The organism is Streptomyces sp. NPDC127038, from assembly GCF_042725875.1.
Lineage (GTDB): Bacteria > Actinomycetota > Actinomycetes > Streptomycetales > Streptomycetaceae > Streptomyces.
Map to the genome: position 1 here is coordinate 1 of NZ_JBHXDQ010000018.1, position 48,377 is coordinate 48,377.

Here is a 48,377-nt window from a genome sequence, read left to right on the forward strand (position 1 = left end):
CGAATGTTCACTCCCTGTAATCGGTTGGCGTGGGGGGCCGCCGCGACGCGTCGCGGCGGCCCCGAACTCGTGCCTGCCCGACGGGCAGAACCGTCAGCTGATGGAAATGGTCACCGGCGGGTTCTTCTCGTCCTCTTCACCCTCGACCGGGTCGTTCTCGATCGTGATCTTCTTCGCCATGAGAATTCACTTCCTTCGAGTGGGTCGGACCGCTACGAGATGGAGACGCTGATGGGCGGGTTCTTCTCGTCGTCCTCGCCCTCGACCGGGTCGTTCTCGATCGTGATCTTCTTCGCCATGCCGTATCCCTCCCTCCCTGCGGAGATTCTGGAGATCTGCTGACGGATCGCCCACGGAGTCAGCAGATCGACTCGGTCGGCGGGGGAACCACCGAGGGATCTTCCACCAGGACGGGCAGCGTCTGGAGCTGCTCCAGATACTCGTGCATCGACTCCTCCGAATTCCTTCAGCAGGTCGACCCCTGCCAGCCGACTCCGTCGCAAGAGACTGACACCGTCATGACGACGTCAGAGTTCCCTGAACTCGCCTCGGCCGACGCGCTCGTGGCAGTGAGCGGAAGAGCGAAAGCCGCAATCGCCGCGACCGAAATGAACGGGGCCATACGCTTCATGGGGGTCGATCTCCCTTTCTCTGTGTGGATGGAACCGGTAACTCTTGCTGCGCCAATGAGTCTGCATGCCAGGACCCGCCCCGTCATCCCCTGCCAGGTGGCCTCTATCGTCCTGGCCCGTTCAGGCCAGCGGGATAGGGGAACCTAGGGATATCCCTCTTCCCAACCCGCCGCCGGTACCGTCACAATGACGCAATGGTATTGATCAACCGCGATTACCGGCTGCTCTGGGCAGGACAACTCGTCTCACAGATCGGGGACTTCGCGTTCAGCACGACACTGTCCTTGTGGATCGGCACCGTGGTGCTCGCCGGCAGGTCGTACGCACCCGCCGCCGTGTCCGCGCTCGTGGTCGTGGTGGCCGTCGCCACCCTGCTGGTGGGGCCCCTGGCCGGGGTGTTCGTCGACCGGTGGGACCACCGGCGCACGATGCTGGGCGCCGACCTGGCGAGAGCCGTGCTCATCGGGTTACTGACCGCGGTGGCGTTCCTTCCCGGCGGCACGCTGTCCGACACGGCCGTCCTCGTCGCCGTGTACGCCGCCGTGCTGCTGGCCACCGCCGCCGCACAGTTCTTCAACCCGGCCCGGTTCGCGCTGATCGGTGAGGTGGTGGAGCCGGAGCAGCGCGCCAGAGCGGCCGGTATAGGCCAGGCGACCCAGGCCATCGCCGTCATCGCGGGGCCGCCGCTCGCGGCCCCGCTGCTGTTCTCCGTCGGCGTCCGCTGGGCGCTGCTGCTGAACGCGGTCTCGTTCCTGGTGTCGATGGCCGCCGTGCGGGCCGTCCGGACGACCGCCCGCAAGCACGAGGAGACGACGGAACCCACGGCTGTCCCCGGTCCTGTCGCCCAGGTCCCACCGGTCCCGCCCTCCGAAGTCGCTTCCGTCCGCGCCGAGTTCATGGCCGGTCTGCGGATGGTCACGCGCAGCCGGCCGGTGACCGCGCTGGTCGCCACGATCGTCCTCGTCACCATCGGCGCCGATGCCCTGAACTCCCTGAACGTCTTCTTCGTGACCGACAACCTCGGCGCCGCCTCCCGCTGGTACGGCACCCTCGAAATGGCCCTGGGCTTCGGCCTGATAGCCGGCGCGCTCGCCACGGCCTGGCTGGCCGGACGCCTCAGCGGCGCCCGTGTGTTCTCGACCGGTCTCATCCTCACCGGCATCGGCCTGGTGGCGTACTCGCGGCTCACCGGCCTGGGCCCGGCCATCGTCGTCCTGGCGGTGACCGGCATCCCCCTGGCCGCCGTCAACGCCTCGCTCACCCCCGTACTGCTCGACCATGTGCCGCAGTCGCACCTAGGCCGGGTGATAGCGGTGATCAACCCGATGCAGCAACTGGCTGCCCTGGTGGGCGTGTCGGCGGCCGGCTGGCTCGCCAGTACCGTCCTGCGCGACTTCTCCGCCGACATCGCCGGAGTACGGTTCGGGCGCATCGACACGATCTTCACCTTTGCCGGGCTCCTCGTCGTCGCCGGCGGGTTCTACGCGATGGCGGCCCTGCGCTCCGCCGACCGGCCCGCACAGCAGGCCCCGGAGCCCGCGGCGGCGGCCCGGTGACCGGTCCACGGACCGCCGGGCCGTCGAGCACCGGCTCCGCGTTTCCGCTGGGCGGCGGAGTGTTCCTGCGCCTCGCCCACGAGCGGGACGCCGCCGCGCTGTACGAGAGCCAGGTGCGCAACCGGGACCACCTGAGGCCCTGGGAGCCCCGCCGCCACGAGGAGTTCTACACCCGGGCGGGCCAGGCGGCCCGGCTCGCCGAGCAACTGCGGCTCCACCGGGCGGGCCGGGTGGCGCCCTGGGTGCTGACCCGCTCCGACGCCGTCGTCGGCATGGTCACCCTCACCGACATCCTTCCCGCCCCGTTCTTCGGCGCCGACCTCGGCTACTGGCTCGACCGGCGGTACACCGGAAGAGGCCTGGCGACAGCGGCCGTTCGGCGCGTCTGCGAGCTCGCCGAGACGGAGTTCGGCCTGCACCGGCTCGAAGCCGCGACCGCCCTGCACAACACCGCGTCCCAACGGGTGCTGGTGCGCTGCGGCTTCCGCCGGATCGGCGTCGCCCGGGGCCGCGTCCAGACCGACGGGGCGTGGACGGACGTGGTGCTCCACGACCGCGTGCTGCACGACCGTCCGCCGGGACTGTAGGCCCGCGGACCGATGGCCACCGCGAACGGCCCGTACGCGAAGGACCCTTAAGCGCACGGGCCGTACGGTGTGGTGGCCCTCATCGCCGCTCGGGGAGCGGGTCGGCGAACCGCCAGCCCTCGGCGAGCAGGGCGTCCACCGCCGCCACGGCGGTGCGCAGCCGCTCCTCGGGGCCGCCTGTGACCAGCAGGAACCGGCGGCCGGTGCGCTCCAGTTCCTCCCTGAACCGTCCGGTCATCCACGGCCGCAGGTGCGGGCCGTCACGCAGGCCGTCGTCCTCGAAGGGCACGCCCGCATGGTCGGTGAGCAGATACAGGTGGCGCGGGGTGAGCGCGGCCACGGCCGCCACCTCGGGGCTGGGGGCGCCCAGGTAGCGCTCGTGCCAGATCGCGGTGGCGAAGGAGTCGGTGTCGCAGAAGAGCACGGGGGAGCCCTCGCGTGCCGCCCGCTGTTCGTCCGCGTCCTGGTGGCGGGCGATGACGGGGAACTCCTCGGAGGTGAACTCCACGTCCGTCCAGTCGGCCCGGGGTGCGACGGCCCGCAGGGCGGCGAGCTTCTCCTCGCTGTACGCGCGCCCGTACTCGGGCACCCAGCCGGTGTCGGCCCAGACGCCGCCGCGGGCGCGGTAGTGGGCCGCCAGCGCCCGCGAGAGCGTCGTGGTTCCGGTGGACTCGGCGCCGAGGACGACCACGCGCCGGGTGAGCGAGGCACGTACACCGGGGCCGAGGAACGGCCAACAGCCCACCGGGTCCTTGCGTACGGCCGTGCCGGACACGGGGTACAGGGTGCGGTCGGGGTCCACGGTCACCTCGGCCGCGCCGAACCGGCGGGCCAGCTCGGTGCCGTAGGCCTCGGAGGTGAACACGGCGTCCACCGGCTCCGGGACGGCCGCGCGGAAGACCGCCATGTGGGCGTCCCACACCGCCGGGTCGTGCACGTCCACCGGGTGGTCGTCGACCGCTCCGACGACCTCGGCCCCCGGATGGGCCTCGCGCATCCACGCCACCCGGTCGGCGAGCGGCACCGACTCCACGGAGGCCGCGCAGACCAGGACGGTCAGCCGTTCGCACTGCGCGAGGGCGGTACGGACGAGATGGTGGTGACCGGCGTGCGGCGGATAGAACTTGCCGAGCACCAGGCCGTGGCGGTACGGGCGGGGGGGAGCGTTCACGCGGTCACCGCCGTGGCGGCGCGGGGGCCGGTGGTGGCGAGGGTGCGCCGCCAGCCGAGGAGGCCGGCCACGCACAGGGCGAGGAAGCCGACGTACAGCAGCGAGGTCAGGTACAGGCCCTTGTAGGCGTAGAGCGGGATGTAGACCAGGTCGGCGGCGATCCACAGCCACCAGGACTCCAGCAGTTTGCGGCACTGGCCGTAGGTGGCCGCGAGCGACAGCGCGGTGGTGAGCGCGTCCCAGAAGGGGACCGTGGAGTCGGTGACCCGGTCGAGCAGGAGGGTGAGGACGGCGCTGCCCAGCACGCCCGCCGCTGCGAGCCAGGCCCATTCGGCGCCCGTGGTGCGACGGACCGGCAGGGCGTCGGCGGTGCCGCGTCCCGTGCCGCGGGCCCAGGTCCACCAGCCGTATGCGGCCAGGGCGATGAAGACGACCTGGAGTCCGGCGTCGGCGTACAGGCCGGCCTGGAGGAAGAGCACGATGAAGAAGACGTTGTTGGCTATGCCGACGGGCCAGTTGGCGATGTGCTGACGTGCCACCAGCCAGACGCAGAGGGCGCCGGTCGCGAAGCCGAGCGCTTCGGTCCAGCTGAGGTTCCAGTTCACGGATGAGCTCCTTTATGGTCAGCATGACTATAAACGGAGCGACGGTGGGCGACAAGAGAGTTGACCGCCATGCCGGGACACCCGGAGGGGGCGCTGGTGCACTGGTTCACGGGATGCCGCGGGACGCGTACCGGGATTACGCTCGGACGGGGCAGGGTTCACCCATGTCCCCTTCCTCCTCGGAGCGGGTGCCGGCCGGCTATCGGTCCCGGCCCGCGACCGCCGCTGATGTCACGGCAGTTCACCGACTCGTCGCCGCCTGCGAGTACGAACTCCACGGTCGCGTCTCGACCGGCCCCGACCGCGTCGCCGCCGATCTCGCCCCGCCCGGACCGGACACGAAGTCCGACACCCTGCTCGTCCACGACTCCACGGGTGAACTGGCCGCCTGGGGCCGGGTGAAGGGCCGGCGCTCGACCGTTCACGTACATCCCCGCCACACGGGGCGGCGCCTGGGCAGTTGGCTGCTGGCATGGGCGGAGGAGCGGGCCCGGTGGCAGGGGAGCGATCGCCTGGCGCAGACCGTCGCAGACAACCATCACGCGGCGATCGCGCTGCTCGGGGCGCGCGGCTACTCCCCGCTCGTCACCGAGTGGCTCCTGGGGATCGCCACACCGGCCGAACCGGAGGTGCCCGAGCCTCCGGCGGGCATCATCGTCCGGTCCTTCAGGGCGGGCGACGCGCGGGCGGCGTACCGGCTCACCGAGGACGCGTTCGACGAATGGCAGCAGCGGCGGAAGACGTACGCGGAATGGGCCGAATACACGGTTCGGCGTGCCACGTTCGAGCCGGCCGCGTCCCCGGTCGCCTTCCGTGGTGACGAGATGGTCGGTGCGGTGCTGTCCCTGGATCTCCCCGACGAGGGGGAGGGGCACATCGAGCGGGTCGCCGTCCGACGCGACCAGCGCAACCGCGGACTGGCCCGGATGCTCCTGCGGGAGGCGTTCCGCGCCTTCCACGAACAGGGCAAGCAGGGCTGCACCCTGTGGACCCACTCGGACACCGGCGCGCTGGCGCTGTACGAGCGCATCGGGATGACGGTCCGCCGCAGTTCCACTGTGTACAGCAGGAAACTCGCCACTGGGTAGACGGCGCCCGATCGGGGTCCGCGGTATTCGCGTTCACAAAATGAATACAGGATCTTCACAAGAGGAGTGACACGTGTCAAGATCATCCGCATGCCCGTTGTCCGGGCGTCGAGCTGCCGTGGTGGTCGCGCCGAAGGACGTCGGTGCGGTTGCCACGGCGTCATCGGGTGAAGGTCCCTGGGGCGGGGGTCAGGCGTGCTCCGGTACGCCGAGGACCGCGCACACGGTCCGCGCTATGTGGAGCGGGGTCGCGGCCGGGTTCTGGGCCGGCAGCAGCATGTGGCTGACGGTGAGGCGTACGGCCATGTCGGCGGCCGCGGCGCGGGAGTCCGGGTCGGTCTGCGGGACGGTCTCGCCGAGCCAGGCGCGGAGCAGCCGCCGGGTGCTGGAGAAGACGGGTTCGGGCCTGCTGGTCAGGAACGGCAGCAGGGCGTCCGTTCCCCCGCGGGTGGCGGTCAGCACGGCGCCGACGAACGGGTTGACGTCCGCCTGCTCCAGGGCGTGGGCCACGGCCGCCTCCAGCGCGGGGGCGAGGTGCCCGCGACGGGCGTCGAGCACCGCGCCGAGGCCGACGAGGAACTCCCGCGTCTCGTGCTCCACCAGTGCCCGGCCGATCCCCGCCCGGTCGCCGAACTCCTTGTAGATGGAGGGGCGTGACACCTCGGCGCGCAGGGCGAGGTCGGCCACCCGGACGCGGTCCCAGCCGTTCTCCGCGGCCAGCGCCCTGGCCTCGGTGATGACCCGCTCCCGCATCTGTCTGCGCCAGGCCACGCGGGGCGGGTCGGGCCGTGAGTGCGGTGTCGCGGAGCCAGGTCCGTCGGGCATGGCCGCAGTGTGCCACGAGGGCTCGCGGTCCGTGAGGTGTTGCCGGTGGTCCGCGCCCTACTTCGCCGGGCGAAGCCGCTCCATCTCGCCGCTGACCAGCGGGTGCGCGGGGTCGATGGCGCCGACGATACGGGTGCCGATGGCGGTGAGCTGGCGCACCTGGGCGCGGGTGAGGGCGTCGAAGACGTAGCCGCGGACCGCCTGCACGTGTCCCGGCGCGGTGGCGGCGACCTTCTCGAACCCCTCGTCGGTGAGGGTGGCCACGGTGTAGCGGCCGTCGGTCGGGTCGGCGCTCCTGGTCACCCAGCCCCGCTTCTCCAGGCGTCCGACCACCTGCGACAGGCGGGGCAGTGAGCCCTCGGCGAACGAGGCCAGGTCACTCATGCGCAGGGTGCGCTCGGGGACCATGGACAGTCCCGCCATGACCTGGTACTCGAAGTGGCTGATCCCGGCGTCGCGCTGCAACTGCGCGTCCAGCGCCGCGGGCAGCCGCATCAGCAGGCTGCCCAGGGCGATCCACGCCCGGTCTTCCTCGTCGTCCAGCCAGTCCGGCTCCTGTGGGGTCTCCATCTCCCCATTCTAGCTTCACGCGTGAACCCCTCTGACTTCACGCATGAAGTGATCGTTTCCGTCATTGGCTTGCATCGTTAAGTCATGGCCACGTAGTCTCAAGTTAAATCTTTAAGTCACAAGCGTCCCTCTGGAGCATGATGAACGTCCTGATGTGGATCATCGCCGCACTGCTCGCGGCCGCCTTCCTGGCCGCCGGCCTCATGAAGCTGGCGCAGCCGAAGGCGAAGCTGGCCGAGGCCGGAATGGGCTGGACCGAGGACGTGAGCGAGCGCTCGGTGAAGCTGATCGGTGCGGTGGAGGTGCTCGGTGCGGCGGGTCTCGTCCTGCCCGCGGCCCTCGGCGTCGCCGTGGTGCTCACGCCGCTGGCCGCGCTCGGCCTCGCGCTGGTCATGGCCGGCGCCGCGGTCGTCCATGCCCGTCGTCGGGAGACGCCGCTGATCGCGGTGAACCTGGTGCTCCTGGCGCTGGCCGCGGTCGTCGCCTGGGGCCGCTTCGGCCCGTACTCCTTCTGACCCGCGTCGGTCCACGTGCTTCCGCTGGTCCACACGCGTCACCGGCCCGCGCGCTTCCGCCGGTCCCGCCCGGGAGTCGGCGGAAGCGCGCTCGGTGACGAGAGTGCCACCGTGTGTGCCGCGTGACAAAGGGGGCCCGGTGTCAATATTTTGATGGATCGTCAGATCTGTTGCCACTGATTCGGCACGCCTGCACGGTCGGGGTGGGCCCCTCGCGCGGCCGTCCGATGTCCTTCGGGGCCGCCGGTCCGGTGCGCCATCGGGGTCTCCAGGGCTCGTTGATCTACATTGCCCGGCTATGGGGCAAAGTGGCGGAATCAGCCGTCGGTCGGTGCTCAAGGCCATGCACCTCGCCGGGCTCACCACGGCGGCCGGCGGGATCCTGGCCGGAAGACCGGCGCCGGCGGCGCGGGCGTCCTTTCCGCAGCCGGCGGTGTCCCGCTCGCGAGCGGTGCCCGGCTGGGCGTCGCCCGTCGTGGAGCAGACGCTCGACGTCCGGTTCACCGACGTCCGGATCCCGGGCCACGGAACCGTGACCACGCGCACCTACAACGGGACGATCCCGGGGCCGACCCTGCGCCTGCGCGCCGGCCACACCCTGCGGCTGACGCACATCAACGGCCTGCCGCCCGATCCGCCCCACACCGGCGACCACAACACGCCGCACCACCCGAACAGCTTCAACCTGCACACCCACGGGATGCACGTCTGCCCGTCCGGGTACGCCGACAACGTGCTGCGGGAGTTCGCGCCCCGGACGGCCGAGGAGACCGCCGCCGGGGCCGCGGAGCCGAGGTATCTGACGAGCATCCAGGTACCGGCCGGCCATCCCGCGGGAACCTACTGGTACCACCCCCATCTGCACGGGTCCACCGCCGAGCAGGTGCTGGGAGGCATGGCGGGCGTGATCGTCGTGGAAGGGGACGTCGACCAGGTCCCCGAGATCAGGGCGGCCGCCGACATCGTCGTCTGCGTCAACGAGCTCAAGTTCAAGGACGGCAAGGTCCCCGCCTTCACCTCGGGCGCCTGGACGACCGGCATCCCCTCCGTCTTCACCGTCAACGGCACGGTCAACCCCACCCTGCGGCTGCGCCCCGGCGAGGTGCAGCGGTGGCGATTGGTGGCGGCAACCGCGTTCACCGCCCTGCGACTTCAAGTCGTAGGCGAACAGGGCAATCTGACGTTGCACCAGATCGCCCAGGACGGTGTCACCTTCGCCGCGCCCGTCGCCCGGGACGCGGTGGACCTGGCCATGGGCAACCGCGCCGATGTACTCATCCGCGGCGGCGCGCCCGGCCGGTACGAGGTGCGGGCCGCCGCGTCGCCCGGCCCGCTGATGACCGTCGAGGTCGCCGGGGAACCCATCGAGCCGCCGATGGCGCTGCCCGTCTCACTGCCGCCGGGCAAGCCGTTCCTCGACGAACGGGACATCACCGACCCGGCCGCCGTCCGTGAAGTGGTCTTCCACGCCGACGCGGGCGTCTTCCCCGGCGCCTTCCCCAACGCCTTCCGGGTACTGGGCACGAACGCGACGCCCGCGGCCGACCCCGGCGGCGACCTCACCCGCGACCGGTCCTACGGCCTGTTCGACCCCGACTACACCAACCACACCCTGCGTCTGGGCACCGTCGAACGCTGGACCGTGCGCACCGACGAGACGATGCCGGAGCACACCCACCCCTTCCACCTCCACACCAACCAGATCCTGCTCACCCACCGCAACGGCGAACGGCTCGACCCGCCGGTCTGGCACGACACCATCGGCCTGGCCGGCGGCACACCCGGGGACCGGATCACCTTCCTGGTCGCATACGAGGACTTCGCCGGCCGGGCCATCGCCCACTGCCATCAGCTCCACCACGAAGACCTCGGCATGATGCAGACCGTCCACTACGTAGAACCGTGACGCCGGAACCGGCCCGCACGGGCGGGTGCGGACGACGGGGTGACGGGCCTCATGAGCAGCCGTGCCGGGTCACTTCTGTGCTCAACGCGTGCAGAATTGACGGGAGTTGTGAAAGGCGACAAGAATGAGGACCGCTTCGCTGTGTCTGAAGAGAGCGAAGCGACGCGAGTGACACGGGCGACCAAGTCTTCGTAGGTCATGTCTCCATGGCACCCGCCCGTGTCGGCCCCTCGCACTCTGCCACCTCCCACACTTTCACCTGGACAGAGGCTCATCTTGTCGCGTTCGCAACAAAAGAGAATGCTCGCCGCTCTCGGGGCAACGGCCTTCGCCGGTGCCGTGCTCCCGCTCCTCGGCGCAGGCACCGCAAGCGCCACGACGTCCGGCGACTGCCAGTCCGCCACGGTCCAGTACCGCATCGTCGACGCCGACGGCAAGCCCGTGGGCGCGGACTGGTCGTCCCAGGGCGGATTCCACCAGTGGGACTCCGTCCCCGGCACGGTCGAGGTCCGCCTGGCCCCCGGCCAGACCGTCGGTGAGGGCTGCAAGTACCCGGTGTCCCTGGCCGAGTACACCACCGAGGGACCGAACTGGTTCACCTCCGGTCACCAGGCCCAGGTCGACAAGGCCACCGTCTACCTCACCGCGGCGGACGTCGCGGACTCGGCCGACGCGAAGCAGACCTGGCAGAAGCTGACGGTGCGGGCGCCCGACTGCTTCGGCCAGATCGACCTGTACGGCGACGACGTCTCGTACGACGGCCAGACGGGGGAGGGGCACGGCCCCCTGCCCTACGAGCCCGACAACATCGTCACCCCGAACCACCTGATAGCCGCCTGGAACGGTGGTGACAAGGCCTGCGCCCCCGCGACGCCGGCCTCGCCCACGCCGTCGCAGTCCGCCCCCGCCACGCCCTCGACGCCCGCGGCCAGTCAGCCGCCCGCCGACGCGACGACGCCGGCCGCCACGCCCAAGCCGTCCAGCACCCCCACGACGACGCCGGACGTGCCCCCGCTGTCGTCGACCCCGCCCGCCACCCCGAAGCCCTCGCCCAGCGAGAGCAAGCCGCCGCTGGCCGAGACGGGTGCGAACGGCATGCTCGGCCCGATCGCGGGCGGTGCGGCTCTGGTGATCGTCGCGGGAGCCGGTGCGGTGGTCATGTCCCGCCGCACGCGTCGCTCCTGACGCCGGCACCCGGGATCACACCCGGGCGCTGATGTGCCCCGCCGGCTCCGCCCGCAGGACCCGACGCCGACCGCGTCGACCTGCGGGCGGAGCCGTTTTCCGTCGGGGGACGATCACGTCCCCCTCGGTGCGTGCGTCAGCCGAACCCGATCCCGAACAGCAGCGTGCCGATCGACGCCAGGGTCAGCCCCAGCGGGAGCAGGCTGATCCCGATGCCCACGCCGAGGCTCTTCCGCTTCGCCGGGTACCACGGCGCGCCCAGGGAGAGCACGGCGAGCAGAAGCAGGATCAGCGTCGTACCGATGGCGGCCTCCGTGTGCCCGCACGGGTTGGCGGCGGAGCACGAGTCCAGTGCCATCGGCGACACCAACAGCAGGAAAGCGGCCACGAGTTGCACCGGCAGCGCCACCAGCACACCGACCAGCGGAGCGATCCACCACTTGCGCGGGGGCTGCGGCCGCTCGGCGACGAAGGACGGCGCCACGGACGGCGGGGGTGCGGGAGTGGTCCGCGTCGAGACCTGGGGTCTGGCTGGTGTGCTCATGCGCACAGTATGAGCACGGGGTGAACACCTGGTGAAGGCAGGTCCCGGCGGGGGTCCGCCCTCCGGGGCGCCGACTCGTGCGGAGGCGGCCCCTGTTGCCGTCGAACCCAGGGGCACGGGTCTGTCTGACGAACGGTGTATCACCTAGGCTGACCAGCATGAACATGCGTACGAATGGTGGTGGGGCCGGAGAGGCGCGTCTCTCGCTCGACGCCATGACCTCGGACTTCGTGGTGGACGTCGCCAACATCGTCCGGGAGCAGTCCCTGCTCGGACCGCGGCCCGCCGATCTGTCCCGGCTGCTGCTCCTGCTCGACGCGCTCGCCGAGTTCGCCTGCGACGAGGACGTCCGCGTCTACGGAGTCTGCGACAGCTCCCTGCTGCGCGACACCCGGCTCACCCCCGCGGAGCGAGCCCTGCTCGGGTCCTGGGCGGACGAGGGCCGGATCGAGGTCCGCCCGGTCGCCGACCCGCGCATCCTGGAACTCGCCGAGCAGCTCGACATGCCCGCGGTCACCTTCGACAACTTCACCGACCACATCCCCGGCCGGCCGTGGATCGCCGGGAACACCGACACGTTCCTGAAGCCCCGGAACAATCCGGCCGGCCCCGGACTCGTGGTGGTCCCGCGTGTTCTGCCCGTACCCGAGGAGTGGCAGATCTCGCGCAAGGTCGAGGAGTCCGACCTGCTCGCCTCCGGCCTGTACGACCGCCGCGGCCACGGGGCCCGCACCGACCTGCTGTCCCGCCTGTGGCGCTGCGCCGACGACGCCTGCCCCCTGTTCGGCGCGCGCCGTGCGGCGGGCCAGCCGATGCCCCGTCACCAACGCGGCTCCGTCCTGTGCCCGACGCACGAGACACCGCTCACCGCCGTGGGCACCGTCCCCGCCAGGATCCAGCTCAAGGTCAGGATCGACGGCACGGTGCGCGCCCGTTTCGCCGTGCACGAGGGGGAGACGGTCACCGTCGGACGCGCACCCGCCGTGGCCGGCGGCATCGCCCTCGCCGCCCTTCAGGGCTTCGGCCCGGCCGCCCGCAACTGGATCAGCCGCAACCACCTCACCGTCACGTTCACCGGCGACCGGGCCCTCGTACGCGACACCAGTTCCAACGGGACCGTGGTGGAACGGCGCGGCCCGGACGCGAAGCTTCGCAACGGGAGCGAGTGGGTGCTCAGGCCGGGGCACCGGGTCCTGCTGCACGACACCGTGGCCCTGGAACTCAGCGGGCGGCAGCACGTGTTCACCGAGGAAGCGGCGGCCGTGCCGGCCACCCCGCTCACGTCGGCCGACACCGGCCCCACCCTCCTCTACTCACCGCCACGGCGCGGGGAACAGGGCAGCCGCGGAAACCAGCGAGGACGCACCACCAGGAGGCACCGGTGAACCGGACGCGACCCACGGACATCGACACCGGGACACTGCTCGCCGACCGCTATCGGCTGAACCGCCTGATCGGCAAGGGCGGGCAGGGGCTGGTCTTCACGGCCGAGGACGAGAATCTCGGCGGCCGAACCGTCGCGGTCAAGATCCTGCTCCCGCTCTCCGGTCAGGCCGCCCAGCGACAGCAGGAGGCGCTGGCCCGCTTCGACCGTGAGGTCAACGCGCTGGCCCGGCTGACCCACGACAACATCGTCGTCATTCACGACCGCCTCATCCATCAGGGAGTGCCCTTCTCCGTGATGGAGTTCCTGGAGGGTCCCAACCTGGCGGACCGGCTGCGGAGCGAACACCAACTCCCGCTGTCCGACGCCCTGTCCTGGACGGCCGAGGCAGCGGACGCCCTCACCGCCGCCCACGCGCTGGGCATCTGGCACCGGGACGTCAAACCCGCCAACATCCAGCTCACCAGGACCGGTCGGGCCAAGTTGTGCGACTTCGGCCTGGTCTCGGCGCTGACCCCGAACGACCCGACGCTGACCCGGCGCGGTCACGCCGCGGGCTGCACCCCCGGCTACGCATCTCCGGAGCAGGCCGAGGGCAGGCTCGTCGCGGGCCCGTCCGATGTCTTCTCGCTCGGCGTCACGCTGTACGCCCTGCTGGCCGGCGGCACACCGTTCGGGGCCGCGGATCCGACGGTCGCCCTGCTGCGCGCGATCGAGGAGTACCCGTCGCCCGTCACCGTCCACCGCCCCGACGCTCCGGCAGAAGTCGCGCAGCTGCTGGCCCTGATGATGGAGAAGGATCCGGCGGCCCGGCCCAGTGCGCACAGCGTGGCCGTGCGCCTGCGCAGGTGTCTGGAACGGCTGCGCGCGGCGGGGGAGGACGGCACGCACTACACCCCCACCGTCACGGACGCCCCCGTCCCGCCTGCCGTGGACCGGCTCGCGGCGGCACCGGCTCAGGACGCCGGCCTCGGCGCGGAGCAGGACGTCGTCACGGGGGCCGGCATGACACCCGTCCCCGACCAGGGGGGCCCGGTCCGCGGGCCCGCTTCTCACGGCCCGGCCGGTGAGAACGATGCGGCCGAGTCCCACGCGGCCGATGACGCCGAGGAGTTGTGGCGGGCGCTCGAGACGGCCGAGGGGCAGCTGCTCGCTGACCGGTTCTCGGCCGCGGACGCGGGGTTCCGGCGGCTGTCCAAGCGCCTGTACGAGCAGGGCCGTCATCGCCATCCCGCCATGGTGGCCGCCCAACTCGGCCGCGTGCGGGCGCTGTCGGGGCTCGGCCGTGCGGAGGAGGCCGGCAGGCGTCTGGCCGGACTCCGTTCCACCGTCGGCCAGAAGCTGGATCCGTCCCATCCGCTGCGCACGGCGGTCGAGGGACTACGTCTGGAAGAGACACCCGAGAACCGGGCCGCCCGGCGATCCTGACGGCCCGTCACAGGTTCTTCCCCGGCGGTTCAGCGCCCCGGGGAGAACCTGTGTCCCAGGCGCGCGAGACCTTCCGGGCTGCGCAGGGCGGCGAGGACGTCCTGCGAGTGACGCTCCGCCCGCAGCTCCACCCGTGCCGCCTCCACCTCGGCGAGCCCGCGCTCGTACTCCAGCTTCGCCTGGAGGAAGTGCCCGCCCAGGGGAACCTTCTTCTCCAGCGCCGTGAACACGGCGGCCGTGATCAGCGCGACCAGGCCCGTCACCGCGAGAAGGACCACGTCGAGGAGCGTGTAGAAGCTGTTCGCGTGATGCAGACGGTGACCCAGGTACGTGTCCCACTGATACCCGACGATCCACACATAGGCCGCGGACCACATCGTGCCCCACCAGAGCGTGCCGGGGGTGTCGTCCGCCCACCAGGACGCCGCACCGGCCTTCCCGTGGAGGAGCGTGAACGGCGCCGGCCGGTACGCGCTGCCGCCCTGCCATCCCCGTTTCACGGCGGCCCAGAACCCGGGCAGGGCCAGGACGGCGGTCTCGTACAGCAGGGCCCGGTCCGTTCCGGCGGTCACGTCGGAGGTTCCCCAGACGAGTTCGCACGGGACGACGAACACGACCGCCACGCAGACGAGATGGCACAGTCCCGCGAGCGCGGCGAACGAGAGCCGGGCGGCGCCTCTGAGCCGGTGCCGTTCGGTGGCGTCCCACGCCTCCTTCAGGCGGAGGTCCTCGGCGGCGAGCGTCTTCATCCGCGAGTCGTAGCGCTCGGTCCGGTCCTGGAGCGCGCGGCTCTCGCGCTGTTCGCTCTCCAGCAGGAGGGCCGCCGACCGCTTCTCCGCCTGCTCCCGCTCGAACTCCGGGCCGCAGTGGACACGGACCGCTTCCTCGTACCGCACCGAGGGGTCGGCCGACCGGCAGGCGCGGTACAGCTCTCCGAACCACGTGTCGTCGCCCTCGGGCGAGGCATACGAGCCGCCGAGAGCGCCGAGCTCCTTCGCCGACACCTCTCCCGGAAGGGAGCAGAGCAGCAGAAGCAGGTTCAGCGACGGGTCGGGTGACCGGGCCGCTGTGGAGACGGCCCCTGGCACGCCGGGGGTCGTCTCCACCGCGCGGCGCCAGCCTCGTACCGACGTCCTCCAGTTCTGTTGCAGCTGGCGCAGAGCCGGGAATTCGCCGAGCGCACGGACGACCTCGCCGCCGAGCATCGTGACCAGGCGCCGCTGCGCGTCCGGTCCCTTGCGGTACGCCGCCGCGCACATCCCGGCCAGCCTGTCGGGGCCGATCGCGTCACCGCGCAGGACCGGCGCGCCCGCGGGATCGAGCCACAGCAGCAGCCGCAGCAGTTTGACGTCCGCCGAGTAGTCCCGGTGCAGCCACTCGTCGATCAGGGTGGTGCGCTGCTCACGTTCGCGTATGCCGAGGCCGTCGATCCCCCTGATCCACTCCAGGAGCCCCCGCCACCGTTCCGACGGCGCCTCGCGGGTTCCCATGTCGCCGAACAGGCGCTGCGCCGCCTGCCTGTCCTTGCGGATGGCGGCGGCCAGGCTCGACCGGGTGGTGTGCCGTTCGCCCGCGTACTCGAACCCGGGCACCTGGGCGGGTCGGTCCGCCCCGCTGCCACCGCCCTTGACGACGGTCGCGGCGGCGGGGACGCGCACGGTGTCCGGCTTCGCCCGCCGGACCGGTACGTCCTTGCCGTCCAGCCACTCCAGCACCTGCTTGCCGGCCCAGCGAAGCGCGGGGTCCTTGTGCAGCAGCCCCGCGCACAGCCGCTGGAGCCGCTCACCGGGGACCTGATCGAGCGCTACGTTCCCGGTCTCCAGGGTGGCCATGATCTCGGACTCGCTCCGGCCGGCGAACGGGGTCGCGCCGGTCGCGGCCTGACGCACGATCATCCCGAGGGACCACCAGTCGTGCGCCGAGGAGACCGTGCCCCGCAGCAGAGCTTCCGGGGGCGCGTAGGCGACGGTGGCGGAATTGGTCCGCATCACCGTGGAGGGGTCCCTGCTGATGCCGAAGTCCGCGATGACCAGACCGCTCTCGGCCTCCGTGCCGCGATAGAGCAGGTTGGCGGGCTTCAGGTCGCGGTGGACGACGCCCGCCTCGTGCAGACAGTTCAGACCTCCGGCCAACTGCCGTGCCATCGCGACCGTCTGATGCTCCGTCATCGGTGTTCCGAGACGGTCCAGGAGACTGCCGCCGGCGAGGTACTCCAGGACCTCGTAGTCCCGTCCGTCGCCGGCCGTGCCACGGTCCTCGACCCGGACCACCGCCGCGTGCCGAAGTCGCTCCAGCCGGTCCCAGATGTGCCGGTCGGCGCGTATGCCGTGCCGGTAGAGCTTCACCGCGAAGCTCTTCCCGTCCGTCCCGTGCACGCGGAACACGTCGGCCTCGCCGCCGTGCCCCACCTCCTCGGCACCGCCCGGGTACCGGCTCGCCAGCGGCTCCGGCAGCACCGCCCCGGCCGGACCGCCCTGTCCCTTCGACGCCATGATCAGACCCCCTCCTTCACCGCGACCACGATGGTCACGTCACCGGCCAACGCGAACCGTCCGCCCGCCTCCAGGCGCACCCACTCCCGAGGGGGCACCCGCCGCTCCTCCAGCGTCGTTCCGTTGGTGGAGTCCGCGTCCTGGAGCCACAGTTGTCCGCCCGCGTCCATGCGGACGCTCGCGTGCAGCCGCGAGACATGGACATACGGATCGAACAGATGCGACACATGGCTGTCGGCGACGTCCCTGCCGAGCTCCACCGTCTGGCCCGCGGCCACGGTCACCGCGCCCGAGGGCAGCAGGAGTTCGGCCCGGCTCGGTGCCGGCGGCGGGACGCGCCGTGTGGGGGGTGCCGGCGGACGGGCCGTGGGGTCCGTCCGCCGACGCGCCTCCTGCGGGGCGCTCAGTCCGAAGGGGGTGAAGCACCCCCGGCACACATGTTGTCCAGCGCTTGCCGCGACTGCCCCGCACGGGCACCGGCGCATCCGTCCCTCCAACATTCCGCCCCAGCTCAGGGGGCGTTTGGGCGAAATCCAGCCACCCCGGAGTGGCAAGATCCTAAAGGATGCCGACGGGGAGATCACCGCCGTACGGTCCCGGGCCGACGGGGTGTCAGGGTGCGGGCCCCCGGCTTTACAAGATCGTTACCGGTTGTCGTGTTCACAAGATCCACACGCCGTGGACTAATCTTCATCACACGATCCGTGGGGGATGCAAGTATCGCGCTGCGCCGGGTCGATGACGCAAGTGTTGTGAACGGGAAAGAGAATCCGTGATGTTCAGCTGTATCCATGGCAAGTCGAGCGGGCACTGCCTCATCTGCGCGACGAACGAAGCGACCATGGCGTCGAATGAAGCGGCCATCGCGTCGAACGAGGCCGCCGCGGCCACGAACGCCGCCGCCATGGAGGCGAACCTCAACGCCGAGCGGATGCGGAACGAACTCCAGCAGGTGCGGCAGGAGATGCAGACCGCCGCCGACTATCAGCGTCGGCTGTCGGAGAAGCAGCTCGAACTGAACATGACCGCGCACTGGGAAGCGCACCTGACCCGAGAGGCCATCTCGCAGGGTCTGGACCCGGCCACGGTCGTGCGTGCGGCGAGAGAGCGGGAACAGCAGGCTGTCGCGACGGCGACGGACTCGCTGGAGGAGGCCAAGAAGCGCCTGCTCGGAGCGGGAGTTGTCCGTGACAGAGTGTCCATCGGCTATGTTTCGGGGCGTGTCGCGGCACTGATCCGGATCGTCTTCGCGTTCTTCCTCGTGATCGGCGGAATCACCAGCGATCCGCTCGGTGTGCTGTTGGCAGTTGTTCTCGGCTCCGCGGCCGGCGCCGGCTGGATCTACCGCAAGCGCGCCGACATGGAGGACACCGCCCGCATTCTGGGAGTTCCCCTTCCCCCGCCGCTCTGGGGCATGGCCGGAGCGGCCGCCACCGGGGTCGTCTGGCTGTCCGTGTTCGCCGTCGGAAGTACCGAGGACTCACTCACCACGGGCCTCACCGCCTGCATTCTCTATCTTCCGATCACCTACGCCATCAGGGCACAGGTCAAGAAGCAGAACCCCTTCGTGGCAGCGGCCGACAAGCGGGTCAGCGACGCGGCGACCGCGATGGGCTTCGCCGAGGACGACCTGGCCTTCGCCACCCGCCACCCCGCGGTGAAGTACGGCCTGGTCACCGGGGTCGGCCAGTCCTGACGCCGGTCACCGGCCTCAGTCGGTCCTGGCCAGGAAGACGCGGGACCGGGCGGATCATCGGGGCTCCCCATGACACCGCCCGTTCCCGGCGCGATGGTCAGTGCACCTGGTTCCCGCAGTCGGCCGGGAAGATCACGGTTCCCGGAGCGCAGACGTTCTCATCGGCTGCGCCCTCGATGCGCACCATCGCCTCTTCGCCCGGGCCCTGGACGGGGTACTCGGGTGCCACCGAAGCGAGTTGAGTGATCACTCCGTCCATGTGCGCTTCTCCGGCCGCCCCGGGCGCCGGGATGGTCCCATCCAGGTACCCGAAGGCGATCACGTCACCCGAGTCCACGAAGACGTCGGTGGTCCGGAACCGCCAGTGACGGTCGCACTCCTCCAGCATCAGCCGCCCTGGCTTGCCGAGCGCGAGGACGGTATCGCTTCGCGCACGGACCAGGCGTGCGATCGCACAGCACAGCGGGGGAGCCGACCCGTCGGCCGCGGGGACGCGGTTGAACTCCGGGAACGGGGCCGAGTTCAGCATGCCGGAGAGCAGGCCCCGTGCGGCATCTCGTGCGGGGCGGTAGTCCCGTTCGAGCACGGCCAGCAGAAACGGGGCGGCGGTGACCGCCGCGGGGAAGACGGCGCCCATGTGCTCCCACAGGATCGCACTGCTGCCGAGTGATGACGCCGCGTCGGCGACGGCGGGGACGCTCGTCGCGGTGGCGAGGTCCTGAAGTCCTCGGGCCGGACTGCGAAGCTCGTACCATTCGGGCACGCTGCGACCGACCTGGGGTATGCGGAGTCGCGGCGTCGGTATCGCTGACCAGTCCACCGAGTTGATCTCGTCTGCCGGCATGGGCTGATGATGGCAGTCAGGTGGGGGACCGGGCTGCCGGAATGCCGGCGCGTCGGCCGTGCCGATGTTCCCGGTCCACCGCCCGGCCGGCCGACGTCCTTCATGGGCCCTGGTGGGAGGATGTGGGCTCGGGGGGCGTGGTGAGCTGTTGTTCCGCCAGCGCGCCGGCGACGACCGTGACGTACGCCGTCGCCGCGGCGACCAGCACGGTTCCGAGCGGAACGGTGATCGACCCCAGGCGCCGGAAGTTCCTCAACTGGGACCACCTGACGGCCGCGGCACGGGCGAGCTGCCACTCCCAGAGCAGACCGAGACCCATGCAGATCACAAAGCTCTGCCCGGTCACCCCGGCCGCCCCGATCGCGAAGTCGGTCCAGGACGGATCCTGTGTGTACTGCGGATCAAGGGTCACCGTGGCCGTGGGGAACAACTCGATCGGCAGGACGCACCCGAAGAGCACCAGGGCCTTGACGACGGGGTCACCGCCCTTGATCCAGGTGTAGAAGTAGCCGAAGACGAAGCCGTAGACGGCCCAGTGGCCGAAGCGCACGAGCTCCGCGCCCACTTCCAAGGGCGCGGGCATGAACAAGTCCCTCCCCAGTGTCTGCCCGGTCGCCAGCTTGTAGACCGCCCAAGGCAGCGCCAGCACCTGGGCCGCCACCGCCGCGGCCAGGCCCGAGGCGGTGGGTGTGGCACCCGCACCGGAGCCGAGAGCGGAGCGCTTCAGCCGGGCGAGGGCGGTTGCCTGGTCAGGTGCCGATCCCGGAACGTCGAACTGCCTCCAGCGGGACGAGAACTCGGCGACGGTGACGGTGCCTTCGGCCATGGCCTCACGTGTGGTGCGCTGGAGGTCACCGCGCGCGTCCCAGGCCTGCCGGTAGGAGATCCACCGGTGGATCAGCCGGGTGTGGGCGCCCCGTGACACCCGGCGCAGCGACCGCCCGTCGGTCTCGGCGTCCGCGGAGACGAGCAGCCGCCAGCTCACCGCGGCCCAGAACACCGCGAGCGCCGAACCCCAGGCCGTGAAGGTGCGCAGGCTCGGATTGCCCATGTCGTTCGCCGCCGCCCAGACCATCAACGCCATGCCGCACGGGCCGACCGCGGCAGCACGGGACCTGCCGTCGCGGCCCACGCGCAGCAGATAGCCGACCGCCAGCGCGGCGAGACAGGCCCCCACGGTGAAATAGGGCAGACCCCAGTAGCCGGTCAGTTGCGGCCAGGGCAGGAGGTCGAGGGCCGTGAGCCGACTGCCGGACAGCACGCCCGTCGACGGCCACATGAGCAGCCACACCAGAACGAACACGGCGCCGAGTACGAGCTTGTCGAGGCGTCGGCCGGCGGCCAACGGCAGCAGTGAGGTGATCCAGGCCGCCGCCGGCCAGGAGACGGCGACGAGGGCGGTGTGGGTGCTCCCGTTGTCGTAGTAACTGTTCTGACCGAACAGCGGCGATCTGCTCAGTTCCACCAGGCACACGGTCATGAAGAAGAGGCCCAGGGCGGGTCCGGCCCATCTGCGCACGACGCCGGTCGCCGGGATCAGACGGACAATGGCGTAGGCGGTCAACGACGCCACGAGGGATTCAAGCACGACGGCGAAGGTGCTGCGGGTCATGACCAGGCTGTCGCCGAACAGGAGGAGAAGGGCCAGAAGCGGGGCGGCGCAGCTCGCCGAGACGATCCAGACCGAAGGAGGCCGGCCGGTGGCCAGTCTGCGGCTGAACCACCATCCCAGGACGGGCACCAGGTACCACAGCCAGAGTGCCAGTACCGGTCCCGGCGACCACAGTTGCTCGGGGGCCGGGTAGTGGCTGGGTCCTGCGATGCTCCCGGTGATGTTGCCGTGGACGATGAAGGTCCCGGACTGACCGGTGACTCTCACATAGGTGGTCCAGAACCAGCGGGCCGGGGACGCGACCAGCAGCCAGGTGACGGCGGTTAGCGCCCAGGATGCCCTCAGCCAGCGCCGACGTACCCTCTCGGGCGTCACGCGTGCCACGAACATCGCGACGCACATGGTCAAGCCGGCCGAGGAGAGAACCAGTGCGGCGACCAACTCGTCACGCCGTTGGTGCCGTTCGGTCGACGGCAGGGTTGTGCGCACGGTTCGGTCGATCGTGACCCGCAGACCGGAGTTGTGCGAAGTGACTCGCCAGGAAAGAGAGTTCGGGAACTGGCTCGTCAAAGGTCCCGTCACGCTTTCGACTTGCCACCGAGGAAAGGAGAGCCGCACGGTCCAGTCTTTGGCCAGCCCCGAGGCGTTGCTGCCGGACAACGATGCCCGGTCGAGGGTGAACGTCAGTGTCTGATGGCCGGACACCCTCGCCAGGTAGAAGGTCAGGCCGTACTTCAGCCGGGCGTTCCCGGCTGCCTTCGCCTGCGTCACCGTCTGCGGGTGGACGGTCCAGCGCAGACCCGGAAGCGTTCCGTCGCGGTTGAACTTCGCCGGGCATCCTCCGGCCGCCTGACCGCCGCGCAGTCGCGCGAGGGCCGGTGAGCGGGCCGGAAGCACCACGTCGACATCGCAGACCACCGTCACTTCCTGCCGCTCGGTATCCCAGCCGACCTTGACGGTGATCGCGGCCGGGCTCTCGCCGTTCGCGGTCTGCGCCTGCGCTCGCCCTGGCTCGTAGCAGCCGAGCAGGGCGGCGAGCCCGCCCAGGACGACGGCCGCACGCGCAGCCCACCACCGCACCGCACCCCACGTTCGCACCGAGCCCCCCGTTCCCGCCCGCATCCCGTGCCACGCACGCCACCCCGCGTGCGTCCCGCACCCCGCGGCTTCCCGGCACGGGAACGTGCGAAGCCGTCGTGTACATGATTGTGGCCGAATCGATGCGCCTCATCGGCGCTTCGGGGGACGTCGGGCTCGACTCGGCGCGGACCGTCCGCCTTGAGCGTTCAGGCGCGACAAGGGATGTCACTCGATCGGACTACGTGATTCCACGCTGTGACATGCGGCGTCCTCCATTCGGGTGCACGCTGATGGGGAACCGATGTCCGCACCACCGACTCCGGATCATTGCTTTACAGGGAGGTGTCGTGACCATCCTGATAGCCCTGCTCGTTCCGGTGGCCCTGCTCCTCATGGTGTTCGCACTGGACCTCTTGGAGGCCGTCCTGTTCCCTCCGCCGCCGCCAACGCCGGAGGAACCGCCCGCCGACGAAGAGCCGGTGCTCGAAACATCGGGTGACCACTGACCCTTGCTGACGGGGGACGCGCGGCCCTCGTCCCCTCGTCACAGGCTCCCGTCACCGCGGGAGCCTGTGATGTTCGACCCTGTGATGTCAGACCCCTGTGACAGGGTGAATCCCGGTCGATGATTCGTTCGGGAGGAATCCCGGAGCCCCAGGGAGCAGCACGTGAACACCCCCGACACCACCCCGCCCGGGCGCGGTCCGGCACGGCGGCCCACGCGGCAGCCCTCGGACCTCGGCAGGATCACGGCCTGGTGGCGGGAACTCGGCGGCGACGGCTTCCTGGTGCTGCCGCCGCCCAGGCGAGCCCGCTACACCCAGTCGGACGGCCACGGCGACGCCGCCGAGCTCGTCGAGGCCCGCGGGCTCACCGGCCCCGTCTCCTTCGCGTACTGGCACTGGCAGTCCCACGCGCACGCCTTCGACCGCTCCGGCGCACTGAACGGCGAACTGCTGCTGCACTGGGGCGGTGACCACGCCACCGTCGCCGCCGGGCTGGCGCAGGCGCCGGCCGGATTCCGGATCGTCGACGGCGGACCCAAGGCGGCCTTCGTACTGGACCGGGTCACCCACCGGGACGAGGCGGGCCTGCCCGACCCCACGGACCCTGACGGCGTGCGCCAGTTCCTCAAGGAGCTCGACGAGCCCCTGGACCGCGGTGCCTCCACCCCGCGGTACCGGCCCCTGACACCGGCCGAGGCCGGGTGGCTCCACGACCGGCTGCGCGAGCCGCTCGACCTCGCCGCCGCCACCCCGTTCGTGGGCTCCCTGGAGCGGCGCGACGAACTCACACCCGAGGAGACGGAACGGCTGCTGCGTGCCTGGCGGCTGGAGCACGCGGGGCAGCTCATGGCATGGAGTGCCTGGCGGTCGCTGCTCCACGCGCTGCTGCGCCAGGGCCATGAGGAGACCTGGGAGCTCGTCGAGCAGCTCGGCTCCCTGGCGTCCATGATCGTGCAACAAGTCCCGTCCGAGCGGGGCCTGATGACCGTGCGGGGACTCGCCCTCGCAGGCGACCCGGGATCGGTCGGCGCCTGGCTGTCGTTGCACCGTTCGCTCCACGAACCCGACGTGGTACGGGCCGCGGTCGTCCTCGCGGCGGAACTGACCGCGTCCGAGGCCCCGGAGACCTCACTGACCCGCCTGTACGACGCGATGGTCGGGGGTGCCACCGCCGACTGGCGCCGGGAGACGGGCGCGGACCACCGGGCGGGCCGGTCCTACGCCGCCCTCGCGGCGGTCCGCTTCGCCACCGACGAACGGCTGCCGGACGCCCTGCGCGTGCTCGCGGCGAGCGCCGCCCGCGACCAGGCCGATCTCGTACGCGAGGAGGCGCTCCGGGCGGACGGCTCCGTGCTCGTCGGCGTCGACACCGCAGAGGCACTCGCGGCCGTGGACCGCTACGAGGCCGCCCGGGACCGGATCCTGTCCGGAACGGGCCCCGATCTCACCGCCTCCGAAACGGTGTTGGGCGGGGTGTGGCACCGCTACCGGACGCTCACCGACGCCGATGCCCGGTGGTTGCGGGAGCGGGTGGCCGACCCGGACACCGGCCTGCAAGGACTCGGCTTCTGCCTCGAACTCCTCCTCGCCCATGGCTCGGCCACGGAGGCCGAGGTCGACGCGCTGTTCCCGCGGCGGCTGAAGGACCTCACCAAGGCGTACCGGACGACGTACACGGAATGGCGCCACCCGCTCGTCACGGCGACCTGTCTCGCCCTCGACCTAGGCCACCCGGTCGCGGGAAAGCTGGTCGACTGGTGGAACCGGGCCCGGCCGGTCTGGAAGAACGAGCTGCGGCTCCTCACCCATCTCGGCGCCCCCGACGAGGCCAAGGCCGCCGAGCTGTGGCGGTTCGTCACCTCGCCCGGCCACGACGTGGGCCAGCTGATGACCTGGGTGCTCGTCCGTGCCCGCCTCGACGGGGAACACCCGCTCCTGGTGGCCGACCGTCTGATCGGCACCCCGGGCATCGCCGAGCACGTCCTGCGCCGGGTGCTGATCGGCGTGGCCGACCCCGCACAGCCGCTGTGGCACTACGCCGTCGATTCCCGCACCCGGAGTTGGTGGCAGCGCGCCCTTGAGGTCGCCGAGCACCCCGGCCTCTCACCGGAGGCCCGGGCCATCGGCCTGCGCACCGCCCGCGAACACTGCTTGATCCGGTATCCGGACCAGGTGAGACCCGCGCCGACGGAGGCCGAACGCGCTGAGGCCCAGGCCTGGATCGACCGGCACGCGGACCTTCCGGGGCACATACGGCCCTGAACCCGGGCGAGTTCAGGGCGACCAGACATACGGTGTCGTCGTGGTGATCGCGCGCAGGCCGAGGCGGCTGAGGGTGGGGGCGCTGTCGGTCGACGCGTCGACATACAGGTAGGGGACACCTCGGGCGGAGGCCAGCCGTGCGCGGTGGGCGACCATGGCCCGGTAGATGCCTTGTCCGCGCCATTCCTCGAGCGTCGAGCCGCCCCAGAGCCCGGCGAAGTCCGCGCCGTCCTTGAACACCAGCCAGGCCGCGCAGACGACCTCGCCGCCGGCCTCCGCGACGAGGGCGACGGTGTTCTCCGGTGCGCTTTCGATCCGGGCGGTCAGGTCGTCGGCGATCCAGCTCCAGTCCTCGTCCCAGACCTCGCTCTCCAGGGCGGCGATCCGCTCGAGGTCCCGCCTCGCAGTGACACGGCGGAGCGTCACAGCGTCGGGCAGGACGGGTTCGCCGGCGAGATCCGCCGACCTCCCCACGAGCACGGTCTCGCTGTCCTCGGCGACGAAGCCCGCCGCGGTGAGACGGTCGGTGAGGTCGGCGGGGAGATCGTGGGCGCGGGTCTTCCACTCGACCGCCTCGCCCCGGGCGGCGTAGAAGTCGCGTTGCCGCGCGATGAGCCGGTCGAGGTCGGCCCCGTGGACACCCAGGTCGCGCGGGCCCGAGACGAAGCCGCGGTGCCATCCGACGACACGGGTCAGGGGGCCGTCCCGCTCCACACGGGCGCCGCCACCGGGCGGGGTGACACCGCGGAGCTGCGCGTCGTACGCGGCACGGAGTTCGTCGATCGATTCATCGTTCACGTGGTCACCGTACGAGGCCCTGCGCGGAGTCCGGAAAGCATTTTCGGCCCCCCTGAAAGCCGCGTCCCGGGTACTGGCACACTGGCCGCCATCAGGCCCGCCGCGGCCTTCCTACCAGGCAAGGAACCCTGTTGAGATCTGCCCTGGCGGTGGCGTGTGCCGTCGTTCTCCTCACGGCCTGCTCCGCGCGGGAGCAGACCTCGCTCGATGCCGCCGCGGCCCGGCAGCCGTCCCCGTCGCGTTCGGCCCCGCCCCGGTGCCAGGCGGACGGCTATGTCTGGCAGTCAGTGGGACAGCGGTCCGTCCTGGTGGGACTCTCCGACGCCGAGGAGATCCGGATTCCGGCGCACGGCTCGGCGCGGCCGCCCGTGCCGAGACTGATCCGCCCGATGTCGGCCCGGATCTCCCGCGCGGCGGTCGAGGCCGGTGTGCGGCCCGCGGACGCGCTGGCGTCGCTGGAGTGGAAGATGTCGGTCTCCCTGGTACCGGTGGGGACCCGACTTACGCTCGCGGAGCCGGGCGTTCACGAGACCTCGACGATGGTCAACGACTCGGACACCGCCCGCCGAGGCCGGTTCGTCGAGGCGGTGGGCGTCCGGCTGGTGACGGCGAAGTTCTCGGCGAGGTGCAAGGCCGGCACCGTTCGGGGGACCGTCACGACCTGGATGAACGGCCGGAGCTCCGAGAGCCTGCGGTGCGGGCTCCGGAAGGGGCTCCCCGCTCTCGGCCGGGAGGCGGAACGCAGAGCGTGCGGCACACCCGCGCCGTCCTCGGTGCCGGAAGGCGGAGCCGACCGGAATTGAACCGGCGTCCTCGCGATTGTGGAGACCGCGCGCGACGACCTCTGCGCTACGGCCCCGCCCCTCCACCATCGTAGGCACTGCGCCCGGATCGGCCCAGTGCGCGCACCGGGGCGATGACCTACCCCGCGCTCGGGTGGCTGGTCGAACCCGCCGACCGAGCGGCCTGCGGCTGTCCGTTCACGGACCGATGGTGACGAACAGGGTTCCGACCAGGGCCGATACGAGGATCTCGTAGCCGAGGGCGACGCAGACCAGGGTCAGCACCACCTTCTGCCACAGACGCGGCCCGGTGTAGGGGAGGAGCTCCGGCTCGTCCGGACCCGGGTCAGAGGGCTGGTCCGAGGACTGGAGCGCGGCCGCGGCGGTCGGGCTCGCGTCGGTCCGTGCGTAGATGTGCCACCAGTGACGGAGCGTCTGGACGTCCGCTTCGAACTCCGGATCCCACAGCACGCGTCCGACCCGAGGCACCGGCAACGGCGTCCGGGCGCCGTTCGTCTCGACGACGACCACCCTGCGCCCGCCGCCGTGGGGCTCGACGACGATCCCTTGGACGTCGTCCCACGGAACGGCCCTGGGCCGCAGCCCCCGTACGGTCAGCTGGTCCGCGGTGAGGACGACACCTCTGCCGAAGCCGAGGAAGCCCGCGCCCAGCAGCAGTGAGATCGCGACGAGGACGCCGAGGACGCGGCTGAGCACCGTCGGCTGATCGGCGCCACCTCCGGCGTATCCCGCCAGCACGGCATCGGCCGCGACCAGGACGAGCAGCAGGATCCCGGGCCCCGAGCGGTTCAACGAGGGCCGCATGCGCAGGCGTTCCGGGAGTCGCTGGTAGGCGTTCTCCCCGGCGTCGGGTTCATCGGCCCTGTCCGTGCCCTGGGCCGTGCCGCCGTTGGCGAGCCACCAGCTCCGGATGGTCGCGGCCTTCTCGTCGAACCGGGGGTCGCGGGACAGGAAGGCGGAGCTCGGCATGCGCAGCGGTGTGCGGCGCCCGTCCCACTCGTAGAGCACCACCCGCCGCCCACCGGCTATCGGTTCGACCGCGACCTCGGCCACGTCCGTCCAGGGAATGGTCCGGCGGCGCATGTTGTGGACGACGGCCGCCTCGGGGGTCAGGCTGATCCCGAAGTGATGGCCCAGCATCCACAGTTCGACCGCGAGGACGATCGGCAGCCCGACGGCCAGGGCGCGCGACCCCAGCGGCACGCCCGGCATTCCTCCGTGGGCGTGTGCCGACATCGCGAGGTTCGACCACTGCGTCAGCGCCATGATGCCGAAGGCCACGCCCAGCGGCAGGATCTGCCGCCAGGAAGCCCGATAGCGGATTCGGCCGACCGATCCGGGTGATTCCGCCCCACCGTCGAGGACTTCCTCGTTCACAGCTGTCCCACCCTTGCCTAACGATCAATGGGGGGCATCATCCCTGGCCAGGCGCCGTTTACGCAATGGCCTCACAGGCCCCGGGACAGCACTCCGGGGACCCGGTGCGACCGTCCAGGGGGACGGCTGACACCACTCCGCCGCCGAGGCCTTCAGGGTGTCCGTTTCACCCGATCTGGGCGCGGTCCCGTGCCCGGGGGCAGGCCGGATCTCGATCATGCTGTCCGAATCCGGAGGGTTCCGGCTAAACCACGCGCGGAGCAAGATCGCTGTATCGAGGTAACTCGACCGGCTCGACGGGCAAGTCGGGCGCATCGGCCGATACGGTCCCCATGGATCCAGGCGAATTCCCCGCGTTTCGCCCATCCGCTGTCGCACCCGGTGGTCGGCGCCCACGCGCCGACCGACGCCCTCGCGAAGGAGACCTCGCTCGATGACCGTTGAGACCAGCCCGGAAGCAGGGCTGGAGCCGCGTCGGCAGACCAGCCTGGGCACCGCGGCCGCCCGCAACCTCGCCACCACGACCAAGTCCGCCCCGCAGATGCAGGAGATCACCTCGCGGTGGCTGCTCCGGATGCTCCCGTGGGTGGACATCGAGGGCGGCACCTATCGGGTGAACCGCCGCCTGAGCTACCACGTGGGCGACGGGCACATCGAGTTCGTCCAGGACGGCGCCGACATCCGGGTGATTCCCCGTCAGCTGTGTGAACTCGCCCTGCTGCGCGGCTTCGAGGACGCCGACGTGCTGACGGCGATCGCCGACCGTTGCGTCCGGCGCGACTTCCAGGCCGGCGAGGTGCTGGTCCACCGAGGCACCCCCGCCGAGCACATGCATCTGATCGCCCACGGCCGGATCGGCCAGACGTCCGTCGGGACGTACGGGGACGAGGCCACGGTCGCGGTCCTCGCCGACGGCGGCCACTTCGGTGAGAACGCCCTCGTGGACCCGGACGCCAGATGGGACTGCACGGCCACCGCCCGTACGGCGGGCACGGTACTGACGCTGTCCCGCTCCGACTTCGCCGCCGTGGTGTCCGCGGCCCCGGCCCTGCGCATGCACCTGGAACGCGCCGGCTCGCTCGCCCTCCGGGGGCAGAACCACCACGGCGAGGCCGAGATCGCCATGTCGGCCGGGCACAGCGGCGAGGCCCAGGTGCCGAGCGCGTTCGTCGACTACGAACTCCACCCGCGGGAGTACGAACTCTCCATCGCCCAGACGGTCCTGCGCGTCCACTCCAGGGTCACCGACCTCTACAACGGGCCGATGAACCAGACGGAGGAACAACTCCGGCTCACGGTCGAGGCGTTGCGTGAACGCCAGGAGCACGAGCTCATCAACAACCGCGAGTTCGGGCTGCTCCACAACGCCGCCTTCAAGCAGCGGATCCAGAGCCACTCCGGACCGCCCACACCGGACGACCTCGACAATCTGCTGTGCCGGCGCCGCGGCACCAAGTTCTTCCTCGCCCACCCCAGGACGATCGCGGCGATCGGCCGTGAGTTCAGCGCCTACAGCCTCTACCCGGAGACCGTGGAAGTCGACGGTCAGCAGGTCCTGGGCTGGCGCGGGGTCCCGATCCTGCCCTGCGACAAGATCCCGGTCAGCAGTGAGAACACCAGCTCCATCCTCGCCCTGAGGACCGGCGAGGACAACCAGGGTGTCATCGGCCTGCGTCAGACGGGCCTGGCGGACGAGTACGAGCCCGGGCTGTCGGTGCGCTTGATGGGCGTCAACGAGCAGGCGGTGCTCTCGTACCTGGTCACCACGTACTACTCCGCCGCGATCCTGCTGCCCGACGCCCTGGGCGTGCTGGAGAACGTCCAGATCGCCCGCAACCGCCACTAGGACGCGTCCGCAAAGTCTCGTCAACCCGGCGGACACGGCCCAGGGCCCGCCTGACAATTCCCGCCTGTCCCGGTCCCGGCCCGGCGAGGACCTCGTTCATTCCATCAAGGAGCCAAGGATGCCCGAGCCCGGGCCCACCTCTGTGCAGTCACGCCTGGCGGACGCCGTGGCCCTCGTGGCGGCCCGAACCCGCCTCACCCACCCCGAGCCCCACGGCGACACCGGCCCCGGCACCACCGGCGCCGAAGCCCTCGGCACCCTCGTCCCGCGGAACGGGGTGGAGAGCCCTGCCGCGGCCGATCCCGCGGCCCCTGTCCTGGAACGGCTGCTGCGCGGTCCCACCGGACTGGGCACCGCCGGCCTGTACCCCACGTGGGGCGAGGAACCCCCGCCCCTTCGGGAGGCCGAGCCGACGAGCGAGGGCACACCCGTCCCCGGCCTCTATCACCACCCGGTGGTGCCCCCGGACCCCGCCAGGGTCGAGGAGGTCAGCCGCCGGATCAAGCGCTGGGCGGTCGACGAGGTCCAGGCCTACCCGCCGGAGTGGGAGGACCAGTTCGACGGCTTCTCCGTCGGCCGATACATGGTGGCCTGCCATCCCGACGCCCCCACCGTCGACCACCTGATGGTCGCCGCCCGGCTGATGGTCGCGGAGAACGTGCTCGACGACTGCTACTGCGAGGACCACGGCGGTTCCCCGGTCGGGCTCGGCAGTCGGCTCCTGCTGGCGCACACCGCGCTCGACCCCGTACTCACGACCGCGGAGTACGAGCGGCCGTGGGCGGAGTCGCTCCAGTCGGACGCGCCCCGGCGCGCCTATCGCTCGGCCATGCGCCACTTCACGGAACGCGCCACCCCCGCGCAGGCCGACCGGTACCGGCACGACATGGCACGGCTGCACCTGGGGTACCTCGCGGAGGCCGCCTGGGCCGAGGCGGACCACGTGCCCGAGGTCTGGGAGTACCTGGCGATGCGCCAGTTCAACAACTTCCGCCCCTGCCCGACGATCACCGACACCGTCGGCGGCTACGAACTGCCCGCGGACGCGCACGCCCGGCCCGAGATGCAGCGGGTCATCGCGCTCGCGTCGAACGCCACCACCATCGTGAACGACCTCTACTCGTACACCAAGGAACTCGACAGCCCCGGCCGCCATCTCAATCTGCCCGTCGTGATCGCCGAACGCGAGGGCGCCACGGACCGGGACGCCTATCTGAAGGCCGTCGAGCTCCACAACGACCTCATGCACGCCTTCGAGTCCGAGGCCGCCGCGCTCGCGGCCGCCCTGCCCGTCCCGAGTGTGCTGCGCTTCCTGCGGGGCGTGGCCGTTTGGGTCGACGGAAACCACCACTGGCACCAGACGAACACCTACCGATACAGCCTGCCCGACTTTTGGTAAGGAACGGATCCCACCATGACCAGCACGGAACTCACCACCGCCACCACCGCGTTCATCCCCGGCCCGGCCTCGCCCTATCAGGAGGACATCGCCCGCTACTGGGACGGAGAGGCCAGGCCCGTCAACCTGCGCCTCGGTGACGTGGACGGGCTCTATCACCACCACTACGGCATCGGCGCCATCGACCACGCCGCTCTCGGCGACACCGGGGACGCCGGGTACGAGAGCAGGCTGGTCTCCGAACTCCACCGGCTGGAGTCGGCGCAGGCCGAGGTCCTCCTCGACCACCTCGGCCCCATCGGGCGGGACGACACGCTCCTGGACGCCGGCTGCGGCCGTGGCGGTTCGATGGTCATGGCCCACCAGCGGTTCGGGTGCGGTGTCGAGGGTGTCACCCTGTCCGCGAAGCAGGCGGAGTTCGCCAACCGCCGCGCGCTGGAGCTCGGCATCGAGGACCACGTCCGGGCCCGCGTGTGCAACATGCTCGACACCCCGCTCGACACCGGACAGGCCGCCGCCTCGTGGAACAACGAGTCGAGCATGTACGTCGACCTGGAGGACCTCTTCGCCGAGCACTCGCGCGTCCTGTCGGTCGGCGGGCGCTATGTGACCATCACCGGCTGCTGGAACCCGCGCTACGGCCAGCCGTCGAAGTGGGTCTCGCAGATCAACGCCCACTTCGAGTGCAACATCCACTCCCGCCGTGAGTACCTCCGCGCCATGGCGAACAACCGGCTGGTGCCGCAGGCCGTCATCGACCTGACGCCGGAGACGCTGCCCTACTGGGAGCTGCGTGCCACGTCCTCGCTGGTCACCGGCATCGAGACGGCGTTCATCAACTCGTACAAGGACGGTTCCTTCCAGTACCTCCTGATCGCGGCCGACCGGGTCTGACCGACCCGATGACAGGTCCGGGCACGTCATGGGACGTGCCCGGACCCAGCCGTGCGCCCGGCGTCGATCAGCCGGCGTCGATCAGCGCGCCACCTCGTGCCCGCTCACGGGTAGTACGGGGTGTACGTGATCGCGGAGACCTTGAGGTAGCGGGCCCCGTCGGCGGTCGCCCAGGTCGAGGAGTCTGGGTTGCCCGGCCAGTCACCGCCGACCGCGGTGTTGACGATGAAGTGCATGCCGACGCCGGGTGCCGTGGTGTACCACTTGGTCCCCTGGAAGGCGCCGTCCACCCAGAAGTCGATGTGGTCGGGCCACCAGCTGAACGAGTAGACGTGGAAGCTGTTGGTCCAGCCACCCGAGTTGTTCGCCGACCACTGGGTCTGCGCGTTCGCGGGGTCGTGGAAGGTCTGGTAGACGGTGCCGGGGTTGGATCCGACGATCTCGGCGGCGTCGATCTCGGGGAGCCAGGGGTTCAGATAGGCGGCCCACACCGCGGGGAGCAGCCCCTGCCCGCTGGGCATGTTCGCGGTGAAGCTGTAGGTGCCGTAGCCGTACAGGGCCTTCGACTCGACGCGGCCGGAGTAGTACACCTGGCCGCCCGCGTTGTAGGTCTTGATCATCAGGGTGTCACCGTCGTACCAGACACAGTCCGGCGTGTAGGTCTCCAACTCGTGGTTGGCCGTCCATCTGCCGCTGATGACGTTCCAGGAGTTGACGGTCTGGGGGGCGCCCCAGGAACTGGCGTGCGCGGGCTGTGGCGCCGCGAGCAGCAGCACGCAGGCGGCGAGCACGACGCCTATGAGCCACCTGTGTCGTACGGGAAGTGTCGTCATCGGAGCTCCATTGCTCGATGGGGGAGACGACGCGTGGGAGCGGTCCCACGCTTCCTTCGGAACGTAGGGGCTTGTTCAGAACCTGACAATAGAAGCGGCACGGTTTGCTGCTTGCGTTCCAGAGGTGAACGCGGCGCGGCGTGACCGGCGCGCGACGGGCCGGGAACCGCTCGGAGGGCGAGGACTCCGGTGGGATCCCCTCGTGGCGGACAGGGACCCCGCCACACGGACAGACCTCCGCTCATGGCCTCAAATCATGATCGAAGTCACCCCGGAGCCATAGTCATGAGTCCGCCTCGTGGGGTAAAAAAGACCTCGGGTGTTGTCCGTCTGAGGACGGCCCCGTTTCATGTAGCAGCCGGGGGGACCCTCGGCGATATCGAAGGACATCAGCATGGCCAGCGGCACCGTGAAGTGGTTCAACTCCGAGAAGGGCTTCGGTTTCATCGAGCAGGACGGTGGCGGCCCCGACGTCTTCGCCCACTACTCGAACATCTCCGGCAACGGCTACCGTGAGCTGGTTGAGGGCGAGACCGTCTCCTTCGACGTCACCCAGGGCCAGAAGGGCCCCCAGGCGGAGAACATCGTCCGCGGCTGACGCCAGATCGCAGCGGTGAGCGGGGCCCGGCGGATGCCGGGCCCCGCTCCTGTTTCTCTGCGGTGGAACAGCCCTTGATCAGCCGCGGGGCAGGACCAGAGACTGGACGTCCGGCAGGCCGCGCCAGTCGTTCGACGCGACCGTGGCGTGCGCCTTGGCCAGCAGCGCGACCCGAGCCGACGCATCCGACGCCGAAGGGCTGACGTCGTCGAGGGCCGGCGACACGTTCTGCGAGTCCGTCATGAACAGCAGGTAGTGATTGGTGTCGTACCAGCTCGTGTCGATGCCGTTGTTGACGTACGCGGACGCGTCACCGTCGAAGGCGACGAACCACGGCCGCAGCGTCGTGTCCGAGTAACGGGTGCGCGGGTCTCCCGACGCGGCGTTGTGGACCGAGGGGAAGATGTTCGCCTGCGCGGTCGTACCCGCGCTGTGCAGGTTGCGCAGGTAGGTCGCGTACTCCTTGTCCGTCCACAGGCTGTCGGTCGGGTTACCCTCCTCGACCGTGCCGGGGATGACCTCCAGCAGCACCTTGCCCGCCAGCTGCGCCCGGGTCGGCCAGTTCCCCGCCCTGGCCGCGTCGTCGAGGGTGGCGTACTGGCCGCCGCCGGGCTTGTTCAGCAGGTCGTTCGGCTTGTAGACCAGGCTGCCCAGGTGCGCGCTGATCGACTGGTCCAGCTTGGCCGGGCTCATCCCGAGATTGGCCTGGAAACCGGCCTTCATCTCCAGCTTGATGATCAGCGGCCCGTGACCCGGATGCGCGCCGAGCCACACGCGGACGTCGTCCAGGCAGCTCTCCAGATCCTTGTTCGCCCCGCCGGTGTACAGATCGGCGGCCGAGGAGGCGTTGACACAGTTGTTGCTGTTGCTGGTCAGGCTGCTGTGGCTGACCTTCCACTCCTGGGTGAAGACGTCGTCCCAGACGTCCAGCTCGATCATCGAGGTACCGGTGTCGAGCCCCTGCGCGAGATAGGTGAACGCACCGGGGTCGTACGTGTTGTGAATTCCGGACGTGGTGGTGCCGGACAGCTGGAGCGAGTTCGTGTCGTCGGCCGAGGCGGAGGCGGTGGCGCCTCCGGCTCCGGCTGCGCCGATCGCCAGGGCGAGACTCAGGGCGCCGAGCAGCGCGGTGCGCGGGACCGCGAGGGGGCGGAGGGAAAATCTACGGCGGTTCGTCGGGCCGGTCACGGGTCCTCCATCGTGGGGGTGAATCTCCGCCTGGACGGTGACGGTCGCACGTGAATCGACGGAGACATGACACGTAACGCGATCGAGAATCCTGCTGTCAGCTACGAATCCGGCCGATCTTCTCCGGACGTCGGACGCTGGTTCCCCTGCGGGAGAGCGGGAGGGCGCGAGCGCGTGGGCGCAGCGCCCCGGGACCGGCCGGCGCAGCACGCGGGGCGCCGGACGAACGGGACGAAGCCGTCGTGGGAGCCGCCCGGTTGCCCCGCGGAGGACTCCGAGGTCAGTCCTCCTCGGACTCTTCGGGACTGTCCTTGCTTTCGGCCATGATCTTTCCGCCGACGAAGACCACACCCAGGGCGAGCGCGGCACCGGCGCCGATCATGACTTTCTTGAACATCCCGTCCAGGAAGCGCTTGTTCTCGGTGTCCTTCTGGAACTCCAGCCGTCCGGTCTCCTGGATCTGCTCGATGAGGAACTTCTTCTCCTCCCAGGTCAAGTAGTCCTTGTCGAGCTCGTTCTTGAGGATCTGCCGGATCTCCTGGAAGGCGCGATGGACGTGCTCCTGGCTCTGCTTGTTGGCCGAGAGCGTGGACTCGTGCCGCTTCTCCATCGCGTTCACGGCGTCCATGGCGAAGTCCTTGAACGCGGGGAACTGCTCGACGATCTTCAGGGCGACTTCGGTGTCCATGTCGGGCATCATCGCGGCGAACCTGATCATCTTGTCCTTGGAGAGGTGCCTCCAGGAGTCGATCTCCAGCGCCTGCATGATCTGAGCCTCGTTCTTGTAGCCCATGCCGTGGTTCCGTTCGTCGTCCCGCCCCAATTCCCGGAATCCTAGCGGCGGCCTCCGACAGTCGGCGGCCGAGTCGTGGCGGTGCCTGGCGAGAGGCGTCCGGCGTGACACCTGGTGGGGTGCGCGTGGACGTACCTCGGGGGCGCTTGCGAGGTGCTCGGGGGTAGTTGGGGGTTGCTCGGGAGTGCCCCGGGAGTCGCTCGGGAGTCACTTGGCGGCGCTCGGGCGGCGACCGGGAGTCACTTGGCGGCGCTCCGGACGTACCTCGGGATGGTCGTGGAACGAGTTGGGACGTCATGGGACACCTTGGGACGCATGCGGGACACCGTGGGACGGGGCCCTGGCTCATGGTCCGTGGAACTGTCCGTGGGACGGCGGAATCCCTTGCGGAGCAGGCGTACGCAGGCCCGAAGAGCCCCTCGTACCGGCGCTTCCCGGGACGTCCGCCGGGCGTGGGACGCCGTGCGGATGCGCGAGAGAGGCGCCGGAGCGCTGTTACGTTTTTCGGCGTCGGACGGCAACTCGCCGTCCCTCCGGATCCGTTCACCGTCCGCTTGCCTCGACCCGCACGCGGACCGCATCACGGGGGACCACCCATCATGAAGTTCAAGCGCACGCTCGCCACCGTCGGCGCGGCCGCCGCCATCACCGCCGGACTGTTCACGCTCGGCCCGGCCGCGCAGGCCGCCATGCCGAGCTGCACCGACTACACCATCTACTACAGCGGCGACTTCTACGCGAAGTACCCGGTCGGCGCCGACGGCAGCAACTTCTGCTCCCTGCGCTCCGGCGCCAGCGGCCGGCAGGTGTACTACCTCCAGGAGACCCTGAACTACTGCTACGGCCAGGACCTCGGCACGATCGACGGCAAGTTCGGTCCCAGGACGGCGGCCGCCCTCGCCAGCGTGCAGAGGTCGCTCGGCATCGACGCCGACGGTGTCTACGGACCGCAGACCCGCGACAAGATCAAGTGGCACTGGATGACCCTGGAGGCCAGCAACCACTGCACCACCCTGTACGACGCGCACGCTCACTGATGATCTCCCCCGCCCGGGGAGACGGGGGATCAAGTCCCCGGGCGAGGGCCGCATTTCCGAGCAGGAATCCGCCTTCAGGGCGGGAGCCTCTCGATCCTGGCTTCACCCAACTGTTCCGTAAGTGAGAGTGACTCAGATGTCCCGCGATGCGAAGAACTTCCTCGGCCGAGTGGTGTGCGGTGCCGCTGCCGCCGTTGCCGTCATGAGCCTTTCGGCCGGTCCTGCCTCGGCGGTCGTCGGGGCGTCGTACGTCGGTGACGGCCACAGCAAGAACGCCCACGCCGTGTGGTGCGTGCAGCACCTCGTCAACGACTACCGCCGACGCGCCGGCAGTGCCGCCATCGCGGAGGACAGCGTCTGGGGCCGGCAGACCAGGGACGCGGTGTACGACTTCCAGGCCAACACCGACAACAGCGGCCCGGCCGACGGCGTCGTGGGCCCCCTGACCGGACGCGGCCTGCTGAACTACGACGCGACGGACATCTACGCCGGACACGGCTACTGCTTCGACTACCTGCCGACTCCTGCGGGCTTCTGACCCGGAAACGACGCCAGTTGACCACCACCTCGTACGAGGTGGTGGTCTTGTCGTATCCGGTGGCGATGTCGCGGAGAAGGACGGTACGACGTGGATGTGTACGAAGCGGTGGACAGCCGCCGCGCGGTACGGGCGTTCAGCGATGAACCGGTGTCCAGGGAGGTGCTCGAACGCGTACTGACCGCGGCGACGCGGGCACCGTCGAGCGGGAACCTCCAGCCCTGGCACCTGTACGTCGTGACCGGCGAGCCCTTGGCCGAACTGAAGCGGCGAGCGACGGCCAGGGCGCGGGCGGGAGATCCAGGTGACGAGCGTGAATATCCGATGTACCCGGCCGAGTTGACCTCACCGTATCTGGACCGCTTCGCGGCCGCGGCTGCCCAGCGCTACACATCGCTGGGAATCGAGCGCGACGACCCCGGCAGGCCCAAGAAGATCGCCACCTTGAACGCGGAGGCGTTCGGGGCACCGGTCGTGCTGTTCTGCTACCTCGACCGGACGATGGGGCCCGGGCAATGGGCGGACGCGGGCATGTATCTGCAGACGGTCATGCTGTTGCTGAGGGCGGAAGGGCTGCACAGTTGCCCCCAGGTGATGTGGACGATGTTCCGCAAGACCGTCGGCCAGGTGGTCGGGGCGGACGACGATCTCGTGCTGCTCTGCGGTGTCGCGGTGGGATTCGAGAAGAAGGACGCACCACGACTGCGCACCGGGCGGGCGGATTTGACGGAAACGGTGAGTTTCGTCGGTGGTGCGGAGTGACAGTTGCTTACGAGGCGATACTCCGCAGCAGGTAGAGCCCGCCGGCTTGGCGGGAACAGAGTGCTCGAGCGAGTCGGGTGGCGTCCTGTTGCCTTCAGTCCAGTGACCGTGTGACGCGGTCGGCGAAGTGTGTTTTGCTCGCTCGGGTGCGGCTGTGGCGTCGGTTCGAACGAAAGGTATGATCCGCTGCTGACCTGCGGGAAGTCCGAACAGGTGGCTTCCGGAGGGGGTGCGTGGTGGTAGGAGCGGTGCGCTTGCCGCGCTGGCAGGCCCGGCTTGCGAGTGGGGCCCTGATCGCGTTCGGCCTCGTGAGTCTGGCTCTCGTGCTGACGTCCTGGTACAAGTACCGGTTGCTGGCGGGAGCGTCGCCACCGAGGCCCTTCGTCAACAACCCGTTCGTCGAGGCCGACGTCTACTTCAGGAACCTGCTGGGCTGGCAGACGGGATTGCTGTTGCTGTCCCTGCTTCAGTTCAGCGTCTGGCTCGCCGATATGCGTGACGTCGCGGAGACGCTCTGGCCGGAGGGCCAACGTCGGCGCAGGGCGTGGCTGGTCTTCGGCTGGGTCCTGCCCGTGGCGCAGCTCTTCGTTCCCAAGATGTTCGTCAACGACCTTTGGGCCGCCTCCCGGCCGGAGGGTCGCCGCCGCCGTGGACATCCGCTGCTCACGGCGTGGTGGCTGGCTGTCCTGGCCGCGGCCAACGCGTACGGCCATGCCGTCGACGATCTGAAGAAGGCGGCCGACGTGGACCAGGCGCGTCATGCCCTGCGACAGCTGATGATCGGCGAGTCCCTGCACATCTGTGCCGTCGTGCTGTCGGTCACCGTGGTCTGGCAGCTCGTTCGCAGGCTGGAGCGCGCCAAGGCGGAGGCGTCCGTTGTGGTTCCACCGATGGACAACGGGGTTTCCGCACTCGGGTGATCTGGAGCTGATCCCCGGCCGGTGCCGATGTCCCGCGCCGGCGCCGATGTCACTGACGGACGGCCGTGACCAGCCACGCTGCCGTCCGCATATGTACGCCGGCCGCCCGCTCGTACGGGGCGAGGGCGGCGCGGAGAGCGGACCGTACGCGCTGCGCCGCCTCCCCGTCGCCCGCGGAGTCGAGAAGCTCCACCAGATGCCGCCCCGGCCCGGACCCCAGCAGGTGCTCGGCCGCGGCGTCGGCGTTGGGCCCGAAGTTGCCGAGTGCGTCCACCGCTTCGGTGCGTACGTCGTCGAAGCCGGCCTTGCCGAGAACCAGCCGTACGGTCGCCGGGTCGGCCAGCGAGAACATGCCCGGGCCCGCCGAGTCACCGGACGCCTGCGGCACGGAAGGCAGGGCCGCGCTCACCGCCCCGTACGCCTGCACCCACTCGCAGCGGGCCGGATCGGCCATGCACACGAACGCGAGCCGTCCGCCGGGACGCAGCGCGCGGGCGATGTTGCCGAACGCGGCCGTCGGATCCGCGAAGAACATGATCCCGAAGCGGCTCATGGCCACGTCGAAGGCGGCCTCCGCCAAGGGATGCACCTGGGCGTCGCCCTGCTCGAAGCCGATGTTGCTCAGGCCCTCCTCCGCGGCCAGCAGGCGCGCCCGGTCGAGCATGGGATTGGACAGATCCAGACCCAGAGCCGATCCCCGGGCCGCGGCGCGGGCGGCCAGTCGCGTGGTCTGGCCTGCCCCGCAGCCGACGTCGAGTACGCGGTCCGCGGGGCCGATCCCGGCCGCGGCGAGCAGGGGACCGTTGAACCCTTCGTTGATGGCGTTCCAGCGGTCGTGGTGATCGCTCCAGTGTCGGCCCTCGTCGCCGTTCCAGGCCTGGGACTGTGCGGTGTTGACGAGCTCGCGCATGAGATGACTCCTGCCGGGGAGCTAGTATGGGCGTCTGCCCATACCAAGGTATGAGCGTTTGCCCATACTGGCAAGTGTCGACAGGGCGATCTGGCGAAGTGTCGATAAGTCGACCGCCGGACGGCGAACGGGAGGAACCGATGTCACCACGCGGAGTAGCGATCCCCGACGTCAGGGAGCGGCTCTTCGCCGCGGCGGAGCGCGTGCTGGCGCGGGAGGGCACGGCCGGACTGAACAACCGGTCCGTGACCGAGGAGGCGGGCTGCGCGAAGGGGCTGCTCTACAACCACTTCACCGACCTGGACGATTTCGTGGCACAGCTCGTGCTGGACCGGTTCGCCCGGATCGCCGCGGAGGTGGACCCGCTGCCCGACCGGGCGGGCACCGGCACTGTGCACGAGAACCTCACCGTCGCGGCGCTCGCGATGCTCGGAGCGAACGGCCCCGCCATCGCCGCGGCCGCCGTCTCCCGCAACGAGGTCGCTCGGCGAGTGGCCCGGTCGTGGGCCGACGGCGCGCCCGGGCCGGGAGCCGTCGAAGACGCGATGACCCGCTACCTACAGGCCGAACAGCGACTGGGCCGCGTGGCCCCGGACGCCGACTGCCCCATGCTAGCGCTCGCCCTGACCGGCACGGTCCACCACCTCCTCATGCACCCGGGCCCACAACCGCAGGACGGCCCCGCCCTGATCCGCCGACTGGTCACGGCCCTGGTGCCCACCCCGGACGACGGCCGCTAGTGCCGCATCGGGCAACGTTCGCCCTGTCGACGACGGCGCGTAGGCGCCGGTCGTCGGCATGGCGGTTTCGTCGGATGCTGCAGCGGCGGCTCATGTCCCGGACCCGGTCGTGGCTGGTGAATGACACCTCGGCGATCCTCGCCACCGGCGTGCCCTGCGCGGGCAACAGTGCCATCTGAGCCCGCCGACAGGTCACCACCGACCCGGTGCCCCTGCGGACGATCCGGAGCGGCCGCCTGCCCTCGTCGTCATCGATCCTACGGGCCTGCACATGTCCAGCCACGTGATCATCCTGGCCCGGCCCACCGCGCAGGGAACCACCCGCGCGGCGGACGGTTACGATGCAAACATTGTGAGCGCGCGGGTTAGTTCGGCGTCGTACTGATCGGCGTCGAAGTGAAAACCGGGAGGGTGCGCCGCATCAACGGGTCCCTGCCAGTCGGACCACTCCACGATCCCACCGTGACGCTGCACGAACACAGACAGGTAGCCACAGCATCCGCCCGTGCACTCGGGCTCACCCAGTACTACACGACGTCCCTCGCTGGTCGCCCAGAGTGGCCCCCGGCCCTCGGCCGGCAACATCTCCTCGACAAACGGGCCGCGGCCTCCTTCTCCGATCGCCGCAGCCACCACTTCCTCGCCGTCGATCCGGAAAGACAACTGGGCAGCCCAACGGGGTCCAGGTGGCAACATGCTGACCTCAAGCCGATTGAACACCCGCGCACCCTACGTGAGGACTGGCCGACGCAGTGCCGCTCCTACGAGTCAATGCGGGCGTCTGGCCGACTGCCAGTCGACGCCCGAAGAGGCGAACGTTGCCTGATACGGCACTAGGTGGGCCGAACGACCTTGGGCTTGGGCTACCGGGAGACAAACGGCAGCGGCGGTCGGCGAACGACATACATGCCGTGCCGGTCGACATCCCCAGGTGATCGGCCCGGCCGCAAACGCGCGGATCACGGCGATGCCTTGTAGCCGGGAACGGAGGGCCAGCGGACCGTCAGGACCACCGACTCCTCCTCCGCGAACCAGGAGTGATCGACGCCCCGGCCCCACACGACGTAGTCACCTTGCTCAGCCAACAGGACGCTGCGGCCGGGGAGTTCGACCCGGAAGCGTCCGCTGATGAGCACCAGCAGGGCGGTGCGCTCTTCGCCCGTCACCCAGAGGGCTCGCTCGTCGCCCTTCGGGTGGACGCCCCATTTGATCTCCACGGCCTCGCTGTGCCGAGGGTCGGATGCGTCCTTGAAGTGCCCCAGTAGCCACCCCCGGTCCAGTGCCGCGTCGCTGCCCGCATTGCCCACGTACACACGGTCGGTCATGACCCGGAAGGTAGCAGCCACGCACCTCCGCGCGAGGGTGGGAGCGCCCCCTGTACGGGCATGATGTCGCCGCCGAGCCGAGGGGAGGCCCAAGTCGAAACTCGCGTGTGGCGAGCGTTCAGGTTCGTACAGACTGCGTGGATGGTCGCTGACACTCCCCGGTCACCTCACCGCACGGCCCTGCGGCACGTGGCAGCGCGGTCGTTCGGAACCCCTCTCGCTCCCGAGCTGAAGGTGACCATGAACTTTCACCCTGACCGCATGGGTGATCGGCTCCTTCTTGATCGGATGAGGGAAGACGGCTTCTACTACTCACAGTTCGTGACCGGCACCAGCAATGGTGGCCTGACCGCCCATCCGGGCGGAGACCGGTGGCGCTGGGAGAGTCGCATCTTCGGCGGCGCGTACGATCACGCGGCGGCCAGGGAGCGCCCGGTCTACGGGGCGCTGAACCACCGCGACTCGCAGGTCGGCGGGGCGCCTAGGTTCGGCTCCTCGCATTTCCGGCTCACCACCGACACCCTCGAACGCGCGACCTTCTGCTATCCGGACAGCTCGACGGAGCCCACGGCCTTTGCTGTGGCGTCCCGCTTCGCACTCATCGGCATAGCCGAGGCCGACGGGCTGGACGCCCTGGACGGGCACATCGAGGCTCACGTGCACGGATCCGTCAGATTCGACCGGGACGTCGAGGCCTTGGTTCTGGATCCCAGTTACCGCGGCACGGAGGTGGAGGAGGCGGCCCGCCGGCTTCCGTGCCCGGTCGAGTGGCACCCAGGTTTCCGGCTGACCGTGGAGCATCTGCGGCGACACCCTGAGTACCGGGGTCAGGAGTACGTCGACCTGGGTGCCGAGATCGCGGTCGACGGCTGTCTGGATCCCTGGGCGATCGGCAGGGCCGCCCGCACAGGCTGCTACGACGCGCAGGCGCTCAAGAAGGTCTGGCACTGCTTGGCACGCTTCGGCGCCCCGCCTCGGAGTTGACCATGATCCGGCCGTGATCTCGACGCTTCCGTGCAGGTCAGGCGTCATGGATGATGGCGCGATGAGCGACATCGGCGATGCCCACGTGAAGGTTCACTTCCGAATGGAGGTGGACGAGGACGGCTGGCCTCCGGTGCCGGTCGAGAGCCTGTGGGCCGTGGACCTGGGCGATGGGACCGTGCGCTTGGACAACACCCCGTGGTTCGTCCGCGGGGTCGCGAGCGGCGACATCGTCAAGGTCGAGACCGACGACGAGGGCCTGAGGTGGGCCGAGGAGACCGTTCGTGCCTCGGGCAACTGCACCGTCCGGTTGATCGTGCTGAGGGACGGAGGTTCCGCGGCGGCCAGACAGACCGTGCTGGACAGCTTTCATCGGTTCGGTACGACGGGTGAGGGCATCGAGCAGTTCCGGATGGTCGCGCTGGACGTCCCGCCGACGGCGGACCTTCCGCGGATCCGCCGGCTGCTGGAGCACGGCGAAGCCGAGGAATGGTGGCAGTGGGAGGAGGGGTGCATCACTGCGGCCTGGACGGCTACGGACTCGGACCAGGGCGCGTCCGGTGAATCGCTCGGCATCTGACCGACCTGCACTACTCACCCTCGACGGCACCGACCACGCCAGCCACAAAGAGCAAGGCAGCGTGATCCGCCGCTACGTCATCCGGCGGGACAAGCACGTCACCGACGCACGCCTCCACAGCCGGCAGTACGTCGGACTCGTTCCGCGCCGGGGTCAGCGTTCGTACGTTCCTGTCAGTCGGCCGCGGGCCAGGACAGGGGCGGTGATGGTGGGGAGGAGGGCGCGAGGTCGTTTTCGGTCCGGGGGTGTTGTGGTGGGGGTGTTGTCCAACGGGGCCGCGAGGGCGAACAGTTCGAAGATGTAGCGGTGCGGGCCGTGGCCCTTGATGGGGCCGGGGCCGTGGTATCCGCGCCCGATCGTGGACCGTAGCAGTCGCACTCCCGAAGCGGGCCGTCGCGTCGCCAGGGCACCCGGGTCCAGGTGGCCGGCTGCCGGGTCGATCAGGGCGAGGCAGTGCACGGCGGGCTTGGCGAGAGGGACGTCAATGTCCTCGACGACCAGCAGGAGTTGAGCGGTTCCGGTCGGTGGCGCGGTCCAGGCCAGGTGGGGGGAGACGTCGTCGCCACCGATGGTCTTCGCGCAGTGCCGCAGCGACATGGCCTGACCGTCGCCGAAGTCCTCGCTGGTGAGGGTCAGCGTGTCAGGGCCTTCGAGGTTCGGCAGCCGCCACGCCGTGTGGGTCTCGCCCGCCCTGCGGTTGTTGAGAAGTCGGCCGAGCAGTGTCATCGCGTCGCCTCGATCATCTTGATGACCTCGTCGGTGGTGGCGGTCTCGCCGAGCTTGGGGAAGACGCGTTCGACGCTGTGACGGTGGGAGTCGGCATCGGGGTCGTACATGGCATCCGTGGCCAGGACGACGTGATAGCCGTGGTCGGAGGCCGAGCGTGCGGTCGACTCGACGCCCGAACTGGTCGAGATCCCGGCCAGCACGGTCTGGGTGACGCCCAGGTCCCGCAGGAGGGTGTCGAGCCCGGTGTCGTGGAACGCGCTGCGCCGTCGCTTGCTGATCAGATGGTCGGTGGGCCGGACGTCGAGCTCGTCGACGAGATCGGCCCAGTCCGACGGCGGCACGGAGCCGTTTCCGGACCGTACGGTCTCGGTGCGTCCCGGCGCGCGTCCGGTGACGTTGACCAGGACCACGGGCAGGCCATGCCGCCGGAACGCGGCGGCCAGTCGGGTCGCCTGCTCCACGGCGGTCGTGACCGGCTTGCCGGCTTGGGCGGAGACGATGCCCTTTTGCAGGTCGATCACGACCAGCGCGGACGAGGGGTCGATCGTTGTCAGTGTCATGGTGCTCGTGCTGCTCATTTCTCCCGTGGAGGCCGGCAGATCGCCGGCTCGGGTCCGTGGTGGTCTCGGAGTTGGCGGCGGAGATGGGGCCGCCCTGTGCGCCCGGTGCGCCGGGAAACGTGTCGGGCAGGGTCGCGGCCGAGTTCGCGGTCGGGGCTTCACCGCTGGTGTCCCTCGCCCACCCGTCCGGCGCGAAGCCGGGTCGCTCCGTGCCCGCCGTCGGTCCGGAGCGCGCCACCTGGGGAGTCGGTCTTCCGCCTCGTCGGACCGTGCGCGTCAGATGCTCTGGGCCAGTCTCTCCAGCAGCGGTGCGACCGCGGCCAGTTGCTCCAGTTCCGCCGGCGTGAACGAGCCGTTGGTCAGGGTCCGGGCGATGAGTTCGGCCCGCTCGTTGCGCTTGTCCCTCAGCGCCTGGAGACCGGCCTCGGTCACGGTCAGTACCGCCCGCCTGCCGTCGCCGGGATCCGGACGCCGCTCGACCAGGCCACGGGCCCGCAGCGCGGCGAGCGTCGCCCCCATCGCCTGCGCGGTGATCTGTACGTCCCGGGCCAGCGCCGAGGAGGTGGTGGGGCCCGAGCGGTCCAGGTGCGACAGTGCCGTCCGTTCGGGCATCGTGAGTCCGCCTTCGACGGGCACTTGGCGCACCCGCCGCACCAGCACGCTGATACTGGCCAGCAGGGCCGAGGCGACATGATCGGCGGGCAGGTCATCGCTCATATACTAAGGCTACTTTATCAATCTGCCTTAGTGAAATCGTTCCGACCTGCGCCCCGGTGCCGTCGGCGCGCGACAAGGCACACCGGTCCCCGTCCGGTCAGTCCTCGCGGCCCGGGCTCTCGGCGACGGCCACGCGACCCGACCGCAGGGACGTCCGTCCGCGGGCCGGGCCGCCGTGGGCGTGTGTGAGGCTCTGGAGGTCGTTGTCGGACACGACCCGCAGGCCGTACTCCGCGAGGAGAGCAGCCATCCGCCGAGGCTTCCACAGTGAGCGCCACGGTTCTCCCGAGGTGACGGCGCCGCCGATCACCCGGGTCAGCAACCGGCCCGCGGACGCCCTCGCGGACGGCGTCTGGTAGTTGACGACGAGGACACTGCCCGGGACCGTCCGTGCGGCGAGCGCGGCCACCGTCGCGCGCACCTCGTCGCGCGTGAGGTAGGGGACGACGCCTTCCCACAGCCATGTCGTCGGTACGCGGGGGTCGTGCCCGGCGCCGTCGAGCGCCGCGCCGAGGTCGTCGACGGAGAAGTCGACGGGCGTGAACCGCACGGAACGCGCGACGGCGGGCAGTTCGGCCACGGGACGGCCGTCCTCCTCCGGCCCGCTGACCTGTTGTGCGGCCTCGGTGAGGCGGGCTCGCTTGTCCCGCTGGGAGGCCGGATGGTCGATCTCCCACACGTCCGTCCGCGCGAGCTCGGGCAGACGCCACGCGCGCGTGTCCAGACCGGCTCCGAGAATCACGAGCTGGCTGGTCACGCGGGCGCGCAGGGCCTCGTCGATCGCGACCGTGCGCGGCACCATCACTTCGGCGCAGGCCCGTACGCTCTCGTACCGCGACCGCGCCTGCCAGCCCTCCGGCGGCGATTCCGTCCGTACCTGGTCCACGGGTACGCGTTCCTCGGCGCGCAGCAGGCGCACCGCCACCGGATCCGAGAACCGGCCGGCAGCGGCTCTCCCGTCCGCCGCGGCCCGCCCCTGGCACACCAGTACCGCTGTCCGGCTCGCCGTTCGCTCGATCTCGTTCACGGGGCCCTATTCAACCCGATCCCGGCCCGGCCGACCCTGGCGGCGGCGGACGGCGCATCTCGGCGGGCGGGTGATCGGGGCTGATCGCCGTACGGTACTGGCGGCGCGGCCGGGCCGTTTGCGCTCAGGGGTGGTCGTGCCATGAGACGGCCGTGATGCGCCAGCCGTGCGGGGTGCGGACGAACTGGATGGTCTTGGTTCCGCCTCCCTCGAACGGCTCGCCGTCCAGGATTCCGGACTTGCGGTATTCGCTGGTCCGAGAAGCGATGTCTCCGGTGGTCAGTGTCTCCTCGGAGGTTTCCCACTCGGAGAACTCGACGAGGCGGCCGTCGGCCAGGAGTTGCCGGCGGGGTTCGATGAACTCGTCCACGGTGTAGACGGTGAAGTCCGGGCCGGTCTTGACGATCACGCCGCCGGGGAGCAGGAGTTGACGGATCCGGTCCACGTCGGCGGGGGTACCACCCCGGTTGTCGAAGGCGCCGAAGAACTGGGTGGTCAGTGCGTCTATCTCGGTCTTGGACATGGCGTGACGGTAACAGTGAGGGGTTGGGGGGCCGGGCTGTGGTGGCGGTCCTGAAGTCGTCGTGAGCAAAGGGACCGGGACTTGTCAGTCCGTGGGGGCTGTGGTGATGACAGTAGTGAAATGTGGGTTGTTGTCCTGTGTGGCGGTGATGTGGAACGTCGTGTGGTCCGTGGCGTCGTGCCGGGGGAGTGAGGTCGCGGTGATGGTGCACGGAGTGTGGAGTTTCACGGGGTGGTGGTAGGTGGCGCGTATGTCGATGGGGAGGACGCGGTAGGGCGTGTTGACCGCTTGCGCGGCCTGGCGGGCGGCCTCCAGGAGCAGCATCGGGGGGACGTGGTCGACGAGGTGGCCGCGGAGCGCGGGGTGAGCGGGGTCGATCCGCAGTTGCCAGGTGTGCGTGGCGGGTCCGGTGCGGGTGGTGGGGGAGGCGAGGACCACGTCGCGGGAGTTTAGACGCCCCACGACGGGTGGTGGCAGGGCTTCGGGCAGGGGCGGCAGGCCGGTGGGCGGGCGTCTCGGCGAGCCGGGGCGGGTCGTGCGCGGTTGGGCGTGCGCGGTGGGTGGCAGGTAGTGGAGGCTGATGCGGCCGGCGCCGACGAAGGTGTCGTTGTCGCGCAGGAGCTCGGCTTCCATGGTCATGGCCGTCCCGGCCCCGCCCTCGACGCCAGAGGCTGTGACCGCGTCCGCGCCCCCGCCCGCACTCGTCCCCAGGTCCGTGTCCGTGTCCGGTTCCGGGTCGGGGGTGCGGGCCAGTTCGAGTCGGATGTCGGCCGGCCCGGGGCTGGTCAGGAGAGCGGCCGGGACGACCTCGATGTCCAGCTCGTCGACGACCCAGCGGTGGCCGCGGGGGATCCCGTAGTAGTTCTGGCCGACCAGTAACGACGCCGTTCTCAAGGACTCGGCGGCCAGCAGGGGGTCGTGCCAGGTGTCGGCGATGGGCGTGTGGAAGGTGTTCGCCGTGGGCCATTGGGCGCTGACGGCGTAGGTGTCGGTGCCGGTCCGCTGCCAGTGGGTGACCACCACGTCCGAGGTGGCGGAGGCGGACGCGGGAGCGGCGGTGGGGCTGGGGGCGTCGGGGTCATGGGGCGGGGTGTGCCGGTGGGAGGGCCCGCCGCGGCGGGGAGTGTGGTCCGGTGCCGGGACCGCGGGCTGGGGGTCGGCGAAAGACACGCGGGTCTGCCCTTCTTGTGGCCGGCGGCGGGCCGGGGTCAGGCGATCAGTTCGGCGAAGCGTCCGGCGTGGAAGACCAGCGGGCCCTGGCCGTCGGTGATGGCGCCCTCTAGGGCGTCGGCGATGACCAGTTCGTGGTCGCCGGCCTGGTGGACCGTGGTGATACGGCAGTCCAGCCAGCCCAGACCGTCCGCGGGTATCGGGTGCCCGGCGCTGGTGAAGTCCCACGCGCTGTCGCTGAAACGGTCGACGCCCTTGGTGGCGAAGGTGCGGCACAGCTGTGCGTGCTGTCCGCCCAGGATGGTCACCGCGAAGCTTCCCTGCTCCCGGATCGCGGGCCAGGTGGTCGACGTGGACGCCGCGCACAGGGCGATCAGCGGCGGGTCGAGGGAGACGGAGGTGAAGGAATTGACGGCCATGCCCACCGGTCCCGCCGGTGTCTGTGCGGTGACCAGGACGACCCCGGTGGTGAACCGGCCCAGGATGTTGCGAAACGAACGCTGCTCCAGCATGTGCTCTCCCGCTGAAATACCGGCTAGGCGCCGACGGACGAAGAAGACGATGAAGAGGACCGACAAGGAAGACTTACGAGCAAGACCTGCGAAGAAGACCTGCGAAGAAGCCCTACGAAGAAGACCTACGAAGAAGACCTACGAGGACGAAGGCGGGGGCGAGGTCGAGGCGGGCCGGGGGCCGGCGGGGGGGCGGGGGGGGGGCCCCCCCCCCCCCACCGCGCCACCCCCCCCCCCCCGGGGGTGTGCGCCGCCCCCGTCCCCACGGTGCGGCGCGATACAGGCCGACGTCCGGTCATCCCACGGACAAAGGCCTGAGACTCAGG

At 70.4% G+C, this 48,377-nt stretch carries 47 protein-coding genes, 1 tRNA gene and 1 pseudogene; 24 read left to right on the forward strand and 25 right to left on the reverse strand.

Annotated elements, in window-relative coordinates:
• The 3 genes from ACFWI4_RS15515 to ACFWI4_RS15525 all read left to right on the forward strand — a co-directional run.
• On the forward strand, positions 1 to 342 hold a 342-nt coding region (locus ACFWI4_RS15515; protein ID WP_387195767.1), incomplete at its 5' end, for a hypothetical protein.
• Between the two features lie 484 nt (positions 343 to 826).
• Positions 827 to 2,188: an MFS transporter gene (locus ACFWI4_RS15520; RefSeq protein ID WP_387195770.1), complete on the forward strand. Its 1,362-nt coding sequence runs from the start codon at positions 827 to 829 to the stop codon at positions 2,186 to 2,188.
• Positions 2,185 to 2,775: a GNAT family N-acetyltransferase gene (locus ACFWI4_RS15525; protein WP_387195773.1), complete on the forward strand. Its 591-nt coding sequence runs from the start codon at positions 2,185 to 2,187 to the stop codon at positions 2,773 to 2,775. Before ACFWI4_RS15520 ends, ACFWI4_RS15525 begins: the two co-directional genes overlap by 4 nt.
• A gap of 79 nt (positions 2,776 to 2,854) precedes the next feature.
• On the opposite strand, the gene ACFWI4_RS15530 is transcribed toward ACFWI4_RS15525, so the two are convergent.
• Together ACFWI4_RS15530 and pnuC are read right to left on the reverse strand one after the other, a co-directional pair.
• Positions 2,855 to 3,946: an AAA family ATPase gene (locus ACFWI4_RS15530; protein WP_387195776.1), complete on the reverse strand. Its 1,092-nt coding sequence runs from the start codon at positions 3,944 to 3,946 to the stop codon at positions 2,855 to 2,857.
• A complete protein-coding gene (gene pnuC, locus ACFWI4_RS15535) occupies positions 3,943 to 4,551 on the reverse strand; it encodes a nicotinamide riboside transporter PnuC (RefSeq protein ID WP_387195779.1) in 609 nt (202 codons plus the stop codon). The genes ACFWI4_RS15530 and pnuC overlap by 4 nt, the downstream gene beginning before the upstream one ends.
• Before the next feature lie 164 nt (positions 4,552 to 4,715).
• On the opposite strand from pnuC, the gene ACFWI4_RS15540 reads away from it, so the two are divergent.
• Positions 4,716 to 5,639 (forward strand): GNAT family N-acetyltransferase, encoded by a 924-nt coding sequence (locus tag ACFWI4_RS15540; protein ID WP_387195782.1) that lies wholly within the window; start codon positions 4,716 to 4,718, stop codon positions 5,637 to 5,639.
• A gap of 189 nt (positions 5,640 to 5,828) precedes the next feature.
• Here ACFWI4_RS15540 and ACFWI4_RS15545 read toward each other — a convergent pair whose 3' ends face one another.
• Both ACFWI4_RS15545 and ACFWI4_RS15550 read right to left on the reverse strand, forming a co-directional pair.
• Positions 5,829 to 6,464 (reverse strand): TetR family transcriptional regulator, encoded by a 636-nt coding sequence (locus tag ACFWI4_RS15545; protein ID WP_387195785.1) that lies wholly within the window; start codon positions 6,462 to 6,464, stop codon positions 5,829 to 5,831.
• Positions 6,465 to 6,521: 57 nt separating this feature from the next.
• On the reverse strand, positions 6,522 to 7,034 hold the full coding sequence (locus ACFWI4_RS15550; protein WP_387195788.1) for a MarR family winged helix-turn-helix transcriptional regulator: 513 nt from the start codon (positions 7,032 to 7,034) through the stop codon (positions 6,522 to 6,524).
• A gap of 137 nt (positions 7,035 to 7,171) precedes the next feature.
• Here ACFWI4_RS15550 and ACFWI4_RS15555 point away from each other — a divergent pair, with 137 nt between their 5' ends.
• The 3 genes from ACFWI4_RS15555 to ACFWI4_RS15565 all read left to right on the forward strand — a co-directional run bounded on the left by ACFWI4_RS15555 (position 7,172) and on the right by ACFWI4_RS15565 (position 10,640).
• On the forward strand, positions 7,172 to 7,549 hold the full coding sequence (locus tag ACFWI4_RS15555) for a DoxX family protein (RefSeq protein ID WP_387195791.1): 378 nt from the start codon (positions 7,172 to 7,174) through the stop codon (positions 7,547 to 7,549).
• 298 nt (positions 7,550 to 7,847) lie between these two features.
• The gene (locus tag ACFWI4_RS15560; protein ID WP_387195794.1) at positions 7,848 to 9,455 is read left to right on the forward strand and encodes a multicopper oxidase family protein; all 1,608 of its coding nucleotides are present in this window, start codon (positions 7,848 to 7,850) and stop codon (positions 9,453 to 9,455) included.
• A 300-nt stretch (positions 9,456 to 9,755) separates the two neighbouring features.
• On the forward strand, positions 9,756 to 10,640 hold the full coding sequence (locus ACFWI4_RS15565) for an LAETG motif-containing sortase-dependent surface protein (RefSeq protein ID WP_387195797.1): 885 nt from the start codon (positions 9,756 to 9,758) through the stop codon (positions 10,638 to 10,640).
• A 136-nt stretch (positions 10,641 to 10,776) separates the two neighbouring features.
• Here ACFWI4_RS15565 and ACFWI4_RS15570 read toward each other — a convergent pair whose 3' ends face one another.
• Complete coding sequence (locus ACFWI4_RS15570; protein WP_387195800.1) at positions 10,777 to 11,184, reverse strand: hypothetical protein; 408 nt, start codon at positions 11,182 to 11,184, stop codon at positions 10,777 to 10,779.
• Between the two features lie 158 nt (positions 11,185 to 11,342).
• Here ACFWI4_RS15570 and ACFWI4_RS15575 point away from each other — a divergent pair, with 158 nt between their 5' ends.
• Both ACFWI4_RS15575 and ACFWI4_RS15580 read left to right on the forward strand, forming a co-directional pair.
• On the forward strand, positions 11,343 to 12,569 hold the full coding sequence (locus ACFWI4_RS15575; RefSeq protein WP_387195803.1) for an FHA domain-containing protein: 1,227 nt from the start codon (positions 11,343 to 11,345) through the stop codon (positions 12,567 to 12,569).
• Positions 12,566 to 13,996, forward strand: coding sequence for a protein kinase (locus ACFWI4_RS15580; protein WP_387195806.1), 1,431 nt, complete (start codon positions 12,566 to 12,568; stop codon positions 13,994 to 13,996). Before ACFWI4_RS15575 ends, ACFWI4_RS15580 begins: the two co-directional genes overlap by 4 nt.
• A 29-nt stretch (positions 13,997 to 14,025) precedes the next feature.
• Here ACFWI4_RS15580 and ACFWI4_RS15585 read toward each other — a convergent pair whose 3' ends face one another.
• Both ACFWI4_RS15585 and ACFWI4_RS15590 read right to left on the reverse strand, forming a co-directional pair.
• Complete coding sequence (locus ACFWI4_RS15585) at positions 14,026 to 16,488, reverse strand: serine/threonine-protein kinase (RefSeq protein WP_387195809.1); 2,463 nt, start codon at positions 16,486 to 16,488, stop codon at positions 14,026 to 14,028.
• A 2-nt stretch (positions 16,489 to 16,490) separates the two neighbouring features.
• A complete protein-coding gene (locus tag ACFWI4_RS15590; RefSeq protein ID WP_387195810.1) occupies positions 16,491 to 16,772 on the reverse strand; it encodes an FHA domain-containing protein in 282 nt (93 codons plus the stop codon).
• A 557-nt stretch (positions 16,773 to 17,329) separates the two neighbouring features.
• Here ACFWI4_RS15590 and ACFWI4_RS15595 point away from each other — a divergent pair.
• Positions 17,330 to 18,184, forward strand: a complete 855-nt coding sequence (locus ACFWI4_RS15595; RefSeq protein WP_387195813.1) for a hypothetical protein — start codon at positions 17,330 to 17,332, stop codon at positions 18,182 to 18,184.
• A gap of 97 nt (positions 18,185 to 18,281) precedes the next feature.
• Here the strand turns inward: ACFWI4_RS15595 and ACFWI4_RS15600 are convergent, their stop codons facing one another.
• A complete protein-coding gene (locus tag ACFWI4_RS15600; protein ID WP_387195816.1) occupies positions 18,282 to 19,028 on the reverse strand; it encodes a hypothetical protein in 747 nt (248 codons plus the stop codon).
• 100 nt (positions 19,029 to 19,128) lie between these two features.
• A complete protein-coding gene (locus ACFWI4_RS15605; RefSeq protein WP_387195819.1) occupies positions 19,129 to 21,720 on the reverse strand; it encodes a hypothetical protein in 2,592 nt (863 codons plus the stop codon).
• Positions 21,721 to 22,067: 347 nt separating this feature from the next.
• Here ACFWI4_RS15605 and ACFWI4_RS15610 point away from each other — a divergent pair, with 347 nt between their 5' ends.
• Complete coding sequence (locus ACFWI4_RS15610) at positions 22,068 to 22,226, forward strand: hypothetical protein (RefSeq protein WP_387195822.1); 159 nt, start codon at positions 22,068 to 22,070, stop codon at positions 22,224 to 22,226.
• Positions 22,227 to 22,388: 162 nt separating this feature from the next.
• Positions 22,389 to 24,488, forward strand: a complete 2,100-nt coding sequence (locus ACFWI4_RS15615) for a hypothetical protein (RefSeq protein ID WP_387195825.1) — start codon at positions 22,389 to 22,391, stop codon at positions 24,486 to 24,488.
• Between the two features lie 12 nt (positions 24,489 to 24,500).
• On the opposite strand, the gene ACFWI4_RS15620 is transcribed toward ACFWI4_RS15615, so the two are convergent.
• Positions 24,501 to 25,286, reverse strand: a complete 786-nt coding sequence (locus ACFWI4_RS15620) for a GNAT family N-acetyltransferase (RefSeq protein ID WP_387195828.1) — start codon at positions 25,284 to 25,286, stop codon at positions 24,501 to 24,503.
• A gap of 131 nt (positions 25,287 to 25,417) precedes the next feature.
• Between ACFWI4_RS15620 and ACFWI4_RS15625 the strand changes: the two genes are divergently transcribed.
• Entirely contained in the window at positions 25,418 to 26,089 is a 672-nt protein-coding gene (locus ACFWI4_RS15625; RefSeq protein WP_387195830.1) for a hypothetical protein, read from the forward strand.
• Here the strand turns inward: ACFWI4_RS15625 and ACFWI4_RS15630 are convergent.
• Both ACFWI4_RS15630 and ACFWI4_RS15635 read right to left on the reverse strand, forming a co-directional pair.
• Positions 26,071 to 26,145, reverse strand: a tRNA-Trp gene (locus ACFWI4_RS15630). The genes ACFWI4_RS15625 and ACFWI4_RS15630 overlap by 19 nt on opposite strands.
• A 121-nt stretch (positions 26,146 to 26,266) precedes the next feature.
• Complete coding sequence (locus ACFWI4_RS15635) at positions 26,267 to 27,466, reverse strand: hypothetical protein (protein ID WP_387195833.1); 1,200 nt, start codon at positions 27,464 to 27,466, stop codon at positions 26,267 to 26,269.
• A 433-nt stretch (positions 27,467 to 27,899) separates the two neighbouring features.
• Here ACFWI4_RS15635 and ACFWI4_RS15640 point away from each other — a divergent pair, with 433 nt between their 5' ends.
• The 3 genes from ACFWI4_RS15640 (at position 27,900) to ACFWI4_RS15650 (ending at position 31,605) form a co-directional block, all read left to right on the forward strand.
• Positions 27,900 to 29,312, forward strand: coding sequence for a family 2B encapsulin nanocompartment shell protein (locus ACFWI4_RS15640; RefSeq protein ID WP_387195835.1), 1,413 nt, complete (start codon positions 27,900 to 27,902; stop codon positions 29,310 to 29,312).
• Positions 29,313 to 29,430: 118 nt separating this feature from the next.
• Positions 29,431 to 30,711 (forward strand): family 2 encapsulin nanocompartment cargo protein terpene cyclase, encoded by a 1,281-nt coding sequence (locus ACFWI4_RS15645; protein ID WP_387195837.1) that lies wholly within the window; start codon positions 29,431 to 29,433, stop codon positions 30,709 to 30,711.
• Positions 30,712 to 30,726: 15 nt separating this feature from the next.
• Positions 30,727 to 31,605 carry a geranyl diphosphate 2-C-methyltransferase gene (locus tag ACFWI4_RS15650; protein WP_385406209.1) on the forward strand — a complete coding sequence of 293 codons (879 nt, stop codon included), beginning with the start codon at positions 30,727 to 30,729 and terminating at the stop codon, positions 31,603 to 31,605.
• A gap of 104 nt (positions 31,606 to 31,709) precedes the next feature.
• Here the strand turns inward: ACFWI4_RS15650 and ACFWI4_RS15655 are convergent, their stop codons facing one another.
• A complete protein-coding gene (locus ACFWI4_RS15655; protein ID WP_387195840.1) occupies positions 31,710 to 32,438 on the reverse strand; it encodes a family 16 glycosylhydrolase in 729 nt (242 codons plus the stop codon).
• A 394-nt stretch (positions 32,439 to 32,832) separates the two neighbouring features.
• On the opposite strand from ACFWI4_RS15655, the gene ACFWI4_RS15660 reads away from it, so the two are divergent.
• Positions 32,833 to 33,036, forward strand: a complete 204-nt coding sequence (locus ACFWI4_RS15660; RefSeq protein WP_339134274.1) for a cold-shock protein — start codon at positions 32,833 to 32,835, stop codon at positions 33,034 to 33,036.
• A 78-nt stretch (positions 33,037 to 33,114) separates the two neighbouring features.
• Here the strand turns inward: ACFWI4_RS15660 and ACFWI4_RS15665 are convergent, their stop codons facing one another.
• The gene (locus ACFWI4_RS15665) at positions 33,115 to 34,224 is read right to left on the reverse strand and encodes a phosphatidylinositol-specific phospholipase C domain-containing protein (RefSeq protein WP_387195843.1); all 1,110 of its coding nucleotides are present in this window, start codon (positions 34,222 to 34,224) and stop codon (positions 33,115 to 33,117) included.
• Positions 34,225 to 34,504: 280 nt separating this feature from the next.
• Positions 34,505 to 35,017, reverse strand: a complete 513-nt coding sequence (locus tag ACFWI4_RS15670) for a hypothetical protein (RefSeq protein ID WP_387195845.1) — start codon at positions 35,015 to 35,017, stop codon at positions 34,505 to 34,507.
• A gap of 599 nt (positions 35,018 to 35,616) precedes the next feature.
• Between ACFWI4_RS15670 and ACFWI4_RS15675 the strand changes: the two genes are divergently transcribed.
• The 4 genes from ACFWI4_RS15675 to ACFWI4_RS15690 all read left to right on the forward strand — a co-directional run bounded on the left by ACFWI4_RS15675 (position 35,617) and on the right by ACFWI4_RS15690 (position 38,274).
• Complete coding sequence (locus ACFWI4_RS15675; protein ID WP_385406199.1) at positions 35,617 to 36,054, forward strand: peptidoglycan-binding protein; 438 nt, start codon at positions 35,617 to 35,619, stop codon at positions 36,052 to 36,054.
• Positions 36,055 to 36,190: 136 nt separating this feature from the next.
• Entirely contained in the window at positions 36,191 to 36,592 is a 402-nt protein-coding gene (locus ACFWI4_RS15680) for a peptidoglycan-binding domain-containing protein (RefSeq protein ID WP_387195848.1), read from the forward strand.
• Positions 36,593 to 36,682: 90 nt separating this feature from the next.
• On the forward strand, positions 36,683 to 37,354 hold the full coding sequence (locus ACFWI4_RS15685) for a nitroreductase (RefSeq protein ID WP_387195851.1): 672 nt from the start codon (positions 36,683 to 36,685) through the stop codon (positions 37,352 to 37,354).
• Positions 37,355 to 37,608: 254 nt separating this feature from the next.
• Positions 37,609 to 38,274 (forward strand): DUF4328 domain-containing protein, encoded by a 666-nt coding sequence (locus ACFWI4_RS15690; protein ID WP_387195854.1) that lies wholly within the window; start codon positions 37,609 to 37,611, stop codon positions 38,272 to 38,274.
• 49 nt (positions 38,275 to 38,323) lie between these two features.
• Here the strand turns inward: ACFWI4_RS15690 and ACFWI4_RS15695 are convergent, their stop codons facing one another.
• Positions 38,324 to 39,184: a class I SAM-dependent methyltransferase gene (locus ACFWI4_RS15695; protein ID WP_387195857.1), complete on the reverse strand. Its 861-nt coding sequence runs from the start codon at positions 39,182 to 39,184 to the stop codon at positions 38,324 to 38,326.
• A gap of 140 nt (positions 39,185 to 39,324) precedes the next feature.
• Here ACFWI4_RS15695 and ACFWI4_RS15700 point away from each other — a divergent pair, with 140 nt between their 5' ends.
• Complete coding sequence (locus ACFWI4_RS15700; RefSeq protein ID WP_387195860.1) at positions 39,325 to 39,924, forward strand: TetR/AcrR family transcriptional regulator; 600 nt, start codon at positions 39,325 to 39,327, stop codon at positions 39,922 to 39,924.
• 91 nt (positions 39,925 to 40,015) lie between these two features.
• Here the strand turns inward: ACFWI4_RS15700 and ACFWI4_RS15705 are convergent.
• Positions 40,016 to 40,207: pseudogene (locus tag ACFWI4_RS15705) on the reverse strand (IS630 family transposase); the annotation flags it as partial.
• 676 nt (positions 40,208 to 40,883) lie between these two features.
• Positions 40,884 to 41,249: a signal peptidase I gene (locus ACFWI4_RS15710; RefSeq protein ID WP_387195863.1), complete on the reverse strand. Its 366-nt coding sequence runs from the start codon at positions 41,247 to 41,249 to the stop codon at positions 40,884 to 40,886.
• A 141-nt stretch (positions 41,250 to 41,390) separates the two neighbouring features.
• On the opposite strand from ACFWI4_RS15710, the gene ACFWI4_RS15715 reads away from it, so the two are divergent.
• Together ACFWI4_RS15715 and ACFWI4_RS15720 are read left to right on the forward strand one after the other, a co-directional pair.
• On the forward strand, positions 41,391 to 42,233 hold the full coding sequence (locus tag ACFWI4_RS15715; RefSeq protein ID WP_387195866.1) for a DUF3626 domain-containing protein: 843 nt from the start codon (positions 41,391 to 41,393) through the stop codon (positions 42,231 to 42,233).
• Between the two features lie 61 nt (positions 42,234 to 42,294).
• The gene (locus ACFWI4_RS15720; RefSeq protein ID WP_387195869.1) at positions 42,295 to 42,813 is read left to right on the forward strand and encodes a DUF4265 domain-containing protein; all 519 of its coding nucleotides are present in this window, start codon (positions 42,295 to 42,297) and stop codon (positions 42,811 to 42,813) included.
• A gap of 153 nt (positions 42,814 to 42,966) precedes the next feature.
• On the opposite strand, the gene ACFWI4_RS15725 is transcribed toward ACFWI4_RS15720, so the two are convergent.
• The 7 genes from ACFWI4_RS15725 to ACFWI4_RS15755 form a co-directional block, all read right to left on the reverse strand.
• Positions 42,967 to 43,539 carry a YbhB/YbcL family Raf kinase inhibitor-like protein gene (locus ACFWI4_RS15725; protein ID WP_387195872.1) on the reverse strand — a complete coding sequence of 191 codons (573 nt, stop codon included), beginning with the start codon at positions 43,537 to 43,539 and terminating at the stop codon, positions 42,967 to 42,969.
• Positions 43,536 to 44,102, reverse strand: coding sequence for an isochorismatase family cysteine hydrolase (locus tag ACFWI4_RS15730; protein ID WP_387195875.1), 567 nt, complete (start codon positions 44,100 to 44,102; stop codon positions 43,536 to 43,538). The genes ACFWI4_RS15725 and ACFWI4_RS15730 overlap by 4 nt, the downstream gene beginning before the upstream one ends.
• A 276-nt stretch (positions 44,103 to 44,378) precedes the next feature.
• The gene (locus ACFWI4_RS15735) at positions 44,379 to 44,819 is read right to left on the reverse strand and encodes a MarR family winged helix-turn-helix transcriptional regulator (RefSeq protein ID WP_387195878.1); all 441 of its coding nucleotides are present in this window, start codon (positions 44,817 to 44,819) and stop codon (positions 44,379 to 44,381) included.
• A gap of 97 nt (positions 44,820 to 44,916) precedes the next feature.
• On the reverse strand, positions 44,917 to 45,846 hold the full coding sequence (locus tag ACFWI4_RS15740) for a class I SAM-dependent methyltransferase (RefSeq protein ID WP_387195881.1): 930 nt from the start codon (positions 45,844 to 45,846) through the stop codon (positions 44,917 to 44,919).
• Between the two features lie 124 nt (positions 45,847 to 45,970).
• Positions 45,971 to 46,369, reverse strand: coding sequence for a nuclear transport factor 2 family protein (locus ACFWI4_RS15745; RefSeq protein WP_387195884.1), 399 nt, complete (start codon positions 46,367 to 46,369; stop codon positions 45,971 to 45,973).
• Between the two features lie 84 nt (positions 46,370 to 46,453).
• Complete coding sequence (locus ACFWI4_RS15750) at positions 46,454 to 47,539, reverse strand: ScbA/BarX family gamma-butyrolactone biosynthesis protein (RefSeq protein ID WP_387195887.1); 1,086 nt, start codon at positions 47,537 to 47,539, stop codon at positions 46,454 to 46,456.
• Between the two features lie 38 nt (positions 47,540 to 47,577).
• Complete coding sequence (locus tag ACFWI4_RS15755) at positions 47,578 to 48,051, reverse strand: flavin reductase family protein (protein WP_385406157.1); 474 nt, start codon at positions 48,049 to 48,051, stop codon at positions 47,578 to 47,580.
• Between the last annotated feature and the right edge of the window lie 326 nt (positions 48,052 to 48,377).

What these genes read in the sequence shown, in the direction of transcription:
- ACFWI4_RS15700 (WP_387195860.1), top strand. Translation starts at nt 39,325, where the DNA reads ATGTCACCACGCGGAGTAGCGATCCCCGACGTCAGGGAGCGGCTCTTC.
- ACFWI4_RS15545 (WP_387195785.1), bottom strand. Translation starts at nt 6,464, where the DNA reads ATGCCCGACGGACCTGGCTCCGCGACACCGCACTCACGGCCCGACCCG.
- ACFWI4_RS15650 (WP_385406209.1), top strand. Translation starts at nt 30,727, where the DNA reads ATGACCAGCACGGAACTCACCACCGCCACCACCGCGTTCATCCCCGGC.
- ACFWI4_RS15745 (WP_387195884.1), bottom strand. Translation starts at nt 46,369, where the DNA reads ATGTCCAAGACCGAGATAGACGCACTGACCACCCAGTTCTTCGGCGCC.
- ACFWI4_RS15715 (WP_387195866.1), top strand. Translation starts at nt 41,391, where the DNA reads ATGGTCGCTGACACTCCCCGGTCACCTCACCGCACGGCCCTGCGGCAC.
- ACFWI4_RS15575 (WP_387195803.1), top strand. Translation starts at nt 11,343, where the DNA reads ATGAACATGCGTACGAATGGTGGTGGGGCCGGAGAGGCGCGTCTCTCG.
- ACFWI4_RS15680 (WP_387195848.1), top strand. Translation starts at nt 36,191, where the DNA reads ATGTCCCGCGATGCGAAGAACTTCCTCGGCCGAGTGGTGTGCGGTGCC.
- ACFWI4_RS15655 (WP_387195840.1), bottom strand. Translation starts at nt 32,438, where the DNA reads ATGACGACACTTCCCGTACGACACAGGTGGCTCATAGGCGTCGTGCTC.
- ACFWI4_RS15675 (WP_385406199.1), top strand. Translation starts at nt 35,617, where the DNA reads ATGAAGTTCAAGCGCACGCTCGCCACCGTCGGCGCGGCCGCCGCCATC.
- ACFWI4_RS15735 (WP_387195878.1), bottom strand. Translation starts at nt 44,819, where the DNA reads ATGAGCGATGACCTGCCCGCCGATCATGTCGCCTCGGCCCTGCTGGCC.
- ACFWI4_RS15670 (WP_387195845.1), bottom strand. Translation starts at nt 35,017, where the DNA reads ATGGGCTACAAGAACGAGGCTCAGATCATGCAGGCGCTGGAGATCGAC.
- ACFWI4_RS15540 (WP_387195782.1), top strand. Translation starts at nt 4,716, where the DNA reads ATGTCCCCTTCCTCCTCGGAGCGGGTGCCGGCCGGCTATCGGTCCCGG.
- ACFWI4_RS15695 (WP_387195857.1), bottom strand. Translation starts at nt 39,184, where the DNA reads ATGCGCGAGCTCGTCAACACCGCACAGTCCCAGGCCTGGAACGGCGAC.
- ACFWI4_RS15730 (WP_387195875.1), bottom strand. Translation starts at nt 44,102, where the DNA reads ATGACACTGACAACGATCGACCCCTCGTCCGCGCTGGTCGTGATCGAC.
- ACFWI4_RS15755 (WP_385406157.1), bottom strand. Translation starts at nt 48,051, where the DNA reads ATGCTGGAGCAGCGTTCGTTTCGCAACATCCTGGGCCGGTTCACCACC.
- ACFWI4_RS15585 (WP_387195809.1), bottom strand. Translation starts at nt 16,488, where the DNA reads ATGGCGTCGAAGGGACAGGGCGGTCCGGCCGGGGCGGTGCTGCCGGAG.
- ACFWI4_RS15565 (WP_387195797.1), top strand. Translation starts at nt 9,756, where the DNA reads ATGCTCGCCGCTCTCGGGGCAACGGCCTTCGCCGGTGCCGTGCTCCCG.
- ACFWI4_RS15600 (WP_387195816.1), bottom strand. Translation starts at nt 19,028, where the DNA reads ATGCCGGCAGACGAGATCAACTCGGTGGACTGGTCAGCGATACCGACG.
- ACFWI4_RS15560 (WP_387195794.1), top strand. Translation starts at nt 7,848, where the DNA reads ATGGGGCAAAGTGGCGGAATCAGCCGTCGGTCGGTGCTCAAGGCCATG.
- ACFWI4_RS15710 (WP_387195863.1), bottom strand. Translation starts at nt 41,249, where the DNA reads ATGACCGACCGTGTGTACGTGGGCAATGCGGGCAGCGACGCGGCACTG.
- ACFWI4_RS15660 (WP_339134274.1), top strand. Translation starts at nt 32,833, where the DNA reads ATGGCCAGCGGCACCGTGAAGTGGTTCAACTCCGAGAAGGGCTTCGGT.
- ACFWI4_RS15595 (WP_387195813.1), top strand. Translation starts at nt 17,330, where the DNA reads ATGGCGTCGAATGAAGCGGCCATCGCGTCGAACGAGGCCGCCGCGGCC.
- ACFWI4_RS15570 (WP_387195800.1), bottom strand. Translation starts at nt 11,184, where the DNA reads ATGAGCACACCAGCCAGACCCCAGGTCTCGACGCGGACCACTCCCGCA.
- ACFWI4_RS15550 (WP_387195788.1), bottom strand. Translation starts at nt 7,034, where the DNA reads ATGGAGACCCCACAGGAGCCGGACTGGCTGGACGACGAGGAAGACCGG.
- ACFWI4_RS15640 (WP_387195835.1), top strand. Translation starts at nt 27,900, where the DNA reads ATGACCGTTGAGACCAGCCCGGAAGCAGGGCTGGAGCCGCGTCGGCAG.
- ACFWI4_RS15645 (WP_387195837.1), top strand. Translation starts at nt 29,431, where the DNA reads ATGCCCGAGCCCGGGCCCACCTCTGTGCAGTCACGCCTGGCGGACGCC.
- ACFWI4_RS15555 (WP_387195791.1), top strand. Translation starts at nt 7,172, where the DNA reads ATGATGAACGTCCTGATGTGGATCATCGCCGCACTGCTCGCGGCCGCC.
- ACFWI4_RS15720 (WP_387195869.1), top strand. Translation starts at nt 42,295, where the DNA reads ATGAGCGACATCGGCGATGCCCACGTGAAGGTTCACTTCCGAATGGAG.
- ACFWI4_RS15725 (WP_387195872.1), bottom strand. Translation starts at nt 43,539, where the DNA reads ATGACACTGCTCGGCCGACTTCTCAACAACCGCAGGGCGGGCGAGACC.
- ACFWI4_RS15520 (WP_387195770.1), top strand. Translation starts at nt 827, where the DNA reads ATGGTATTGATCAACCGCGATTACCGGCTGCTCTGGGCAGGACAACTC.